The sequence below is a fragment of the Acidovorax sp. genome (assembly GCF_046314175.1).
GTDB lineage: Bacteria > Pseudomonadota > Gammaproteobacteria > Burkholderiales > Burkholderiaceae_C > Acidovorax.
Window position 1 is genome coordinate 110933 of sequence record NZ_JBKBXG010000002.1, and the last position, 47651, is coordinate 158583.

The window sequence follows — 47651 nt, forward strand, 5'->3', positions numbered from 1 at the left end:
TGGGCGCAACACCGCCGTCTGGGCGAGCAGCTGGTCTACCGCATGGCCCTCATCAATGGCGAGCCGGGGCTGCTGCACTACGCCAACGGCCGCCTCGACTCGGCGCAGGCGTTTGTGACGGATGGGGAGCGGATTGTGGGGATTTATGCGGTGCGCAACCCGGACAAGCTGGTGGGTATTCCGGCCACGCTGTGACGGCGCAGCGGCGCCACAGCGTCGTCGTCAATGCACCGCCGCCCGGTGTGCAATGCCAAACCGCTCTGCCATGGTAGCCAACCGCCGGTCCAGTGTCCAGAGCGTGGCGCCAGGCGTCATCAGGGCGGAAGCCAGCAGGCTCAGGTCCACCAGGCCACAACCCAGCCCGAAGAGCCGCTCCCGCTCCACCAACACGATGACTTCGCGCACGGTGGCCTGCTGAGTTGCTTGCAGGCGCTGCAGGTCGGCCAGGGTCTGCGCGCGGGAGGGCGGCGTGCCGCAAGCCAATTCACCCAGCACCAGAGGGTGCATCAGCACAACATCCTGTGCAAGCAACGCCACCAGCGGCGCGTTGCGCTGGCGGAAGTGATCGACCCACACAGAGGTATCCACCAGCACGCGGCCGGTCATGCGGGCACGGCGTCGCTATTGCCGCTATCGCCGCCGTCGCGACGGCGGGGAATCTCGGGCATGTCGGGCGCCGCGCCACCCAACGCTGCAAGCCGCTTGGCCGATTGCACGCGGACAAAGGTCTTGATCGCCTCGCGAAACAGGTCGGCCTTGTCCAGGCCGGGGTCGGCAACCGCCAGGGCTTCTTCGTACAGAGCGTCTTCAATGGTCACGGTCGTTCTCATGGCTTTGCCTCATGTCATCCATTGCGTCATCAATATTGATGCGATTGTGCATCTTCATCCGCATCATTGCAAAAACCAAGGCTCGGAGTCACAAACGCGCCCCCACCACGTCTTAGAGGCATGAACTGTCGCAACACATTGGCGACGCTCATCACCGCCTCTTCTAACCGGACTTTCATCCAAGGAGCCTGTCATGTCATCCAACCAACACACTGCCCGCCTCCCGTACCACCAACTGTCTTCCAAGGCCTTCATGGGCCTGGTGGGCCTGTCTGAAACCATCCAGAAAGGCCCCCTGGGTGTCCGCCTGGCCGAGCTGGTGTTTTTGCGCGTCTCGCAGATCAACGGCTGTGCCTATTGCATGGACATGCACTGGCACGTTCTGGTGAAGGAAGGCGTGGAGCCCCGCCACCTGAACGCAGTGGCGGGCTGGCGCGAGGCGCCGCTCTTCAGCGACCGCGACCGCGCCGCCCTGCGCTGGGCCGAGATCCTGACCGCCACCCCGCACAGCGACCCGAGCGATGAGGAATTCGCCAGGCTGCAGGCCGTCTTCAACGAAGCGGAAGTCTCCGAACTGGGCTTTGCGGTGGGCGTGATCAATGCCTGGAACCTGATCAACGCAGGCATGCGCGCGCCGATTCCAGAAACACCGGCCGTGTAAATTTCAAGCCAAAATGGCCTCTAGCGCTTATTCAGCAAGCGCTGACAGCTATCAATTTTGCACAACCTGCGCCACCATCGACCGCCGCCTGTGTAGCGTGCCTGACAGTCATCCACGCCACGTCGCCCTACAGTGGCGTCTCCCCACCAACACAGACAGCGGAGACACCACCCCATGCTCAACATCCCCTCGCTGCAGGGCAGCGTCAGCCCCGAAGAATGGCAACTGCGCTGCGACCTGGCCGCGTGCTACCGGCTCGTCGCGCTGTACGGCTGGAGCGACCTGGTCTTTACCCACATCAGCGCCAAGCTGCCCGAATCGGTGTCGGGCGCGGGCGAGCACCACTTCCTCATCAACCCGTACGGCCTGATGTTCGACGAGATCACGGCGTCGAGCCTGATCAAGGTGGACATGCAGTGCAACAAGCTGCATGAGTCGCCCTTCCCCGTGAACCCGGCGGGCTTCGTCATCCACAGCGCCGTGCACGAGGCCCGACCCGAGGCAGGCTGCGTGCTGCACACCCACACGCGTGCTGGCGTGGCCGTGAGCGCGCAAAAGGACGGCGTGCTGCCCATCAGCCAGCAAAGCACCTTTGTGCTGGGCTCGCTGGCGTACCACGAGTACGAAGGCGTGGCCTTTCGCGACGAAGAAAAGCCGCGCCTGCAGGCCGACTTGGGGCAAGCCAACTTCCTCATGCTGCGCAACCATGGGTTGCTCACTGTGGGCAAGACCATTGCCGATGCGTTTTTGTCGATGTACACGTTCGAGAACACCTGCCGCATTCAGATTGATGCGCAGTCCGGCGGCGAGCTGACCCAGGTGAACCCGAAAATTGTGAGCGGCGTGGCGCAAGCCATGCGCGTGCAGACCGGCGGGCTCGGTGGCGCGTTTGCCTGGCCTGCGCTGCTGCGCAAAGTGCAGCGCGACCTGCCTGGTTACGACAGCTGACAACTTGCGACAGGCAGGCAAAAGGCGGCACCCAGCAAAGAAGCCACGCAGCGCATAGGATGCGTTTCCTTATCTTTTCTGAAGGACTTCCATGAAGCTGTACTACTCGCCTGGCGCCTGCTCCCTGTCACCCCACATTGCGCTGCACGAAGCAGGCCTGGCCTACACCCCGGTGCTGGCCAGCACCAAAAGCCACAAGCTGCAGGACGGCACGGATTTTTACAGCATCAACCCGCTGGGCTACGTGCCCGTGCTGGAGCTGGACGACGGCACGCGCCTGCGCGAGGGCCCGGCCATCGTGCAATACATTGCCGACCAGGTGCCCCTGAAGATGCTGGCGCCCGTGAACGGCAGCCTGCAGCGCTACCGCCTGCAAGAATGGCTCACCTTCATCGGCACCGAGGTCCACAAGGGCTTCAGCCCCCTGTTCAACCCCGCCACACCAGAAGACTACAAGCCCATGGTGCGGGAGCGACTGCTGCAACGCCTGCAGTGGGTAGACAGCCAGCTGGCAGACAAGCAGTACATCATGGGCGACCAGTTCACCGTGGCCGACGGTTACCTTTTTACGGTGACGAACTGGACCAAGCCCACCCAGCTGGATATCTCGGGTCTGGCGAACCTGGCCGCCTACCGCGAACGTGTGGGCGCGCGCCCTGCAGTGCAAGCCGCGATGAAGGCCGAGGGACTGCTGAAGTAACGCTACAGCGGGCGCTGCCGCCACGCCACCAGCGCCCCCACCCACAGCGCGCAGGCCGAGAACACCAGCCCGCGCGGCAAACCGCCGGGGCCGTCGGCGATGAAGCCCACCACGGTGGGCCCCACGATCTGCCCCAACGCAAACACGATGGTGAACGCACTGATGCCGCTGGCCCATAACGCCTGCGGCAGGTTGTGCCGCACCAGCGCGGTGGTCGACGCCACCACCGACAAAAACACCCCGCCAAACAACAGGCCCGACGCCAACATCACCGGCCATGCCGAAGTCAGCGCGGGCAGCACCGTGGCCACGCCCAGCAGGCCATTGAGCAAGGCCAGCGCCTGCCCGCCCCGGCTGCGGTCCAGCAAGCCCGCCCAGATGCGCGAGGACAGAACCACCGCCAGCCCCAGCAGCGCATAAAACCAGGTCACGGCCTCCGCGCTGGCACCCTGTTCACGCAGCAGCGCCACGACAAAGGTCATGTAGCCGATATAGCCCACGCCAAACAACCCATAGCCCATCAGCGCGGGCCCCAGGGCGCGCCAGCGCACCCGAGCGGGAGGCGGGGTGACGTTAAAAGCCGTTGGGCTGGCCGGAGGTGGCGCCACACCCTGCAAGACGCACGCGGGGCGCCACAGCACCGCCGTAGCCGCTGCGCATGCCAGCGCCAGCGCCCACCAGGCCCACGTCCACGCATGGGGCGCTGGGGCCGCCGCCAACACCGCAGGCACCAGCAAAGCCGACAGGCAGATGCCCCACCCCGTACCACCGTAGTAGAGGCCCAGCAGCAGTCCACTGTGCCCCGGCACATGGGCACCCAGGCGCGCCGCCAGCAAACCGCCCGCAATGAACACCAGCGCACTGGCCCCACCGGCCAGCAAGCGCTGCGCGAGCAGCGCTTGTGCCTGCGTGAAGAAGCCACTCAAACCCATAAACACCGTGGCCATCACCGCCCCCGCCATCAGCACCACACCCGGCGCCATGCGACGAAGCAGCCAGGGCGTGACCAACGCGCCCAGCAGATAACCCATTGCGTTCACCGTGTTCATGGCGCCCGCCAACGTGTACGACCAACCCAGGTCCTCGCGCATCGGAGGCAGCAGCAAGGCATAGGCAAACCGTGTGATCCCCAAGGAGATGGCCGCCCCCATGGACAACGCCACCACCAGCCACAGGCTGCGAAAAGGAGATATAGCGTGGGCGGCGTTGGGCGGCGGGGGCGTGAACATAAGCCAACCATTCTCATGCAAGGGGAACACAATCGCCGGATGGCGGGTAACACAAAACCGGAAGCCTTGTTGACGCCGGTGTGCTGCACGTTTTGCGCTGCAGCATTAAGCTGGGCGGCTGCCTTTGTTGCACGTACTTTTTCAGGACCCCTTACATGACCTCATTGTTCGAACCCACCCACGCGGGTGACCTCCAGTTGGCCAACCGCATTGCGATGGCCCCGCTGACCCGCAACCGCTCTCCCAACGCGATTCCCACCGACCTGGTTGCCACCTACTACGCACAGCGCGCCAGCGCCGGTCTGATCATCTCCGAGGCCACGGCCATCAGCCCCCAGGGTCAGGGTTATGCCGATGTGCCTGGCCTGTACGGCACCGAGCAACTCGACGCCTGGAAAAAAGTGACCCACGCCGTACACGCGGCAGGCGGCAAGATCGTGGTGCAACTGTGGCACGTGGGTCGCGTGTCGCACACGGACCTGCAGCCCGACAACGCACACCCGGTGGCCCCATCGGCCATCCGCGCCCACACCAAGACGGTGTTGATCAAAGACGGCGTGCCCACCTTCACCGACACTTCGGAACCCCGCGCACTGAAAGCCGAAGAGATTCCCGGCATCGTGCAGGACTACCGCCACGCCGCACGCCATGCGATAGCGTCTGGATTTGATGGCGTCGAGATCCATGCCGCCAACGGCTACCTCATCGACCAGTTCCTCAAGACCGGCGCCAACCAGCGCACCGACGACTACGGCGGCAGCATCGAAAACCGCGCCCGCCTGCTGCTGGAAGTGACACGCGCCATCGTTGAAGAAATTGGCGGCGGCCGCACCGGCATTCGCCTGTCACCCGTCACGCCCGCCAATGACATCGTGGACGCCGACCCACAACCGCTGTTTGACTACGTGGCGCGCGAACTGGGACCGCTGGGCCTGGCTTATGTGCACATCATCGAAGGCGCCACTGGCGGCCCACGCGAACTGGCCGACCGACCGTTCGACTACCCAGCGCTCAAGGCCGCGTACCGCGCAGCGGGCGGCAAGGGTGCATGGATGGTGAACAACGCCTACGACAAAGCCCTGGCAGAAACCGCCGTGGCCAATGGCGCCGACATCGTGGCCTTTGGTCGCCCTTTCATTGCCAACCCCGACCTGGTGGCACGCCTGCAAGCCAACGCGCCGCTCAATGAAGTGGTCCGCGCCACGCTGTATGGCGGCGGTGCCGAGGGATACACAGACTACCCAACCCTCTCAGCAAGCTGAGCGGCACCTGCGGCAGTGGGCCCGCCCGGTTTAAAACTGGCGCGGCCCAGGCCAGGGCTGCCGCGCAAGGGCCGCCCCGCCGCGCTGGCGGCGTCCCGCCGCGCTGGCGGCGTCCCACTGCCCGCGCAGCGCAGCGTAGCGAGAGCGGGGGGAAGCGGCGAAGCCGCTCAGGGGGGTGAACCCAATCCAATCGGGCTGGGCGCTCGCATCACGATGCGGGTGAACAAGCGGTCATAGGCCGGGTCGCGTGGTTGCCCGGGTGCCAATGGGTTGGTGTTGCTGGCAAACGCCGCATCCACGGCCACCCAGTCGGCCTGCTGAAAATATTGCTGCGCGGCTGGCAGCACCACGGTCTCTTCCAGCCGCATGTGGTCCAGGTAAAAGCGCACGTAACGCTGCAGCGCGTCGGCAAAGGCCTCGCGGCGGCCATCCCCCATCAGCTCCCAGCCCAGCAGCAGGTGCTGCAGTTCGCGCACGGCCGCTTCGCCGCCCACATGTTCGCGCTCCAGCTGGGCAATGGCCTTTGCGGCCTCGGGGGACCGCTCTGCCACCTTGGGGAACAGCCAGCGCGATTCCTTGGGATGGTGCTGCCGCTCTGGAAACTCGTCGATGTAGAACAGCATGGCCCGCATCACGTCAAAAAATGCTGCGGGCTCATCACCTGGGCCCTGGTCCAGCATCAGCCGCAGCGACTGCAGCACCGCAGCCAGAGACGCATGCTCTTCGCGAATGGTTCGCAGACTGATCGACGACATGCAGCAACCCCCAGGTTAGAAGAACTCCAAGGGTGGCACGCGGCGTACAACAGGCCCCTGACCCAGATCAACAAAAAGGCCCTGCAGACGATGCCTGCAGGGCCTGGGGATGAAAACCGCGGCGCAGCCGGGCTGCGCGCTATGCAACGCTGAATCAGCGTGTGAGACGCGCCTGGCCCGGGCCAGCCGCCAGCATTTGGCTGTCGCGCTGGGGAGCCGCCACCGGGTGCGACGCTTGGTGGCCATGCCCCATCGACTCTGCCAACTGAAACTGCTGCACCACCTGCGACAGGCGGGCTGCCTGCTCGCGCAGCGACTCGGCGGCGGCGGCAGACTCTTCCACCAACGCGGCGTTCTGCTGCGTCATGCGGTCAATCTCGCCCACCGACTGGTTCACCTGGCCAATGCCAGCCGACTGCTCGGACGCTGCGGCCGTGATCTCGCCAATGATGTCGCCCACGCGCTGCACGCTGCTCACGATGTCCTTCATCGCCGTGCCCGCTTCTTCCACATGGCGCACGCCGCCGTCCACGGCGGCCACGCTGTTGCTGATCAGGCCCTTGATGTCGCTGGCCGCAGCGGCAGAGCGCTGGGCCAGGCTGCGCACTTCGCTGGCCACCACGGCAAAACCGCGGCCTTGCTCGCCCGCACGGGCGGCTTCCACAGCGGCGTTCAGCGCCAGGATGTTGGTCTGGAATGCGATGGAATCGATCAAGCCAATGATGTCGCCGATCTTGCGGCTCGATGTCGAGATCTCATGCATGCTGGCCACGGCCTGCTGCACCACGCCGCCGCCATGGGTGGCCATCTGCGATGCCGACGCCGCCAGCTGGTTGGCCATTTGCGACGACGATGCGGTTTGCTGCACCGTGGATGTGAGCTGCGTCAGCGAAGACACGGCCTCTTGCGCGTTGCTGGCCGTCTGCTCAGTGCGCTGCGACAGGTCCTGGTTGCCGGTGGCAATCTCCTGGCTGGCAGTGGCGATGTTGCCGCTGGCATCTCGCACCTGCGCCACCAGCGCGCCCAGGCCCTGCTGCATGTCGCGCAGTGCGCGCTGCAGGTCGGCCACTTCGTCCTTGCCCTCGGCTGCAATGTTCTGCGACAGGTCACCCCCCGCAATCGCCTGCGCCATCTTGCGCGCGTCTTCCAGCGGGCGGCAGATGGAGTTCATGTTCATCAGGGTGGTGGGCACCACCACAGCCACGGTGATCAGCACCGCCAGCACAAACAGCCACTGGGTCTGGCTGGACACCTCGCCCTGCTGCGCAACCGCCTTGCTCACTTCGGCACGCAGCACACCATCCAACTCCGTCATCAGCTTGTCGGCCTCGTCAAACTCGGCCACGGCCTTGCCGCTCATGCGGTTGGCAATGGTGGCGGTGTCGTAACCGCTGGCCTCCAGCTGGCGCGCCACGTGCGCAAACTGCTCGCGGTAGCTGTCCAGGCGCTTGACGATGTTACGCACCACAGCGTTGTCAGAATCTTCTTCGCCCTCCAGAAACTTGCCCGCAATCTGCTTGGCCTTGTCCTGGCTTGCCAGCCACTTGGCGTGTGCGGCCTTCACGGCTTCGGGCTTCTCGTAGCCAATGATCATGTCCTTTTCGAACTGACGGATGGCGCCCATCTCGCCCCGCAACTCGGCCATGTAGCCCACGTTGGCAAACGAGTGGTCCATGAAGTCCTGGCTCATCGCATGGATGCGGAACATACCCAGCATGCCCGCGCCCCCCAGCATGCCCAACAGGCCCAGCACCACGCCAATGGCGCCCAGCATGCGAAAACGTATGGTGAACTGCCGCATGAGCGAGAAGAGATTCATGATCTGTCGTCCTTCAAATTGGTATGTGCGCTGCAGGCAGCTAGCGCCCGGAAGCCGCTGGCACCACCCACTTGCAACAAAACGTTGCAGTTTGCCAGACATTGGTGACAACCTCGTACGTGTTTATCACATGCGCCACCGCTTGAGTAAGAGGGCATTCGCCATGACGCTGACCGAACTGAGCGCCATCGCCGCCCCCGCCACCACCGGGCTCAGGAAACCCAGCGCTGCCAGCGGAATGCCCGCCACGTTGTACGCAAACGCCCAGAACAGGTTTTGGCGGATCTTCATCACCGTACGGTGCGAAATATCGAGCGCTGCCGCCACCAGCATCGGGTCGCCCCGCATCAGCGTGATGCCCGCCGCGTGCATGGCCACGTCGGTGCCGTTGCCCATGGCCATGCCCACGTCTGCAGCCGCGAGCGCCGGGGCATCGTTAACGCCGTCGCCTACCATCGCAACTTGATGACGCTTGCCGTCGCTGCCCTGTTGCAAGGCCACCACCTTCGCGGCCTTGTCGCCCGGCAGCACCTCGGCCATCACCTCGCCCGCATCCGGGTCCAACCCCAGGCGCCGGGCCATGGCCTCGGCCGCGCCCCGGTTGTCGCCCGAGATCATCACGGTGCGAATGCCGCGCGCCTTCAGCGCCGCCAGCGCCTCGCGCGCGCCGGGCTTGGGTTCGTCGCCAAAGGCCATCAGCGCCTGCAGTTGCAGGCCCTGCGCTGTGCGCTGCGCCACCGCCGACACGGTGGCGCCCTCGGCCTGCAGCGCCTGCGCACGCTCAGCCAGCGGGCCCATGTCCACGCCCAGCTCCAACATCCAGCGCAGGCTGCCCACCAGGGTGCTCTGCCCAGCCACTGCACCCTCGGTGCCGCGCCCGGGCACCGCGCGCACGTCCTGCGCCGTTGCCACGCTGATGTGCCGCTCGCCCGCAGCCACCACCACGGCACGCGCCAGCGGGTGTTCGCTGCCGCTTTGCACTGCGGCCACCGCCGCCATTACGGCCGCCTCGTCAAGCCCCGGCACCACCTCAAACGCCGTCAACCGGGGCTGCCCCACGGTCAGCGTGCCGGTCTTGTCAAAGGCCACCACATCCACCTTGTGCGCCAGCTCCAAGGCTTGCACGTCCTTGATCAAAATGCCGTTCTTGGCAGCTACGCCCGTGCCCGCCATGATGGCCGCCGGTGTGGCCAAGCCCAGCGCACAGGGGCAGGCAATCACCATCACGGCCACCGCGTGGATCAGCGCGGCCTCCATGCCCACGCCCACCCACAGCCAGCCCAGCAGCGTGGCCAGCGCTACCACCAGCACCACAGGCACAAACACGGCCGACACCTGGTCCACCAGCCGCTGTATGGGCGCCTTGGCCGCCTGCGCGTCTTCCACCAGCCGGATGATGTGGGCCAGCACCGTCTCGGCGCCCACGGCAGTCACCGCCATCACGATGCGGCCATCGCCGTTGATCGAACCGCCCGTCAGGGCCGCGCCCACATCGCGCGCCACGGGCAAGGGCTCGCCGGTCAGCATGGATTCATCCACCTGCGTGTGGCCCTCATGCACGGTGCCATCCACCGGAAACCGCTCGCCGGGTCGCACCACCAGTTGGTCGCCCACCAGCACCTCGGACACCGGCACATCCACCTCGCCCTGCTTGGTCAGCAAATGCACCACATCCGGCCGCAACGCATGCAGCGCGCGGATGGCCGCCGTGGTCTGGCGCTTGGCACGCGCCTCCAGCCATTTGCCCAGCAGCACCAGCGTGACGACGACGGCCGAGGCCTCGAAGTACAAATGCGGTGCATGACCTTCATGGGCCGTCAGCCACAGCCACATCGACAAGCCCCAGCCCGCACTGGTGCCCAGCGCCACCAGCAAATCCATGTTGCCGCTCAGCGCCTTGGCCGCATGCCATCCCGCCTTGTAAAACCGTGCCCCCAAAATGAACTGCACCGGCGTGGCCAGCGCAAACTGCGCCCAGGCGGGCAGCATCCAGTGCTGACCGAACAGGTCACCGATCATGGGCAACACCAGCGGCGCCGACAGCAGCAGGCCAATGCCCACGGGCATGAAACCGGCCCACGGCGACAGGTCCTCGGGCGCGTCCTCCTGCCCCGCCGCACGCGGCTCGTAGCCCGCATTGCGCACTGCACGGCGCAGCAATGCCTCCATGGCCGCCGCGTCGGACCCGACCTGCGTGGCAAAGGCAATGCGGGCAGACTCGGTGGCCAGGTTGACCGACACCTCCTGCACCCCAGGCACCTTGCGCAGCGCGCGCTCCACACGGCCCACGCAGCTTGCGCAGGTCATGCCGCCAATGCCGATGTCGATGGACAAGGGCTCCGGGGAGGCGGAGGGGGGGGCGGGAGCCACAACGGGCGGGTTTTGCGTAGACATGGCCTGCACGGTACACCTTGACATACTGACAAGGTCAAGCCACCAGCGGCAACCGTGATCTGCATCAAGCGCAACCGCCCATCCCGCGCGAACCCGGCGCGCCACCGCAGACGCTGTCGGCGCCCATCAACGCGGAATCGGCGTGTTGTCTGATAGCAGGGCGCATCCTCACAGTGCCGAATGGCGATATGACGCCACCGCCCACAGCCCCACACACCGACACCCCCACCCCGCCCCAGCCGCGCACCGGCCAGGCGCCCCCCGCGCTGGACCGCGCCGCCTTTCGCGAACGCTTCCTGGCGGACTTCCAGGACCCGCGCTTCGCCCAGGAGGCGCCACAGGCGCTCGATCAGATCGAAACCATTGCCTGGCACAACTACGACGACAACCGCAAGGCGCCCCGCACGCGCAAGGCCGGGCCCGGCTATGCCAACCCCGACTACGACCTCTCGGTGGACTGGCTCGACGCCAAGGCGCGCATCGACGCCGCGCGCGAGCGCTGGGCCGATGTTGCTGCGCCCTCCCGCGCACTGCTGGTGTGCGGCTCGGCCCGCAACGACGGCACCTGCCCCGGCGAAATCTCCAAGAGCTGGCGCATGGTGCAGATGGCCCGCGAGGTGCTGGGTGAAGCAGGCATTGATGTGGACGTGCTCGACCTGAGCCGGGTTACGTCCGACTACGGCCGCCACATCCACCCCTGCAAGGGCTGCGTGTCCACCGCCATGCCGCTGTGCCACTTTCCGTGCAGCTGCTACCCCAACCACGCCATGCGCCAGACCGGCGACTGGATGAACGAGATCTACGAGCGCTGGACCGCCGCGCACGGCGTGATGATCATCACGCCTGTGTACTGGTACCAGGCGCCCAGCCCGCTCAAGCTCATGATCGACCGCCTGGTGTGCGCCGACGGCGGCAACCCCGACCCCACCAGCACCCACGGCAAAAAAGCCACCGAGGCCAAGGCGCTGGAGCTGGCTGGCTGGGGCTACCCCAAGCACCTGGCCGGCCGCGCCTACGCCCTGGCCGTGCACGGCGACGTGGCCGGTATCGAGATGACACGCCGCGGCCTGTCGGACTGGCTCGACTGGATGGGCTTTATCGACGCCGGCCCCGCCGCACGGCTGGACCGCTACATCGGCTACTACGAAAGCTACGCCGACAGCCACGCCACGCTGGACCGCGACACCGCCGTGCAGGCCGAGGTGCGCGGCGCCGCACAGGCCTTGTCCGTAGCCATCACCGAGCTTCGCGCGGGGCGGCTGCAGCAGCCCGACGCCAACGTGAAACGGCCTCGTCCCAAATAAAAGTTAAAGCCAAATCAGGCTCTAGCGCTTGTCCATAAAGCGCTGGCAGCTATCTTTTTTGACATTTTCAATCCACGGGAGCGCCCTGCGCCAATCGCTGTTCAGACCCGCACTTGACCTTGCCATTGTGTGAAGGTTTACGCTCCTGCTCTGCAACTGATCGTCCACCACCCATCCACCACCCGGAGCCCACCGCATGACATCCACACCATCTTCCACCCCCACCCCCGCATCCGACAGCGCAGCACAGGTCTTCAACGTGCAGGGCATGACCTGCGGCCACTGCGAGCGCGCCGTTACCCAGGCCGTGCAAGCGGTAGACCCCGCCGCCACCGTGCACATCGACCGCAGCACCGGCCTCGTGGAGGTGGGCAGCACCCACGCCCCGCGCGACACACTGGCCCACGCCATTGCCGAAGAAGGCTATACCGTCGCCCCATGACGACAACGCGCCCCGCCAGCGGCCGCCCGCTGTCCATTGGCGAGGCCGCACGCAGCGCAGGCATCTCCGCGCGCATGGTGCGGCATTACGAATCACTGGGCCTCATCACCGGCGTGGCCCGCACCGACAGCGGCTACCGCCAGTACACCGAGGCGGACGTGCACACCCTGCACTTCATCCGCCGCAGCCGCGACCTGGGCTTTTCGATGGAAGAAATCGCCGAGCTATTGGGCCTGTGGCACGACCGCAGCCGCGCCAGCAGCCAGGTCAAGCGCATCGCGCAGCAGCACATCAACGACCTGAGCGAACGCATGGCCCAGATGCAGGCCATGCAGCGCAGCCTGCAAACGCTGGTGTCCTGCTGCAAGGGCAATGACCGGCCGGACTGCCCGATATTGGATGACCTGGCGGCGGGACAGGCACAGCACAGCAGCCCCAAGGCGACTCGCAAATCACTATCAAATAAATAGCTGCCAGCGCTTATCCATCAAGCGCTAGAGGCCAATTTGGCTTGAATTGCGACCTGAAAAGGCGCATCAGCCGCCGTTGGGTCGGGCAGGGCTTTGGTCTTACCACTGGCCGCATTGCGTTTGGGAGCAGGCACGGCAGCCCCAAGCGCAGTGTCATCCGCAGAGCGCCGCAACACCCCATCACACAGCGTCGCTATGCACTGCTGCGCCACCTGTTCGGGCGTGTACTCGCCGCCCGGCTGGTACCAGCGGCCGATCCAGCTCAGGGCGCCTGCAATCACAAAGGCCGTCATCTTCGGGTCGCAAGGCTGCACCGATCCTTCGGCCACACCCTCGGCCACCAGGCGGCGAAACTCCTGGTCGATGGCGGACTTCAGACGCCGCAGCTCCTTGCGGCTTTCGGGCGGCAGTTGCTCGTCGCCCACGCGGATCAGGCACATGCCGAAGTCCATGGTGACGATGCGTGCGTACACCTGCATGCAGGTCATGAGCTGGTCGATGGCCTTGCCGCCCGCTGCGCGAGAGGCCTCGATGCCCTCCATCATCATGTCCAGGCCCTGGCGCACGCACTGCAGCAGGATCTCGTCCTTGTTCTTCACGTAGTAGTACAGCGTGGGCTTGGTCACGTTCAGCCGCGCGGCGATGTCGTCGAGCGAGGTGGCATGAAAACCGCGCTCGTTGAACAGCTGCGCCGCCGCCTGCAACACGGCGTTGCGTTTGGCCTCGCGCTGCTGTTCGCGGTGGGATGGTGCAGGCAACCGGCCCGTTGGGCGGGGCAAACTTGGCGCTGGCGAGGCCGCGCTGCTTGAGGGTGCCGCTTTGGCGGAAGGCATGGGAGCAATTCCTCGGAAAAAAGGGACGAATTCAGGTGGGGGGCTGCGTATCCAATCGACCTGGGCGCACGATACCAACGCACTGACAGACGCCATTTTTCACGGCAACAACACGATAGGGCTACCAGGCAGGGCCAGAGCCGGGCCCCAGCGTCAGAAAGGCGCCGACTCCGGGTCGGTATCCACCGGCACATCCTTGGGGCCTGTCACCACACCACCGCCAGCGCTCTTGCGCGCAGGGGCAGATGAGGCTGATGGAGCGGTCGAAGGCACCTTGGGGACGCCGGGCGCGACAACGCCGTCTGCGGCCACCGCCTGCGCTGCGCTGGCCACGCCACTTTCCGCTTCGCCACCCAGCGCCTCGATCAGGTCGGGAATCAGCTTGACCAGCTCGCCCGTGGCAATCGCCACGTCGGTGTCAAAGCCGCCGTCATCCGCCTTGGTGCCTTCAAACACGGTGTCCAGAAACGTCACCTTCTTGAGCTGCAGGCCTTCGGTCAGCATGAAGCTCACGCGGTCGTCCCAGGTGAGGGCCAGCTTGGTGGGCAGCTTGCCCGCGTCGATGTGGGCCTGCACTTCTTCGATATCAAGCGGGTGGCGGGCGTAGCGCACCACGGCTTTTTCTTCGCTCGCGCTTTTGAGCTCGCACTCACGGTCGACCGTGAAGCCCACGGGCGGCTCTTGTTCCTTGAGCCAGTGCGACATCGCTGCCTGGGGGCTGGTCTGGGTGTTGATGAGCGACACCGACAACCCCGGCAGCGCTTCGATCAGCAAGGTCACCACTTCATCCGCACGGCCCTGGCTGGACGTATCAAGCACCAGCAGGCGCGATGTGGTGTCGATCCACACCCACATCGAGCCCTGCTTGGTGAAGGCCATGGGCAGCAAATCGAGCTTGGCCTCGTCTTTGAGCTCCTTGCTTTCCTTCTTGCCGGGCTTGCGGCCGGTTTCCTGTTCGATGCGTTCGGCCTTTTCCTTCACGCGGCGGGCCAGCACGCTGCCGGGCAGCACCTTGGATTCGACCATGAAGCGCAAGATCCACTGGCCGCCTACCGACTCGGCCAGCGGGCCGTGTGGGTCGCCACGGGGAGGCACCCAGCCCAAAGACTTTTCTTGCGTGGCGCCGCATTCCAGAAAGGGCACCTTGGCCAGGGCTTCTTCCACTTGCGTCAGTTCGACCTGCCATTGCGGGGCAATGCGGTACACGATCATGTTCTTGAACACGGAAAACCTTTTGTTGGGGTCGTTGGTGGTGGGGGACGGCGGGCTGCGCTGCACTACGCAGACAAACAGGCAGGGCCGGAACACGCCATTGTCGGTGGTCACCAGCGCCAGCCCTGCGGATGCGGTGACTTGATGGGGCTCAAGGAATGGCTGTTGCTATATTTTGTATAGCTGTCAGCGCTTATTGGATAAGCGTTTGAGGCCATTTTCTTTCAAAAACTTCCGAGATCCTCACCAGATTCTTGTCACAACTTTACACAGCCTCATCCAACACGAACGGCAGCGATACATGCGGGGCGGACACTGACTCTCAATCGCCGGGACAACCGTTCTAGCGAGTTGTTTGTTCAACCCCTGTGAAAGGACTCACACCATGGCTTTCCATTTCCACCGCCGCATTGCCGCCACCGCTGTTCTGGCCGCCCTGGCCCTGCCCGTGCTGGCCCAGCAACCCCCCGCCGCACCCAGCGTCCCCACGGCGGGTGCCACGGCCCATGAAGGCCGCCACCACGCCGGTGAACGCCACCACGGCCAGCACGGCCAAAAGGGCGGCGGCAAGCACCAAGGCAACCACGCGGAGTACCGCGCCAAGCACCTGGCGGCCCTCAAAAGCGATCTCAAACTGACCGCAGCACAAGAACCCGCCTGGACCAGCTTCACCACGTCCATGCAACCCGGCGAGCGCACCGCGCGCCTGGACCGCAAGGACATGCAGCAGCTGACCACCCCCGAGCGCATTGACCGCATGCGGGCCCTGCGTGCCCAGCACGCCGCCGAGGCCGACCGCCGTGGCGAGGTCACCAAGACCTTCTACGCCGCCTTGACGCCCGAGCAGCAAAAGACCTTCGACGCCAAGGCCCACCGTGGCGGTCACCGCATGGGCGGCATGAAGGGCAGCGGGGGTGAAGGTCGTCATGGCCACCATGGTCACCACCACGGTGAACGCGGAGGTGCGGCTGGCAAAACGGCAGCACCGGCACCTGCCCAGTAAGCGAGCCACACGCCAGACCACAAGCACCCTGGCCGGGTGCTGGATCCCAGGCCCGGAGTTCTTTGATGGACTCCGGGCTTTTTTGCGTCTGTTTCTCGCCCGGCCGCAGGTCATCTGTGGATAACTCTGGTGATAGTTCTGGCACAACCGGGTAGTTATCCACACAAAAAGTCCGATGCCCAAAGTTGTTGTCTGCGAGCCCCGCCTTTTGTGCAGACCGCCACACATACTTTTCAGCGACGTAAGCCCGCGCCAACATTGAACAAAAAAGGCTTGTCCACAGAAACAGAGCTGCTCTACTACTACTGCTATTTATATATATAAGGCTATAGAAGAATAACAAGAACCAAAAACCGGGGCCTGAAAAATGGCCTGTGGAAGATTGGCGGGCAAAGTTTGCGCCGCCGAAAAGTCACTGAACTCACAGCTTGGGAGGCAGTTGCGACGCTGCACAGAACACCACAGTGGTCAGGCGCGTGCGGACAAGCGGTGGCTTTGCCGAAAATTTTGCTATTGATAAGTGAGCTATAAGCTCTTATTTGATAAGCGATAGAGCTACTTTTTGACCAAAATTTCCTAGCGAAACACCCCAGTGGGTAAGACTGGGGATAGTTTTGGCACAACCCAGGGGTTATCCACAGAAAAAGTCAAAGCCCTGGTTTTGTCCCCGTTGCGACGACAGCGGCGCAAGGCATCGGTGCACAGGGTTCTGGCGCACGCAAGTGCGCGATGCGCAAGGCAAAAAACCGGTTGTCCACAAAAAACCCGGCCTTCTACTACTACGACTATGTATATATAGAAAACATAAGAAGAAGACAGGGGAGAACTTTTGCGCCCCGGTGCAGCTGGTTGGGTGAGGTCTGAGTTTTTGGCGTGCGCCGGCCGGTTGCGCCCAAAAGTGCGCAAAGGCCGACAGGAAAAGGCGCAGCGTTGCGGCGTAGGTCCAGCCAGTGCGCACCAAAGCGCTGGACGTGCCCTCGCCAGCCGTGCACAGGGCCCCCTGCAGGCGAAAAAAAACCGCAGGCAATAGGCTGCGGTGGGATGGTCGATGGGGCGCCTTCAACGGCCGCTGGCGTGGCTTGAGAGTCGCCTAAGGAGCCACAGGGCGCAGGAAGGCCTCCAGAAGGTCCACAGACAGGGGGCGGCTGAAGAGGTAGCCCTGGTAGAGCTGACACCCTGCAAGGGCCAGCAGATCGCGTTGCTCGGCCGTCTCGACCCCTTCGGCAATCACGTCGAGGCCCAGGTTGCGCGACAGGCCGATGATGGTTTCCACAATCGCGGCGTCGTTGGGGTCGGTCAGCAGGTCGCGCACAAAGCTCTGGTCGATCTTGAGCTGGTCCAGCGGCATGCGTTTGAGGTAGCTCAGGCTCGAATACCCCGTGCCAAAGTCGTCCAGTGAGAACCCCACGCCGTAGGCGCGCAGAGCGGTCATGGTGGCGATGGTGGTTTCCATGTCTTCTACCAACACACTTTCGGTCAGCTCCAGCTTGAGCAGGTGTGACGGGGCACCCGTCACGGCCAGAACCCGGGCCACGTCGTCCACAAAACTGGCATGGCGGAACTGGCGAGAACTTACATTGACGGCCATCGTCAGGTGGGCCAGCGCCGTGTCGTCCTGCCAGAGCGCCAGTTGCTTGCATGCCATGTGCAAAACCCAGCGGCCCAGCGGCAGGATCAGCCCGGTCTCTTCGGCCAGCGGAATGAACTGCGCGGGTGACACCATGCCCCGCTGCGGGTGGGCCCAGCGCACCAGCGCCTCCACCCCCACGCAGCGGCCCGACTGGTGCATTTGTGGCTGAAAGTGCAGCAAGAACTCGTCCTGCGCCAGGGCCGAGCGCAGGTCGGCCTCCAGCGCCGCGCGGGCGGTGACCACCTGCTGCATGTCGGGGTCAAAAAAGCGCAGCGTGTTGCGGCCTGCGGTCTTGGCCTGGTACATGGCCAGGTCCGCCTGCTTGAGCAGTTCGCCCACGCTGGTCTCGTCGCCGGTAAACGGTGCGATGCCAATGCTGGGCGTGCTGCGGTACTGGTAGGAGGCCAGTGCGTAGGGCATGGCCAGCGTGGTCAAAATCTTTTCGCCCACACTGCGTGCGTGGATGGCCAGCTCTTGGGGCTTGGGGCTCAGCTCTTCGAGCATCACCACAAACTCGTCGCCGCCCAGGCGTGCCACGGTGTCCACACTGCGTACGCAGGTGCTCAGGCGCTGGGCCACCTGCTGTAGCAACAGGTCGCCCTGGTCATGGCCCAAGGTGTCGTTCAGCGTCTTGAAGTTATCCAGGTCGATGAACAGCAGTGCACCGCCCTGCTGGCGCCGCTGGGCGTTGGCCAGCGCATGGCCCATGCGGTCCATCAGCAGCATGCGGTTGGGCAGACCGGTGAGCGCGTCATAAAACGCCAGGCGCTGGATCTCGCGTTCGCTGGCTTTGCGCTGGCGGATGTCGGTGTTGATGGCCAGGATGGACTGCGGCTTGCCGTCGTCCCCGCGCACCAGGGTCCAGCGACCTTCCACTTCGATGGGGCTGCCGTCTCGGTGGCGCTGCACGATCTCGCCGGTCCACTCGCCATGGTCCAGCACGGCCTGCGTGGCGCGGCGAAATTGGGTCGGGTCTTCGTACAGCAGCGTTTCAATCGACTGGCCTAGCGCCTGTAGCTGGGACCAGCCATACAGGCGCTCGGCGCTTTTGTTCCAGAAAATGATGTGGTGCTCCAGGTCGCGCACCAGGATGGCGTCTTGCGCCTTGTCCAGCAGCGAGGCCTGGTGGCGGATGCGCGCGTCGGCCATTTGGCGGTCGATTTCAGCGGACGCGCGGGCGGTAAAAATCTGCAAGGTCGAGGTGATGAAGCCTGTCTCGGCCACCGGCTGGCGAAACAGCACAAACACGATGCCCACCACTTCGCCGTCGGCGTTGCACAGCTGCTGACCCACATAGCCTTGTGCGCCCACATGCCGCAGCACGGGTGCATCGGGGTACAGCAGCTGTACCCGGTCGGTCACCACGTATTCGCGCTGTGACATCAGCTGCAAGCTGGGAGTGCCCTCCAGCGTGTACTCGTCGTTGGGCAGCATCTGCCCGTCCAGCACCGCAGCCAGGGTGATCACGTGGGGAGGCTGGCCCTTGACCTCGGGCAGCAGCCGCACCACACAGCCGCCCTGTGCACCCAGCGCATCGGCCATGTTGCGCACCAGTTGCACAAAAAATTCGGTGCCAGTGCTGGCCGATACCGCCGCAGCCACTTTGAGCACCGAGGCCTGCAAGCGCTGCTGCGCCTTGTGCGCACGCAGGCTGGTGATACCAAAGGCCAGGTCATTGGACAGCTCTTGCAGCAGCGCCGCCTCTTCGGGGCTGATCTGCAGGATGTCGGGCGCATAAAGGTACAGCAGGCCAAAGGTGCGGTGCTGGTCGCGGTCGCGCAGGGGCAGGCAGATCACGCCATGAAAGCCGTTGTCCAGCATGCGCTCAGTCCAGTCGGCAAAGTCGCCCTCGGCGCGGATGTCTTGCACGATCACGGGCTTGCCCGAGCGCACCGCCATGCCCGCAGGGCCCCGGCCGTACGTGTCGTCGGCTGACCAGCTCAGCTGCAGGTTGTCCAGGTAATTCTCGTTGTGGCCCGCGTGGGCTACGGGCTGGATGGACTTGCGTTCATCGTCCAGTGCAAACCCTACCCAGCCCATGCGGTAGCCACCAATGTCCACCGCAATCTGGCAGATGGCCTGCAGCAAGGTGGTTTCCGAGGTGGCACGCACCAAAGTTTCATTGCAGGCGCTCAAAAGGCGCTGTGCGCGGCCCATGCGGGCCAGTTCGCGCTCGGTGCGCAGGCGCTCGGTCACGTCGGTAGCCAACACCTGGCGCGCGGGGCGGTCATTGAAGCTGATGCTGCCGGCGGTGATCTCCACATCCATGAACGTGCCGTCTTTTTTGACATGGCGGCTGATGACCGGTGTGTTGCGCTGGTCCATCGGAATGGCGTCGATGCTGGCCTTGATGGCCTCGCGCCGCTCAGTGGGCCAAAGGTCCGTCATGTGCATGGTCAGCAGCTCGGCCTCGGTGTAACCGTAGTGCATCTCCATCGACCGGTTCACTGCCTGCAGGCGCAGCGTTTGTTTGTCGTACACCCACATGGGGTGCGGGTGCTCGTCAAAAAGCATGCGGTATTGCAGCTCGGACGCATGAAGCTGCCCCGCCACATGCCGCAGCTGCACCATGGCACCCAGCGACTCGGTGAGGATCTCCAGGTGAGCTACATCGCGCTGCGAAAAAGCGTTGACCTTGTCAGACGTGACCTTTAGCGAACCCACCACCGCTTCGCCCGCGCGCAGCGGTACAGCCATCACCGAGCGCACACCGTGGCGGTGTGGCATGGACGCCATGTCCCAGCCTTCTGCCTCTGTGTCGTTGCACACCACGGTGCGCCCCTCGCGCAGGGCGGGCCACAAAATGCTCCGGTCCACCGGCAGCATGTTGCCCACCGGCCGGACATGGTCGCCCGCAGATGCCTGCGCCACCAGCTGCCGTCCCTGCAGCAGCTCCACCATGGCACCCCGCGCGCTGGTCTGGCGCAGCACGGTGTCGGCCACCAGCTGCAATACCTCGGGCAGGGGCATGTCGAGCGACGAAATGCGCTGCTGTACCTGCAGAAGATCCGCATGGTTCTGCGCATCGCGCTGGGCTTCCAGTTCTGCCAGCTTCTGCGCGCTGATGTCGGCCATGCCTCCTACCATGCGAACGGCCTTGCCCTCAAAGTCACGGATGAGAAAACCGCGATCGGATACCCAGGCATAGCTGTCGTCCTGGCGCCTGAAGCGGTATTCGGCAGACCAGTGGTTGGCTGTACCCTCAATGGCGCGGTGAATATCTGCCAGCAACGCTTCGCTGTCGTCCGGGTGCAGCCGCAGCACCCAAGACGTGCTGTTGGGTGGCAACTCATCCAGCGGCACGCCAAACAGATTTTGCATGCCCTCGTTCCACCACATGGCGTCGGTGTGCAGATTCCAGTCCCACACGGCATCGGCGGTGGCGCGCGACACCAGGTGAAAGCGCTCCTCGCTCACATGCCGGGCCTCGTTGGCCAGGTGCTGGGCTGATATGTCCTGAAAAGCGCCTTGAATACGGATGACCTGCCCCTGCGCATTGCGCACCGCCTGGCCCGCAGTGCGTACCCAGAAGTGGCGGTCCCCCGGCATCACCACCTCGGCCTCTACATCAAACGGCGTGCCCTGGAGGATGCAGTCTTCAAACGCCTGCTGCATGGTTTGACGGTACAGAGGTTTGTACAGATCGAGGATCTGAGTCACACCGCTCATGCGGCGTGTGAGGCCATAGGTGGCGGCGATTTCTTGCGACAACGTCAGCTGCAGGCTGGGCAGCTCCACGATCCAGCCGCCGATACGCGCAATCTGCCCGGCCACGCGCAAGGCCTCGCTCTGCGCCAGCATCTCGTTATGCATCTGGTCGCGCTCGTCCACCATCTGAGCCAGCAGGCGGTGCTGACGGTGTAGCTCCAGCTGCGCCATGGCCTGGCCAGCGAGGATCTTGAGGCTTTCGATCTGTTCGGGCGCCAAGACCCTGGGCATGGTGTCCAGCACTGCCAATGTGCCCAGCGCAAAGCCGTCGTGGTTCACCAGCGGGACACACGCATAGAACCGGATGTGCGGCTCGCCCAGCACCATCGGGTTGCGTGCAAAGGTGAGGTGCTGGGTGGCGTCCGGCACCACCACGGGCTCTCGGCTGCCGTCGATCGCGTGGGCACAGAACGCAATGGCGCGTTCTGTCTCCTGAAACGGCACACCCACCGCCGCCTTGAACCACTGGCGTTCGCTGTCGATGAAGTTGACCACCGCCATGGGACATGCGCACACGCGCGCCGCTAGCGTAGCCAGCTGGTCAAAGCCGTCTTCGGCCGGTGTGTCAAGGATCGCGTAAGACTGCAGGGCCTGAAGCCGAGCAGCTTCAGCAGGGGCTTGCGCTGGGGGCGACATGGTTGTCAGTTACTTGCCAGGCCCGCCATGCGCATCGGCGCGCGCAAGGTCAGCGAGTCCAGCACAGCAGGGCAGCAAGCAAGGGGGCGGGGCAGTGTCGACAACAAGGGATCAGGCAGTGATGCGGTGCGTGCTGGGCAGCAGCAACATCGCGGTTGTAGGGCAAAAGGGCCTGGGCCACAACTTTAAAACGGCAATGCTACACCGCTGGGCCCTGTGCTGCCGTGGCGCCCCATGCGGGTTTGCCCCAGACCAAAGCGCGGGAGTCGCGTTGGCAACCTTCGCGCAACACGAGGCTTGCTAGTGTGGGGGTCTGCAGATATCCGAACGAGCCTGCCAGACCCGTTGTCCGGCAACGCTTTTTTACCACCCTCACAAATGCAAAGCCCATGACCTCCTTGTCTTCCCCGGCTTCCTCCCCGTCTGCCGCCACCCAGCTCGACGCCTTGCAGGCCCTTGTTCTGGACATGCCCATGGCCCGTACCTTGGGGCTGCGTTTTGTCAGCGTGCAACCGGGTCAGGTCGAAATGGAAATCCCGGTGACCGAAGCCTTCAGCTTTCGCCCAGGCCAGCTGCAGGCCACGGCCGTGTTTGCCATTGCTGACTTTGCTGCGGTGGCGGCCGCAGGCAGCGTGTTACCGCCCGGCTGGGTCAACGCCACGGTAGACGCCAGCCTGAAAATTGTGGCGCCTGCCAAAGGCCAGTGCCTGCGTGCCCGGGGGAGGGTGATCGACGCAGGGCGCCTGCTCACGGTGTGCGCATCCGACGTGTTTGCCGTGGACAGCCAAGGACAGGAAACGCTGTGCGCCACGCTGCTAGGCACCGCACGCAATATCGACGCGTCGGGCGGCGCGCGCTGAGCACAGCGCTATGGGTGGTGCCAGTGCTACCAGTGCTACCAGTGCCTATTTTTTAGTAGATGCACGGCGGGCACGCACCGCCGCCGCCAGACCCTCCAGCACCGGCACCGTCTGCGCCAGGCTGATGCAGGCGTCCGTCACCGACACGCCGTGGGTGAGGAGCTGGCCGGGCACGATGTCCTGGCGCCCTTCCTGCAGGTGGCTTTCGATCATCAGGCCCGTGATGCGCGCATCACCCGCTGCAATCTGCTCGGCCACTTCGCCCGCCACGGTGATCTGGCGCTGGTGCTGCTTGCTGCTGTTGGCATGGCTCACGTCAATCATCACCTGCTCGCGCAGGCCTGCCGCATTCAGCACAGCGCAGGTGGCATCGACATCGGCCTTTTGGTAGTTGGGCTGCTTGCCGCCGCGCAAGATCACATGGCAGTCTTGATTGCCGCGCGTTTCAAAAATCGCGGCCTGTCCCATCTTGGTCATGCCCATGAAGGCGTGCGATGCCTGTGCGGCCTGAATGGCGTCGCTCGCCACCTTCACGCCGCCATCCGTGCCGTTCTTGAAGCCCACGGGGCATGAGAGGCCGCTGGCCAGCTGGCGGTGGCTCTGGCTCTCGGTGGTGCGCGCGCCAATCGCGCCCCAGCTCACCAGGTCGCTGATGAACTGCGGCGAGAGCAGGTCCAAAAATTCGGTGCCTACGGGCAGCCCTGTGGACAACACATCCAGCAGCAGCTGGCGCGCCAGCTCCAGCCCTTCGTTGATGGCAAAGCTGCCGTCCAGGTGCGGGTCGTTGATATAGCCCTTCCAGCCGACGGTGGTGCGGGGCTTTTCAAAATACACGCGCATCACGATGAGCAGATCGTCCTGCAGTGCATCGGCCTGCACCTTGAGCTGGTGCGCGTATTCCATCGCTTGTGCGTGGTCATGGATGGAGCACGGCCCCACCACCACGATGAGTCGGTCGTCTTGCCCATGCAGGATGCGGGAAATCGCTGCGCGGCTGGTTTCGACCAGCGTCTGCGCTGCGTTCGGTGTGGGCAACCATTCCTGTAGCAGTGCGGGCGTAATGAGCGGGCGCACGGCCTTGATGCGCGTGTCATCAATGCGCGTGGTGTCGTGGGTGGAGATGGGGTTGGCGGAGCGGTGTGCGTGGGTCATGGTGGCCCCGATTGTCGCCGCGGCGGCCATCAGCAGCCTTTCAACAAGCGTGTAAGTGGCGCAGCGTCATGCGTGGGGCGGCTGTGCCAGGGTGATCATGACGTGGAGCGGGCCCGGGCGCTGAAAGGCCTGTACGCCAGACACCAGGCGGCCGAGCAGCACCAGGCCCTCCGACTCCACTCCGTCCCGGTAAAAAATGGCGAGATTGCCCCATGGCGCGTAGAAGCTGATATCGCCCGCTACCGGTGTCGACACCTGCGCTCCCTTGGCCGTGGTCAGCGTTCTCTGCAGGTCTGCAATCTTCTCGGTGGCGTCGTAGTCCAGCAGCCGCAGCGACACCGGCAGCAGCGTCGCAAAATCGCGTGCCGTGGCGTTGTCCTCCAGTTCCCCCAGCGCGATCACCGTGCTGTCCGCGCGGAACTCAATTTTCATGAACTGCATCTCCTGTCGAGGTACTGATTGCGTTGGCATGTTTGGAGGTACAAGAGCCAGCCTACTGCAGCGAGAACGTGACGCGCACACCCTGCGTTCCCAGCGCTTGCGTGAGGGCAGCGGGATTGTCTACCTGACCCAGGCGGGTGTAGGAATAGGACGAGTCGAATGTGGCGTAGAAGATCACCACGGTCCGGGTGCCGTACAAAAGCAGGTCGCCGCTGCGGATGGTGCCCGGCCGCGCGGCGTTGGCGGGCAGCGGTTCGCGCAGATCGGCATGTTTTTCATTGCCGTTGAGCTCAGCCATCTCCAGCGACAGCGGCATGGCCGCTGCAAACGCCCGTGCCGCTGCCGTATCCGCCAGCGCGACGCCAAAGCGGCGCTGGCCGATGGTCATCCACGCGCGGATGGGTGGCTGGGTTTGGGCCGCCGGGCTGGTCGCTGGCTGCGCGTGGGCTGTGCTCGAGAACGCGATCGCGGCCATGGCCCAAAGACCCATCCCCGCCAGTGCAGTGCGGCGAGAGCGTGCGTGGATGTTGCGGGCAACGGGCGTGGAATTTTGGAAAGCTGTAAAACAGGTCATGTCATGTCTCCTATCGCAGTGGTGCTGTCAGCGCGCGCCGTCAGGCACACCAGAAATCCGCCAAGCATTAGCAGCCCGGCACTCAATGCAAACACGCTGGAGTACCCGTTCGTATCGAAGAGCACGCCACCAACGGTGGCACCCAGCGCAATCGACACCTGCACCACCGCCACCATCAGGCCGCCGCCAGCTTCAGCGTCATGCGGCAGGCTGCGGGCAATCCAACTCCACCAGCCCACCGGGGCGGCGGTGGCCACCAGACCCCACAACGCCAGCAGCACGGTGGTGGTTGCCAACGACGGACCCGCCACGGTTAACGCCAGTGCAATCGCTGCCATCACCGCAGGAATGATCGCAAGCGTTCCGTAAAAGCGCCTCTTCAAAAACCATCCGATCACCACTGTGCCCGCCAGACCCGACACCCCGATGACCAACAGCACCAGCGACAGCGTGGTGGCGTCAACCTGCGTCACCGTTTCCAGAAAGGGCCGCAGATACGTGAACAGTGCAAATTGCCCCATGAAGAACACCCCCGCCGCAAGCATGCCCAGCAGCACACGCTTGCGCTGGAGCAGCGCCCACACTGAAGCGCTGGAGCCCGCCTCACGCTGTCGGATCTCCATGTCCGGCAGGCTGAACCACAGCCACACATACGCGATGACTGCGATGGGAACCAGGCTGAAGAACGCGCCGCGCCAGCCGACGACGGATGCGAGGTAACTGCCCAGTGGGGCGGCAATCACGGTGGCCAGTGCGTTGCCGCCGTTGAAGATGGCCAGTGCACGCGGCACGTGCGCTGGGGCTACCAGCCGCATCGCGGTTGCGGCTGACATCGACCAGAAGCCGCCAACCACCACGCCAATCAGCGCGCGCCCGGACATATAGGTGGCATAGGTGTCTGCGATGGCCACCACGAAGCCTGATACGCACATCAGCGCGGTCAGCGCCAGCAGCAGGGTCTTGCGGCGCACCCGGGCGGCCACGGTCGCGATGCCAAGGCTGGTGGCCACAGCGAAGGCACCTGAGATGGCGATGCCGTGGCCCGCCATGCCCTCGGTGATCTTCAAGTCAAACGCCAGCGGGGTGAGCAGGCTCACCGGCATGAACTCGGATGCGATCAGTGCGAATACGCACAACGACATCGCAAAGACGCCTCCCCAATGCTCTTGGCGTGCCCCTGGCTCAGCCTGCAGTGGGGCGTCGCAAGCGCCGAGACCGGGGGCCGCTTGGAGGGCTTTCCGCTCTGTCACCCGGCGCTCGCAGCAACCAGGTGCTTGCCGAAGAACGCCGTGAGCTTGTCCCACGGAATCAGCGTCACCCGGTCATACAGGTCCACGTGGCCGGCGCCGGATACCCAGTGCAGCTCCTTGGGTTCTGCCGCCCGCTGGTAGGCGTCTTCGCTGAACTCGCGCGAATGCGCTTCGGTGCCGGCGATAAACAACAGGGGCCGCGGCGAGATCGTCTCGATGTCGTTGAACGGGTAGAAGTTCATGAACTTGACATTGCTCGTGAGCGTGGGCTGCGTCGTCGTGCGGGGTGACGCGCCCGGCGGCGTGAACTCGCCGCGCGGCGTGCGATAGAAATCAAAGAACTCACGCTGGATGGGGTGGGTGTCAGCCGTGAGTTCCAGCACCGTGCCGCCGGTGGTTTGCACTGGCGCGCCGTTGAACTCTGCCTGGCGCTGCTGCGCAGCGGTGGCGATGATCTGCTTGCGCTGCTCCAGCGTTTGCGAGCGGCGCAGCGCGTGGCGGTTGGCAGCGCCCATGTCGTACATGCTCACCGTCGCGATAGCCCTCATGCGCGGGTCGATCTTGGCGGCGCTGATCACAAAGCTGCCGCTGCCGCACACGCCGATGGCTCCGATTCGCTGCGGGTCGACGAAGGCCTGGCTGCTGAGAAAGTCCACCGCAGCGCTGAAGCTTTCGGCATACAGGTCGGGCGACACGGCGTTGCGCGGTTGGCCCTCGCTGCCGCCCCAAAAAGGCAGGTCCAGCGACAAGGTCACGTAGCCCTGCTCTGCCATCTTGGTGGCGTACAGGTTGGCGCTTTGCTCTTTGACGGCGCCCATGGGGTGGCCCACTACCAGGGCGGCATGCTTGCGGCTGCGGTCGAGGTTGTTCGGGACAAACAGGTTACCCGCCACTGCCATCTGGTACTGGCTTTGAAAGCGCACCGGGCGCATCGTGACGCTCCGGCTGATGTAGAAGTTGTCGGCGCCGCTGGGCAGGCTTGCCGCAGCTTTCGTACCGGTGGCAGCTTGGGTCGATGCGCTGGCGTTGGTCAGCATGCCGGTAGTAGCGGCCACGGCCACCCCTGCGCCTGCAGCCTTGAGGAATTCACGGCGATCACCTGCACTGGCAGCGGGCATCCGGAGTGAGCCGGAGGTGTGGTCGATAAGCGTGTTCATGGGTCTATCTCCTGGGGTTGTACAAGGCGGCGAAATACCGCCGTGGACTCGTCGGGCGACGCTCAGTCACCTTGGAGGAATTTTGCGCACCTGGCCGCAGGTTGACTAGATAATGAATGCTTAATGCGCTTATTAGCCAATTAATAAATGGTGAGAAAACGGGGCACAGGGATCACATGCCAAGACGCAACTTCAACGATTTGCTGGCCTTTGTCACGGTGGCCCGCGAGGGCAGTTTCACCAAGGCTGCGGGTACCCTGGGTGTCACGCAGTCAGCACTGAGTCAGGCTATCCGCGGGTTGGAAGAAAGCCTTCAGATCCGGCTGCTGACGCGCACCACGCGCAGCGTGGCGCCCACCACCGCTGGCGAGCGCCTGATGAAGGCCATCGGCCATCGCTTTGACGAGATCGAGTCCGAGCTGGCCGCATTGACCGAACTGCGCGACAAACCAGCGGGCACGGTGCGCATCACCTGCGGTGACAACGTGATGCACACGGTGCTGCTCCCCAAGCTCATGCCGCTTCTGCGCGAGTACCCGGACATCAAGCTGGAGTTCGATATGAACTACGGCTTTCGCGACATCGTGGCCGACCGTTTTGACGCAGGCGTGCGCATGGGCAACACCATCGACAACGACATGATCGCGGTCCCCATCGGCCCGCCGCTGCAGATGGCCGTGGTGGGGTCACCTGAGTATTTCCAGCGCCATCCCATCCCCAGGGCGCCGGGCGACCTGACCGCGCACCAGTGCATTAACCAGCGTATGCCAACGTCGGGCGGACTGTATGTGTGGGACTTCGAAAAACGCGGCCGCAAGGTGAACGTGCGCGTGGATGGTCCGTTGATCTTCAACACCGCGCCGCCGCAGGTTGATGCAGCGCTGGCGGGGCTTGGCCTTTCGCTCCTGCCTGAGGACGAGCTGATGCAGCACATCCATGCGGGCCGGCTGGTGCGCGTGCTGCAGGACTGGTGCCCCAAGTTTGCGGGCTACCATCTGTACTACCCCAGCAAGCGCCAGCTTTCACCCGCGTTTCAGCTGGTGGTGAAGGCGCTGCGCTTCAGTGGCACGCGGCGGCAGTAGCCGCAACGGGTGCGTCGGAAAACGAGCTCCGCCGCGCCAGACTCAAGGCCTGCGGAATGCCGCGTTTTGCCGTGCCCAGTGGCGCGACTGCAAATGGTCCAGCCGCACCGTGCCGCCCGTGGACGGCGCGTGCACAAATCGCCCTTCCCCCACGTAGATGCCCGCATGGTTGGGCTGGCGACCGGTGCCAAAGACCACCAGATCGCCAGTGCGCAGCTCCTTGCCGTCGATCCGGTATCCCCAGTTGTTGAGTTGCGCCACCGTGCGTGGCGGCGGAGTGCCGACCTGGTTGCGGTACACATAGCCAATCAGCCCGCTGCAATCAAAACCCGACTCAGGTGTGTTGCCGCCGTAGCGGTACGGTGTGCCCACCAGTCCCAGTGCGTGAATGGCGATGTCGTGCGCCTGGTCCGCCGTCAGGGGCGGTGTGGTGCGGGTGGGGGCCGGGGCCGATGAAGACGACGACGACGAAGAGGGAGCTGGGGGCCGCGAGGTGCCGCAACCGCTCAGCACCAACAAGGCGGCGGTGCAGGCGGCAAAAGCCAGGCTGTGAAAAACGCGCATGGGCCGAAGGGTAACGGATGGGGCCCGGTGCATGCTTCTACACCGTTCCTGCTCTGGGGGTATTGGTCAAAAATGCTGCTAGCGCTTGTGTAATAAGCGCTAGCAGCTATCTTTTTTACAACACTTGTGGTGCTACACCGCCGCCGTTTCGGCAGCTGTCTGGCGCCGCAGCGCCAACCGGTTGGCCACACTCACAATAGCCTGCACCGACGCCGTCACGATGTTGTGGCTCGCGCCCGCACCAAAGGTGGAGCCCGCCACGCCGTCCATAGCCGCCTCCACAATCGCCAGCGCCTGGGCGTTGGCCCCAGTGCCGGTGGAGCGTTCTTCGTAGTGGTCCACGCGCAGCGGCAGGCCGAGAGCATCCACCGTGGCGGCAATCGGCCCGTTGCCCTGGCCGCGCAAATGCTGGCGTGTGCCGTCGATGGTCACGTCCAGCTCAATGCCCTGTCCGTCTTCATCGAGCTTGTGGCTGTGGCAGGTGATGGCCGCCTGGGCCGGGGCACGCAGGTAGGTGCGCTGGAACAGGTCCCACAGCGCCTCGCCGCTCATCTCGCCTTCGCTCGCGTCCGTCTGGCGCTGCACCACGGCGCTGAATTCGACCTGCATGCGGCGCGGCATCACCACGCCGTGTTCACGCTCCAGCAAAAACGCGATGCCGCCCTTGCCCGATTGGCTGTTCACGCGGATCACGCTGTCGTAGGTGCGGCCCAGGTCCGCCGGGTCGATGGGCAAATACGGCACTTCCCACAGCGCGTTCGGGTCCTGCGCGGCAAAGCCTTTTTTGATCGCGTCCTGGTGCGAGCCGGAGAACGCGGTGAACACCAGGTCGCCTGCATAGGGGTGGCGCGGGTGCACGGGCAGCGAGGTGCATTCCTCGGCAATGCGCGCCACCGAGGTGATGTCCGAAAAATCGAGGTTCGGGTGCACGCCCTGCGTGTACATGTTGAGCGCCAACGTCACGATGTCCACGTTGCCGCAGCGCTCGCCATTGCCAAAGAGGCAGCCTTCCACGCGGTCGGCGCCGGCCATCATCGCCAGCTCTGCTGCGGCCACGCCGGTGCCGCGGTCGTTGTGCGGGTGCACCGACAGCACGATGTGCTCGCGGGGGGCGAGGCGCCGGTCCATCCACTCGATCTGGTCGGCGAACACATTGGGCGTGGCGTTCTCCACCGTGGTGGGCAGGTTGATGATGATGGGGCGGCCGGGGCCGGCGTTCCAGGCCGCGATGGCCGTCTGGCAGGCCTTGAGCGACACGTCGAGTTCGGTGGCGCTGAAGGTTTCGGGCGAGTACTGCAGCGTCCACTGCGTGGCGGGCTGCGCGTCTGTGAGTTGCTTGAGGTAGCCCACGTGGTGCGCGATGAGCTGCATCACCTGCGTTACGTTCATGCCGAACACGATGCGCCGCCATGCGGGCGCGGTGGCGTTGTACAGGTGCACGATGGCGCGGGGCGCATCTTTCACTGCTTCGACAGTTCGAGCGATCAGGTCCTCGCGCGACTGGGTCATGACCATGATGGTCACGTCGTCGGGGATCAGGTCCTCGTCGATGAGGCGGCGCACGAAGTCAAAGTCGGTCTGCGATGCGGCCGGAAAGCCGACCTCGATCTCCTTGAAGCCGATGCGCACCAGCTCCTCAAAGAGCTTCATCTTGCGCTCGCCGTTCATCGGCTCGAACAGCGCCTGGTTGCCGTCGCGCAGGTCGGTGGAGAGCCACACCGGCGCGCGGGTGATGCTGCGGTTGGGCCACTGGCGGTCGGTGAGTGGGACCGGGGCGATGGGCTGGTACTTGGTAGCGGGCTTGGCAATCATGAGAGGCTCCACGAACGGTGTGCAGTGCGCGCAATGTGAGGCGTTGCACTGCAGGTCAAACGAAATGAAGAAGACAAAACGTGTGACATCCCCTGCAGCCCTTTGCATGTGCAAAGGCTGGTTCGCGGGCCGGGGTCAGGGGGAGATCAGGTGTTGCGCTGAGCGGATCAGGCAACGGTGGCGAACGCAGGCAGACCCCGGCCAAGCACTAGTAGGCTTAGCGATAGGGTGGGTAGGAGCATGCTGCGTTGCATAGGAGGCTGAAGATAGCACAGGCTTGCTGCAGTGCGCAATGATTTATGCAAAAAGTGCCTCTAGCGCTTGATGAATAAGCGCCAATAGCTATTAAATTTATAGTAATTTCTGCTGGTAGGATGGCGCTTTTCGCCGTGCCACCACCCCGTTCGCTTCACCAGGAGACCCTGTCATGCCCTACATGCTGCTCATCATGGAACCCCACGGACAGCGTGCTGAGCGGGGGCTGGTGGGTGGACAAGAGGGCTATGCGCGCATGCTGCAGTTTGGTGACGGGCTCAAGGCCCGCGGCTTGCTGCGTGCCACCGAATCGCTGGCCTCCACCGACCAGGCCGTGCGCCTGCAGGTGCGCGAGGGCCAGGCCCGGCTGGTCGATGGCCCGTTTGCCGAGACGAAAGAAATGGTGGGCGGATTCTTTCTGCTGGACTGTGCCACGCGTGACGAGGCGCTGGCCATCGCCCGCGACTGCCCGGCCGCCGAGTGGGCCACCATCGAGGTGCGCGAAGTGGCGCCCTGCTATCACGGCGCGGTCGACTGACTCACCCCGGTGAGGACGTGCAAAGGGCGGAAGGGCAAGAGGGAAGGAGGGCCGCTCAGCCCTCGCCCTGCGCTTACTGGCCCAGCCGCGCGGCGTAGACGCGGCCAATGCGCGCGTACAGCCATCGCCAGCCAAACGCATACGCCACCACCAGCATCGCGGCCGCTGCCAGCGCGGGCGCGTGCGGCGTAGACAGTGCAAATCTCCACGCCCAGTACGCGTCGGCAAAACCCATCAGCGCAAATGTGCCCAGCCCCACCCAGGGGCCTTCGGCGCGCCAAGCGCCCACTGACACAAAAGCATGCGCCACCAGCGCTGCCACGCCCAGCAGCCAGTGCAGCGCCAGGGCTATCACGGGCCGCTGCTCCAGCCAGCCCGCCGGGCCCCACAGCGTGGGCGGGGTCTGCGACTTGGCGCCCAGCGCTGTCTGCACCATCCATGCCGCCATCACGCCCTTGTGCTTCAGTCTGCTGGTGGCGCTGGCATGGCGTTGCTGGGTCGATTTCAGCAGTTGGCGCATCAGCCATCCGTTCGCAGTGCGGCCTGTACTGCGGCCCGAGTCAGCGTCGTCGTCGTCTTCATCGCGTGGCAGGCGGGCTTCGGCATCCTTGGCTTCATCCAACAGCGCCGCGGGCACCAGCTCGATGGCGCTTGGGCTGCGGCGGATGGCGTGCGCGCACACCGCCGCCGTGCGCAGCGCCTCGGGCACGTGGCGCAGGTGCCAGCCGTTGTCCTGCACATGGGCAATGCAGGCTTCTTCGCTCAGCATGTCGGCGGGCACCTGGGCAAACTCCTTCACCCCTTGACGCACGGCGGTGGCATAGCGGGCGGGGGTCATCAGGCGCTTGGGCACAAACTCCACGGCGGATTCGTCAGCCGCCAGCGCGGCGCCCGCCATGGCGTGCGTGATGCGTTCGCGCGGGATGTCGGCCAGCGTGCGCGGGTGGGTCTGCAATTGCTCCAGCAGCGCGTCGTCGTCCGCCGCAGCGACCTGGCGCTCGGCCAGCTCCTGCAGCCATTGCGTGTCTTCGGCATCGTCCCACTGCGCGGTGTAGGGCGACTGCAGCGACAGCACGGTGGATGCCTCCAGCGCTGCCTCGCGTTCGCGGCCCAACGCGCGGTAGGCGCTGGCAAGCACGTAGTGCGGGTGCTGCGCGTAGCGCACCTGATCAAGCGCTAGCGTGGCATCGGCAATGGCGCCGTTCCAGTCGGCTACCCATAAACGCGCCCAAGCGCGCTGCGCGTGCCAGTGGCTGCCTTCGCGCGGCTCGCCATCGCGGCGGGCCTGGGCCAGGTCGTCGTCAATCAGCCGGGTGGTCACCTCGGCGCGCAGTGGCGCGGGCACGGCGGGCAGCATGTTCCATTGCTCTTGCAGCGCGGCCACGCAAACGTCCACGCTGCGCAGGGGCTCGGGGATCTTTTCCAGCGACATGCCGTTGGTGTGCACCGAGGCCAGGCACAGCGCTGGCGTCAGCATGTCGGGCGGAATTTCTTCAATCAGGCAGCCGTAGTCATGGCGCACCGCGCGCTCGGCCAGTGCGGGGGTGATTTTGCTTTTGTCGATGTAGCTGATGTTGTAGATGTCGGCCTGCAGCGCGGCCTGTTCCACCGCCTCGGTGCGCAGCCAGTGGGCCAGGTCCTTGAGTGGGGCTTCGGCGCGCACGGCTTTCAGGGCCAGCGCGGGGGTGAGCAGACAGCCCCACACGTCGTACAGGCTGTTGTGGTCCCACTTTGTCGGGATCTGGCTGCGGCTTTCGTCGCGCCAGTCCCAATCGCGGTCGCCCGCGTACAGCGACCGTGCCAGGGCCAGCCCTTCGGTGGTCATGCACTGGGGCGGAATATTGGCCGCCTCGCGCGCGCCCCGGCGGATCAGCGCCGCAAGCCGCTCGGGCGTATGCCAGGCGGGCGGCACATGGGCCAGAGCCTCCACGTTTGCAGCCAGCGCGGCGTCCACCATGGCTTCGTCCAGCCACGGGGCTGGGACGTGGGCAATGGCGTAGCGGTCTGCGCGCACGGCTTCCATCCACTCTTCGCGGGTCTGGGGCGTGGGCCGTTCGGTACCCGGTGCGGGGTCGGGCGCAACACCGTCTTCGGGGTCGGTTTGCGGTATGGGCTGGGGCGCTGATGCAGCAAATCCGTTGCGGCCACCCGCTGCACTCGCCTGGCGGCGCGCACGCTGTGCCATTTCCAGCGCGTCCACGCTGGGCGCGGCCATCAGCCACAGCTCCCACCACACGTCGCCGTCGCCCGCGTCTGAGTGTTTGTACAGCGTAAGCCACTGCTCGCGCGACTCGTGCAGCGCCCCGCTGTCGCCTGGCAAGGGCTTGGCCAGCGCCACGGGCCAGCCCTGGGTGTAGTCGCCCTGCAGGTGCCCGGGGGCGGCGTGCTCGGGGTTGGGGTCGGGCGTGCCAAAGCGCACGCTCAGGCGCTGCAGCAGCGCAGCGCGCGTGGTGTCCACCACCTGGTTGAGTTCGGTGCACAAAAATTCGTAGGGCCCGTTGTGCGACTCACTGAGGTAGGCGCGCATGATGCGGCGCACGACCACCGTGCGGCGGGCCTGCACCTGCTCAGGGTCGGCACTGTCGTCGTCCTCTTCATCGTCGTCCCCATCCGAGTCGCCCCCCTCATCAGGCGCCAGGGTGTCGCCTGCGGCCAGGTGGTGCAGACGGGTCTCGGCGTCTGCCAGCAGTTGGGCGGCCAGCGGCACGATGCCGTCCAGCGTGGACAGGCCGCCCTGCAGGTGGTCGGTGGCGGGAGCATTAAAAAACGGCCCCGGCGGCCAGCAGTCTTCACGCACGGCGCTGCGCCACAGGGGCTCGTCGCGGGCGTCCAGCAGCGCCACCTGCTGGCCGTCGTAGTGGGCGCGCCAGACCACGGTGCCCTCGCCATCGATGTAGGCCAGCTGTCCGTCGCGGGTCAAAAACGGCACCAGCGGCGTGCCGGTCTGCGGGCCTACCAGCCAGCCGTCGAGGTTGGTCAGTGGCTCCAGCATGTGGTCGGGCGCGGGGACCCAGCGGCCGTCCGGGTGCAGCAAGCCCCAGGCGCCTGCGGGCGCATCCGGGGCAGGCGCAGCTCGGCCCGAGGACGCAGCCGCTGTGCGCACCACGGCAAAACCGGCCTGCGGGAAAAAGTGCGAGCCGAAGCTCAGCCGCGGCCCTGCCACGGCCTCCCCTTGCGCGTTGAGGTAACGGGTGCCCGCATAGCAGTTCGCCGCTATGCCACAGGCCATGTAGGGCGACAGATGCCGACCGCCTTTGACCACCACCTTGCCGCGCACATCCAGGTAGCCGTGGCCGTTGTCCCAGGCGTTGGTCTCGTCAAAATACGCCAGGCCCTGGGTGTTGAAGGCCTCGATGCGCGGGTAGCGCGGCTCCAGCACCCACTGCCCGCGTGCGTCGATGAGCCCAAAACGCTCGCCGTCCAACGACGCTGCCGTGACAGGCGCATCGCCAAAGGGCAGTACCCGCCGAAAGCGCGGCTCGATCACCCACTGCCCTGTGGAATTCACAAACCCCTGCAGGCGCTGGTTGCTGCTTTTGTTCCATAGCGTGGCGCGTGCCAGGCCGTTGCCACTGAATACGCTGATGTCGTGAAAGAAGCCGGGGCAGGTAAAGCGCCCCTCGCGGTCGATGATGCGCCAGCCCACCTGGTCCGGGTGGCGTGCCGCCAAGTCCTCGTCGCCCACCAGCACTGCGCTGAGGCCGTTGCGAAACGGACGCGCGTCGGCAAAGGCAGGTGCAATCACCACCGTGCCCGCCACGTCCACAAACCCCCAACGCCCGGCCTGGCAAAAGCGGCCCAGGCCTTCGTCCGAAAAGCTGCGGGTGTTCTGCAACGTGGGCGGCACGCGCCAGTGCCCCTCGCCGTCCACATAGCCCCAGCGGCCGTCATCTGCCTGTGCGGCGCCCACCCAGCCCCCCTGGCCATCTGGGTCAAAGCGCAGCAGCCCGCGCAGACCTTCAGGCGGCACTATGGCCCGCCCGGGGTGGACGATGACATGCGCCGTTTGCTGGTGGCGAGCGTCGAGTGGAATGTGGGCTAGCCACGGGGCCTGCGGATTGTTCTCGTTGTGCATCGGTTGTACGGTTCCCTCTGCGCGGCATGCTAGCGACGCAGCTGCCGGTTGCCCGTAACGATTTGCACACGGTGCAAATGTCCCACACATCGCGGCGCACGGGCCGCATCTTTTCAGTGAAAACCCTTATCCCGAGCCAATGGGTTCGCTGGGTTGGTGAAACCCCAGCCAGCGTGAAGGGTACGTCGACCCACACAGAACAAGCCCACATCTGCGGCGAAGTCCTGGGTCTTCGTTACCGAGGGCTTGGTGCGCACAGCAGCCGAGGCTGCCGGGCAAACCCACGCAGTCAGTCCTTCTTTTTGAGCCGCACGTGCGTGTAGAAGTCGTTGCCTGCAGCGATGGCAAACAGCCTGAATTCAGGCCCAGGCGAGCTGGCACCTTTTGACCTCCAGGCAAACAGGCCAGTTGGCGAGGGATCGAGGGGCAAGGCTTCACTGGCAACGTCTATCGCGCTCTGGATAAATTGCGTGTAATCGGCTCGCTTGGGGTGTGTTCCATTGTTCGCAATGGCCAGCGAGTCGCTGATGTTGCGCACGATCCCGGCCTCCAGATTCGGGTATCGGTTGAAACCATGAAACTGGACTGAGCCCCGGTCATCGGCCATGATGATGTCGCCAAGGCCTGTGGCGCCCTTGGCCATGAACTCTTCAGGCTTGTCGCTGTTCAGCCGGTTGGCGATGACGCGGCGCATCCATTGCATGCCCTTCTTCACGTCCGCCGCCGTTGCGCTTCCCATGCGTTCGGGCGATGGGCTTTCTGCCAGAAGCAGGCGCACTAGCATTCCCAGCTCAGTATCGATGGGCGGCAACGCAATGGCTGCCTCCACGTTGATCGTGATGGCCGATGGAGAAACCGACAGCGCTGGCCCTTGGGCTGATGCAACGGCCATACGTGCCGAGCCTGCCTGTTTGGCTACGAACTCGAACTGCCAGCTGTCGGCTCGCGCGGTGTGTTTGGTGTCGTTTAAAGCCACGATGTGCTTCTGGTCCACCCTGGCCTGTAAAACGTTGACTTTGGGGATTCCCTCGAGCTTGAGCCTGAGGGTGTTGCCTTCCACCAGCGTGATCGCGCTGGGAGCAAGCATGTTGCTGGTGTATTTGAGAGGTGCGCTCGGCACAGTTCTGTCCTTTTGCTGAATTCCGGTGGGCTCCTCTTCAGAGGGCTTGTTCTCAGAGGGCTTTTTTTGTGGCGGGTTTGATGGTCACGGTATGGCCGGTTTTTTTGCAGGCGCCCACGATGTGGTCCACCCAGGCGCGGTCTACAAGGAAGGTGCTGCCAGCGATCTGCGCTGGAGATTCGACGACGTCGGTGGCCAGGTTGACCGACTTCGCCAGCGCCTCGGACCGCCCCAGGGACACCGCGTCATCTCCGGTGGCAGCGCTGCCAGCGCTGTTCAGAATCTCCCCGCCCTCGTGCCAGATCATCCAGATGCTGGCCGTGTCACCGTCCAACCCCGCTCTCGGTGCCTGTTTGACAAAGCAGAAATGGTTTGTGCGACGTGCGTAGCGGCTGCCACGCACTTCATCTTTGGTACGCAGGTACGCCCGCAGAACGGCGGGAGAGTTGACCTCGGCCATCGACGGGCGAGAGAACGCTGGTGCGGGCGGACGGGTATCGGTCGTGGGCTTATTGGTAAGGGGCGGTTCGGCGGGTGTTGCCGTACCGGCGCCTGCAACGCTGCAGGCTACCAAGCAGGCTGTGGCCAGCCAGGCTCTCGCACCAGCGGATTTGAGGTGATTCATGGGGGTATGGGCGGTACGGGAAGGGGAGCGGAGACCTGAGGGGGCGGATTATCTGGGCCAGCCTGGGCGCAATCACTGCGATTGCAATGTCTTACGCACGCAACCGTGCGAGCCCGTTGCGAGGGCGGCGGCAAAAAACATGGCCTCAGTGACCAGTGTTTACCCTGAATTTGAGTAGGCGATGTCGAAAAGCTGGCGGCCCGTTCGTCGTACAGGCAAAGGCACTCAATTCGGGCGCTTTTGTTTATCCGCTATTCGTTTTTTGGAGAACCCCCATGCGATTCATGATCATCGTCAAAGCTACGGCCGAATCCGAGCAAGGCTGCATGCCCACCGCTCCCCTCATGGCCGAGATGGCCCGCTACCACGAGGAACTCGCCCATGCGGGCGTGCTGCTGGACGGCAGCGGTCTCAAACCCACCTCACAAGGCTGGCGCGTGCGCTACAGCGGTAGTGGCCGCACCGTGACCGACGGGCCGTTTACCGAAACCAAGGAACTCATCGCGGGCTACACCCTGATCCAGGTGCGCAGCCGCGATGAAGCGCTGGAATGGACGCGCCGTTTCCCTAACCCGCGCGGCGAGGGGCTGGACGCCGAGATCGAAGTGCGCCAGCTGTTCGAGATGGAGGACTTTGCGGGCGTCGAAGGGGTGGAGAATTTTCGCGACCTCGAAGCCATGCGCGGGTGATCGCCGCATTCATTTGACGGTTGAGGACACACCACCATGATCAAGACCATTGCTCTCGTGCTGCTGGCGGCGCTGGGGCTCTTCCTGGCCTTTGCCGCCACCCGGCCCGACACCTTTCGCGTAGAACGCAGCCGCGTCATCTCCGCCCCGCCCGAGCGCGTGTACGGGCTCATCCACGACCTGCGCCAGTTCAACACCTGGAACCCGTACGAACGCAAAGACCCCGCCGCCAAGGGCCAGTACAGCGCCACCACCACAGGCCCTGGGGCGCGCTATGCGTGGCAGGGCAACAAGGTGGGCACCGGCAGCATGGAAATTGTGGACGCCACGGCACCGGCGCGGGTGGCGATGAAGCTTGACTTTGTGGCCCCGTTTGAAGCCCACAACCAGGTGGAATTCACGCTGCAGCCTGAAGGCGCAGGCGCCACGCGCGTCACCTGGGCCATGCACGGCCCGGTGCCGTATCTCGCCAAGATCGCGCACCTGGCTTTCAACATGGACCGCATGGTGGGGCAGGACTTTGAAGACGGGCTGGCCAATCTGCAGACCGTGGCGCAAAAGCCAGCAGACTGAGCCGCAACGTCTTTTGCCAAACCCCGGTTTTCCCTTTACCGTTTCACCCCTTCAGGAGCTTTCCATGCACAAGCAAATCTTCGTGAACCTGCCCATCGAGAACATGGCCCGGTCGCAGGCGTTCTTTCGGGCGCTGGGCTATGACTTCAATCCCGATTTCACCAACGACCAGGGCGCCTGCCTGGTGGTGGGTGAGAACCTGTTCGTGATGCTGCTGGTCAAGGACTTCTACCAAACCTTCACCAGCAAAGCGATTGCCGATGCACGCACCATGTCGGAGGTGCTGGTCTGCTTCTCGTGTGACAGCCGCGAAGAGGTCGATGCGCTGGTGGCCAAGGCTGTGGCCGCAGGCGGCATCACGCTGCGCCCGGCGCAGGACCTGGGCTTCATGTACTCGCAGTCGTTTGACGACCTGGACGGCCACGCCTGGGAGTTTGTGCACATGCAAGACGCCAGCAAGGCCCTGGGCTGAGAAGCACCGACTGAACTCTGTGAACGCCGCTGCCCTGCCTGACCGCGATGCCTTGCACCGCACCATCGACTCGGTGTGGCGCATCGAGGCCGCGCGCATCATCGCCAGCGTGGCGCGCATGACGCGTGATGTGGGCCGCGCCGAAGAGCTGGCGCAGGACGCGCTGGTGGCGGCGCTGGAGCACTGGCCCGCCACCGGCCTGCCCGCCAACCCGGCCGCGTGGCTGATGACCACGGCCAAGCGCCGCGCCATCGACCACCTGCGCCAGCGGGCGCTGCACACGCGCGAGAACGAGGCGCTGGGCCGCGACCTGGATGCGCTCGAAGCCCAGTACGCCCCCGACGTGGTGGACACCCTCATGGATGCGCAGCAGGACGACATTGGCGACGATTTGCTGCGCCTCATCTTCACCGCCTGTCACCCCGTGCTGCCCACCGAGGCGCGCGTGGCCCTCACGCTGCGGCTGTTGGGTGGCCTCACCACCGCCGAGATCGCGCGGGCCTTTCTGGTGCCCGAGCCCACCATTGCCCAGCGCATCGTGCGAGCCAAACGCAGCCTGTCGGCCGCCCACGTGCCGTTTGAAGTGCCGGGTACGCCCGAGCGTGCCCCGCGACTGGGCTCGGTTCTGGAGGTGATTTACCTCATCTTCAACGAAGGCTACGCCGCCACTGCAGGCGACGACTGGATGCGCCCCGCGCTGTGCGGCGAGGCTCAGCGCCTGGTGCGCGTGCTGGCCAGCCTGGTGCCGGACGAGCCCGAGGTGCAGGGACTGGTGGCGCTGCTCGAAATCCAGGCCTCGCGCCTGCCCGCACGCACCAACGCGCAGGGCCAGCCCGTGCTGCTGATGGACCAGGACCGCGCGCGGTGGGACCACCTGCTGGTGCGCCGGGGGCTGGCCGCCCTCGACAAGGCCGAGCAGCTGGCGCGCGCAGGCCATGCCTGGGGGCCCTATGCGCTGCAGGGTGCGATTGCGGCCTGCCATGCGCGCGCGCACCGCGCACAAGACACCGACTGGCACCACATCGTGGCGCTGTACGACGCGCTGCTGCAGGTGGCGCCCTCCCCCGTGGTGGCGCTCAACCGCGCTGTGGCTGTGGGCATGGCCCTGGGGCCTCAAGCGGCGCTGGCCCTGGTGGACGAACTAGCGGCAGAACCCAGCCTGCACCAGTACCACTGGCTGCCCAGTGTGCGCGGCGATCTGCTGGCCAAGCTGGGGCGCCAGAGCGAAGCCCGCGCGGAGTTGGAACGGGCCGCAGGCATGACGCGCAACGCGCAAGAAAAGGCACTGCTGCATACAAGAGCGGCAGCACTGGGCGATACCGCTGGCGCAACGGCTGTGCTGTCGCCAAAATGATTCGACACCTCTCCATCAACGTCCATCGACCATGCCAAACCCTGAACTGGATTTTCCGCTCGAAGGCGGCTGCGCCTGCCGCCATGTGCGCTATCGCATGGAGACGGCGCCCCTGTTTGTGCACTGCTGCCACTGCCGCTGGTGCCAGCGCGAAAGCGGTGCGTCGTTTGCACTGAACGCCATGATCGAAGCGGACCGGGTGAGCTCGGTGACGGGTACGGTGGAGCTGGTCGACACCCCTTCAGAAAGCGGCTTTGGCCAGAAGGTGGCGCGCTGCCCGCATTGCCGGGTGGCGCTGTGGAGCCACTATGCGGGCGCGGGGCCGCTGGTGGCGTTTGTGCGTGTGGGCACGCTCGATGCGCCCGACCAACTGCCGCCCGATGTGCACATCTTCACCGCGTCCAAACAGCCCTGGGTGGTGCTGCCCCCCGGCACGCCCGCAGTGCCCGAGTTTTACGACCGCGAAGCTCTGTGGCCGGCCGCCAGCCTGGCGCGGCGGCAGAACCTGTGGCCGCGCATTGCGGCGTACCGGGCAGCGATGGGGCTCGATCCCGCGTAATTCTGTGCGATCCTGTGGAATCGCGCTGTGCCGCGTTGTCCCTAACGACGCTTTCTGATGACCTGACCGGATGGAAGGGCCCCTTTGGGCGCCAGACCCAGCGCGGCACGCGCCAGCGCATCGGCCGCCCCATTGCGGTGGCGGGGAACCCATTGCAGGTCCACCTGTGCAAACCGCTGCAGCACACGGCGCGCCTCGTCAAACAGCGGTGCCAGCCGCGCGATGGGAGCCACGGCTTGTGCGCCCAGTTGCTCCACCAGCACGCTGCTGTCGCTGACCACCTGCACGGTGGATGCCGTCGCCACCACCTGGGTTTCCAGCCACTGCAGCGCTCGCAGCAGCGCGAGCAGTTCGGCCTCGTTGTTGCAGCCGGTGAAGTTGGTCGCTTCGGAGATACGGTGTTGCACCGAGCCGTCAGGCCCCACCAGCACCGCGCCCAGCCCCATGCGCCCGGGGTTGGGCACCGCACTGCCGTCGCAATAGACCAGCCAGTGGGCGGGTTCAGCGGCCACGCGTTATTTGTAGAAAGCCTCGACCTTGCCCTTGAGCTTGATCATCAGCGGCTGGCCCTTGCGGTCCACCGTCTTGCCCGCTGGCACCTTCACCCAGCCTTCGCTGACGCAGTATTCCTCGACATCGCTGCGGTCCTTGCCGTTGAAGCGGATGCCAATGTCGTGCTTGAACACCTCGGCCACATGGTGTGGGCTGCGCGGGTCCACCGACAGGTGGTCAGGCAGGGGTGGAGGGGTGATGGTGGATGTGGTCGCGTCGGTCATGCAGAAGGCTCTTTGTCAGAAAGACAGGGGGGTGAAACAGCAAAAAACAGAAAAAGGAAAGCGCGGATTCTCCGGGATTTGCTCCCGCAGCACTCCGCCAAGTCCCTACCGCCCCATGGGCGCCACGCCGATCAGCCAGGCATGGGCCCAGAACGCAAAGGCCACCCAGGCCACAGCGCCCACAACTACAGCTGCAACCGTTCCTGCAGCAGTGCCCGGTGCGTAGACGGTGTTCTGCGCCCGGTCGCGCTGGCGCGCAGCCCGAAAGCTCAGCACCGCCCACAGCAAAAAGCTGCCAAACAGCACCACGTCAGCCAGGTTGCCGTTGGACAGCAAATGCGCCAGCGCCCACACCTTTACGCCCAGCACCATGGGGTGGTGCAGCCGGGCCTTGATGGCATTGCGCGGCACATAGGTGGCGGCCAGCAGCACAAACGCAATCAACGTGAGCAGCGCCGCAGCATGCCGCATGCCGATGGGTGGCACCCACAACACCACCGGCTGCTGCCGCGCCAGGCCATAGCCCCAAATGATGAGCGCCAGGCCCACGGCCGACACCAGCGAATACAACCCCTTCCACGACATCTCGCCCATGCGCGCCAAGGTCTGCGTGCGCCAGCCATCGGCCACGATGCGCACCGAGTGCACGCCCAGAAACAGCACCAATCCAAGAACGAGAAACAACATGGCAAAGCCTTTCATCGGGGGTCGTGATGTGCGTATTGTTTTGGCAGCTGCTCGATAGGGTTCCCACACAGTGCCAGCCGCGAGTATGCCGGGATTCTGCAGAAAATATGAGTCAAAAGTGCCTCTAGCGCTTATCTATCAAGCGCTAGTAGCTATATTTTTGGTAGTAACCGGCGACTCGGCTCAGAGACCAACAGCGCAGTGCTCTGTCACCACCGCATGCTGCGCCAGCAGCGCCCCCACCTTGGGCTTGGCGCAGCGCTGCAGCGTTTGCAGCAGCGCATAGCTCGGCTCGGCCACACGCCAGCGAGTGCGCAGGTCGTGCTGCATGCGCGCCAGCAGCGCGGCTGCCATCTCAGCATCGGCCAACGCGCGGTGGGCCTGGCCCGTGCGCGGCAGGCCGTGGTAGTCCACCAGCGTACCCAACTTGTGGCTGGGCGCCTGCGGGTACAGCCGCCGCGACAACAGCACCGTGCACGCAAACGGGTGGGGTGCGGGCAGGTCGGCGTGCGCCAGCTCGGCCTGCCAGAACTTGCTGTCGAACGATGCGTTGTGCGCCACCATGGGCGCGTTGCCCACAAAACGCGCGGCGTCCTGCATTACTTGCCCCGCATCGGGCGCAGCGTTGACCATCGCGTTGGTGATGCCAGTGAGCTGGGTGATGAAGGACGGAATCCACACCCCGGTTTTCATCAGGCTCTGGAACCGGTCCACCACCTGGCCTTTTTCGAGCAGCACGATCGCCACCTCGGTCGCACGCGCGCCCTGGCCGGGCGAGATGCCGGTGGTTTCAAAGTCGATGACGGCGATGGGAGGCATGGGGTGGCTGGAAGGTGGCTGGAAGGCGACAGGGAGTCAGGGGCCAGTATCGCCGGTCAGCGTGTGCTGCCCGCGGCGCTGCAGTCACAGGGCACAGGTCAGGAGCACGTATCGGCTGTTCGGTCAAAGCCTCCACTCCTGTCCACGAATCGCAGCAACGGCCGGGCCAGCGCTCTTTTTTTTGATGACGATGTGGTTAAGTTCTGTTACAACCCCCGCGACTTCACCGAAGCCACGACGTGTGGGCGTGCGACCCGCGTCGATCTGCGCACATCCTCCAGAGGCCAGCGCGGCCCTCCGCCTCGGTGCTGGTAGACAAATCCACCGTACACGTACAGTACCGCCTCTCGCCATGCACGCTCAACCTGCTCTTCTGTCTGTTTACCCCCTGATTCGACGCGCACTGCCCATAGCCGCATGGGCGGCAGCCCTGCTGGGCAGTGCTGCGCATGCAGCCATCACCGTCACGCCCACCAGCGTCTCGGCAGGCATGGCCACACTCACGCTCAACTCCTCCAGTGCTGGCACGGGATCTTGGGTGCTGCTGCAGTCCGGCAGCTGCGGCAGTGCAGCCCAAACCCAGGCTGGATTGGACGGCGCAGGCGCTGCTGCATACAGCAAGGGCAGCCTGGCACTGGCTGCCAACACCAACAGCGACTACACCGTGCGCCGCCTGGTGCAGTCGCAGGCCTACACCGTGTGCGCCACCAACGGCACAGACACGGCCAGTGCCAGCTTCACGACCCAAGCCATGACGGCCTACAACAACCCTGCTTGGGAAGCGGTAGGCACGGCGGGGTTTTCTGCGGCCGGTGCGAATTTCCAGTCCCTGGCGTTCGCCCCCGACGGCACGCCCTATGTGGCGTACCAGGATTACGGCAACAGTCTTAAGACCACGGTGACGCGCTTCAACGGAACGGCCTGGCAAGTGGTGGGCACGACGGGGTTTTCTGCGGGCGATGCGTTGTTCCAGTCCCTGGCGTTCGCCCCTGACGGCACGCCCTATGTGGCGTACCGGGATCGCGGCAACGGCCGCAAGACCACGGTGATGCGCTTTGACGGAACGGCCTGGCAGGTGGTGGGCACGGCGGGGTTTTCTGCGGGCGATGCGCAGTACCAGTCCCTGGCGTTCGCCCCCGACGGCGCGCCCTATGTGGCGGACTCGGGTTCCGGCAATGGCCGCAAGACCACGGTGATGCGCTTTGACGGAACTGCCTGGGAAGCGGTGGGCACGGCGGGGTTTTCTGCGGGCGAAGGGTCTTACCAGTCACTGGCGTTCGCCCCCGACGGTACGCCCTATGTTGCGTACCAGGATGCCAGCAACATCTCCATGACCACGGTGATGCGCTGGAACGGAACTGCCTGGCAAGTGGTGGGCACGGCGGGTTTTACTGCGGGCTTTGCGGATTACCAGTCCCTGGCGTTCGCCCCCGACGGCACGCCCTATGTGGCGTACATGGATGGCGGTAACGGCTTTGGGACGACGGTGATGCGCTTTGACGGAGCGACCTGGGAGACGGTGGGCACGGCGGGGTTTTCAGCGGGCGATGCGGTTTACCAGTCCCTGGCGTTCGCCCCCGACGGCACGCCCTATGTGGCGTACACGGATAATGGTAACGGCAGCAAGATCACGGTGATGCGCTTCAACGGAACTGCTTGGCAAGCGGTGGGCACGGCGGGGTTTTCTGCGGGCGTGGCGACTTTCCATTCCCTGGCGTTCGCCCCCGACGGCACGCCCTATGTGGCGTATCGGGATAACGGCAACAGCAGTAAGACCACGGTGATGCGTCTGATAGGTACGGCATCTGCCCCCACAGGCCTTGCCGCCGTTGCAGGCAATGGCGCAGTGACCCTGTCCTGGACAGCCCCAGCGAGCAACGGCGGCAGCCCCATCCAGAGCTATGCCGTCACCGGTACCCCCGCAGGCGGCGGAGCCACCGTAAGCTGCCCCGCCACAGCCCCCGCCACCACCTGCACGGTCCCTGGGCTGACCAATGGCTTGGCCTACACCTTCACCGTCACCGCCACCAACGCAGCGGGCACCAGCAGCGCCTCCACATCGGCAACGGCCACTCCCCAGTGGAGCCAGTCTGGCATGACCCTGCCGGGCGGCGGCAGCGCCGATGTGCAAGTGGGCGCCCCAGCGGGCTGCACCATCGCGAACGCGCAGTTCGGCACCACCGTGCCAGCAGGCGCCCCCGCGGGTGCCAGCATCCCCCTGGGCGTATTGAGCTTCACCGCCAGCGGCGCAGGCTGCAACAACGCCACCCTGTCGGTGCGCGTGGACTACCCGGCGGGCAGCCTGAGCGGACTGCAACCGTACAAATACGGTCCCGCCACGGGCGGCGCAGCATTCACCTGGTTCCCGCACGGCACGATCACGGGAGACACGGTGACCTACAGCGTCACAGACAACGGAGTGGGAGACAACAGCCTCACGCCGGGCGTCATTGAAGACCCCTTCGCACCCGTCTTGCTGGCGCTAGGGCCAGGGGGAGCCACAGCGATTCCCACGATGAGCGAATGGGGGCTGATCGTGCTGTCGCTTCTGGCAGCGGCAGTGGGTGCGGCAGGGGTGGGCGGCATGCGCCGCCGGGCTTTGGGCTGAAGAAAGCGCCAGCGGCACCCGGTCAAACCCCCAGCCCCCTGTCTGGGAGTTGCAACAGCGGCCGGGCCAACGGTCATTTCGCTTGTGTGGGGGCGTTAAATTCTGTTACAAACTCGCGCCTACGCTGAGGCAACCATCTGTGCCCATCCTGCAGATGGGTAAGCCGCGTTGTCCTCTGCCTCGGAACCGGTAAAAAGTCCTTCCTACAGGGCCGCCCCTCGCCATGCACTCTCAACCTGCTCTTTTGTCTGCGCAGTTGCCTGCGTTTCTAACTGCCGCTGGCAGTGTTTCATTCTTTGAAACCCTGGCGCGCATGCTGCAAGTGTGGCGCTCCAAGCCCTGGAGGCTGTTGTGGGTCACCTTGTTGGCGCTGGTGCTGTTGCTGCTGTGGGCGCCCCAGCCCGCAGCGGCGCAAAGCGTGCTCGATGGGTTTGACCCCAATGCCAACGATGTGGTCTTGAGCGTAGTGGTGCAGACCGATGGAAAAGTGTTGCTGGGAGGGGGGTTCACCCTTTTGGGGAGCCAGACGCGCAACCGCATAGCCCGGCTCAACGCCGATGGCTCGGTGGATACCAGCTTTGACCCGAATGCTGACGGCGCAGTCAACACGCTGGCCTTGCAGCCAGACGGCAAGATCCTGGTGGGTGGCAACTTCACCAGCATTGGTGGGCAATCACGCAACAACATTGCCCGGCTCCATGCCAACGGCACGCTCGACACCACGTTCGACCCCGGTATGGGGGCAGATGCCCCCGTCCAGAGCCTTGCGGTGCAGTCCGACGGCAGGGTGGTGATCGGTGGTGATTTCAGAGAATTGCGCGGGCAAACCCGCAATTTCATTGCGCGACTGAATGCCAATGGCACGCTGGACACCGCATTCAACCCCGGAGCCAACGACCCGGTTTACAGCCTGGTGGTGCAGCCGGATGGCAAGGTGCTGGCAGGGGGATTTTTCAGCAACATGGGCGGAGCGCCGCGCAACTATGTGGCCCGGCTCAATGCCGATGGCACGCTCGATGCCACCTTTTCTGCCAGTCCTGATGATGTAGTCCGCAGCCTGGCCGTGCTGGCGGACGGCAAGGTGTTGATGGGGGGCTCCTTCAATTCGGTGGATGGCCAAACACGCCGAAATATCGCGCGGCTGAACGCAGACGGCACGCTGGACACCGCCTTCCAGAATTTGGAGGGCGACAACGATGTCCTTAGCCTGGCTGTTCAGCCCGATGGCAAAGTGCTGGTGGGCGGGCGTTTTAGCACCCTGGGCGGTCAACCACGCAACAACGTAGCGCGCATCAACGCGGATGGCACGGTCGATACAGGCTTTGACATCGGGGCGGATGGCGCTACGGTCTTTAGCGTGGCTGTGCAGCCCGATGGCAGGGCGCTGGTCGCAGGTGAGTTCGCCACCGTCGGCGGGCAGGCGCGCAACCGCATCGCCCGGCTCAACGCCGATGGCACGCTGGATGCGGGCTTCAATCCGAATGCCAACCATTCTGTCTTTAGCGTGGCAGTGCAGCCCGATGGCAAAGTGCTGGTGGGGGGGCACTTCACCACCCTGGCCGGGCAACCGCGCAACCGCATCGCTCGGCTCAACGCCGATGGCACGCTGGATGCGGCCTTCAATCCGGATGCCAACAATGCTGCCTTCAGCCTGGCAGTGCAGCCCGATGGCAAGGTGTTGGTGGGGGGCTCTTTCACCAGCGTGGGCGGGCAAATGCGCAACCGCATCGCCCGGCTCAACGCCGATGGCACGCTGGATGCGGATTTCAATCC

General features: G+C 64.9%; 42 protein-coding genes (1 of these 42 cut by a window edge). 19 read left to right on the plus strand and 23 right to left on the minus strand.

Annotated elements, in window-relative coordinates:
- Window positions 1-195 carry the 3' portion of an RNA polymerase sigma-70 factor gene (locus ACK4OE_RS01270; RefSeq protein WP_409882490.1) on the plus strand. It extends 708 nt beyond the left edge of the window, so the window shows 195 of its 903 coding nt (coding positions 709-903); the start codon falls outside the window, past its left edge; the stop codon is at window positions 193-195.
- Window positions 196-222: 27 nt separating this feature from the next.
- Here the strand turns inward: ACK4OE_RS01270 and ACK4OE_RS01275 are convergent, their stop codons facing one another.
- Window positions 223-606 carry a type II toxin-antitoxin system VapC family toxin gene (locus ACK4OE_RS01275; RefSeq protein ID WP_409882491.1) on the minus strand — a complete coding sequence of 128 codons (384 nt, stop codon included), beginning with the start codon at window positions 604-606 and terminating at the stop codon, window positions 223-225.
- The gene (locus ACK4OE_RS01280; protein ID WP_409882493.1) at window positions 603-830 is read right to left on the minus strand and encodes a type II toxin-antitoxin system VapB family antitoxin; all 228 of its coding nucleotides are present in this window, start codon (window positions 828-830) and stop codon (window positions 603-605) included. The genes ACK4OE_RS01275 and ACK4OE_RS01280 overlap by 4 nt, the downstream gene beginning before the upstream one ends.
- A gap of 193 nt (window positions 831-1023) precedes the next feature.
- Here ACK4OE_RS01280 and ACK4OE_RS01285 point away from each other — a divergent pair, with 193 nt between their 5' ends.
- The 3 genes from ACK4OE_RS01285 (at window position 1024) to gstA (ending at window position 3139) form a co-directional block, all read left to right on the plus strand.
- Window positions 1024-1491: a carboxymuconolactone decarboxylase family protein gene (locus ACK4OE_RS01285; RefSeq protein WP_409882495.1), complete on the plus strand. Its 468-nt coding sequence runs from the start codon at window positions 1024-1026 to the stop codon at window positions 1489-1491.
- 174 nt (window positions 1492-1665) lie between these two features.
- Window positions 1666-2439: a class II aldolase/adducin family protein gene (locus ACK4OE_RS01290; RefSeq protein WP_409882496.1), complete on the plus strand. Its 774-nt coding sequence runs from the start codon at window positions 1666-1668 to the stop codon at window positions 2437-2439.
- Between the two features lie 91 nt (window positions 2440-2530).
- A complete protein-coding gene (gstA, locus tag ACK4OE_RS01295; protein ID WP_409882497.1) occupies window positions 2531-3139 on the plus strand; it encodes a glutathione transferase GstA in 609 nt (202 codons plus the stop codon).
- 2 nt (window positions 3140-3141) lie between these two features.
- Here the strand turns inward: gstA and ACK4OE_RS01300 are convergent, their stop codons facing one another.
- Window positions 3142-4368: a YbfB/YjiJ family MFS transporter gene (locus tag ACK4OE_RS01300; RefSeq protein WP_409882499.1), complete on the minus strand. Its 1227-nt coding sequence runs from the start codon at window positions 4366-4368 to the stop codon at window positions 3142-3144.
- Window positions 4369-4523: 155 nt separating this feature from the next.
- On the opposite strand from ACK4OE_RS01300, the gene ACK4OE_RS01305 reads away from it, so the two are divergent.
- The gene (locus tag ACK4OE_RS01305; protein WP_409882500.1) at window positions 4524-5630 is read left to right on the plus strand and encodes an alkene reductase; all 1107 of its coding nucleotides are present in this window, start codon (window positions 4524-4526) and stop codon (window positions 5628-5630) included.
- 167 nt (window positions 5631-5797) lie between these two features.
- On the opposite strand, the gene ACK4OE_RS01310 is transcribed toward ACK4OE_RS01305, so the two are convergent.
- From ACK4OE_RS01310 to ACK4OE_RS01320, 3 genes are all read right to left on the minus strand, one after another.
- Complete coding sequence (locus ACK4OE_RS01310; RefSeq protein WP_409882501.1) at window positions 5798-6385, minus strand: hemerythrin domain-containing protein; 588 nt, start codon at window positions 6383-6385, stop codon at window positions 5798-5800.
- 154 nt (window positions 6386-6539) lie between these two features.
- Window positions 6540-8204 (minus strand): methyl-accepting chemotaxis protein, encoded by a 1665-nt coding sequence (locus ACK4OE_RS01315; RefSeq protein ID WP_409882502.1) that lies wholly within the window; start codon window positions 8202-8204, stop codon window positions 6540-6542.
- A 126-nt stretch (window positions 8205-8330) separates the two neighbouring features.
- The gene (locus ACK4OE_RS01320) at window positions 8331-10511 is read right to left on the minus strand and encodes a heavy metal translocating P-type ATPase (RefSeq protein WP_409882538.1); all 2181 of its coding nucleotides are present in this window, start codon (window positions 10509-10511) and stop codon (window positions 8331-8333) included.
- A gap of 275 nt (window positions 10512-10786) precedes the next feature.
- Between ACK4OE_RS01320 and ACK4OE_RS01325 the strand changes: the two genes are divergently transcribed.
- The 3 genes from ACK4OE_RS01325 to cueR all read left to right on the plus strand — a co-directional run bounded on the left by ACK4OE_RS01325 (window position 10787) and on the right by cueR (window position 12814).
- Window positions 10787-11902 (plus strand): flavodoxin family protein, encoded by a 1116-nt coding sequence (locus ACK4OE_RS01325; protein WP_409882503.1) that lies wholly within the window; start codon window positions 10787-10789, stop codon window positions 11900-11902.
- Window positions 11903-12098: 196 nt separating this feature from the next.
- The gene (locus ACK4OE_RS01330; protein WP_409882504.1) at window positions 12099-12344 is read left to right on the plus strand and encodes a heavy-metal-associated domain-containing protein; all 246 of its coding nucleotides are present in this window, start codon (window positions 12099-12101) and stop codon (window positions 12342-12344) included.
- Entirely contained in the window at window positions 12341-12814 is a 474-nt protein-coding gene (gene cueR / locus ACK4OE_RS01335; protein WP_409882505.1) for a Cu(I)-responsive transcriptional regulator, read from the plus strand. The genes ACK4OE_RS01330 and cueR overlap by 4 nt, the downstream gene beginning before the upstream one ends.
- Before the next feature lie 17 nt (window positions 12815-12831).
- On the opposite strand, the gene ACK4OE_RS01340 is transcribed toward cueR, so the two are convergent.
- Complete coding sequence (locus ACK4OE_RS01340) at window positions 12832-13647, minus strand: TetR/AcrR family transcriptional regulator (protein WP_409882506.1); 816 nt, start codon at window positions 13645-13647, stop codon at window positions 12832-12834.
- A gap of 153 nt (window positions 13648-13800) precedes the next feature.
- A complete protein-coding gene (locus ACK4OE_RS01345) occupies window positions 13801-14871 on the minus strand; it encodes a recombination-associated protein RdgC (RefSeq protein ID WP_409882540.1) in 1071 nt (356 codons plus the stop codon).
- A gap of 373 nt (window positions 14872-15244) precedes the next feature.
- On the opposite strand from ACK4OE_RS01345, the gene ACK4OE_RS01350 reads away from it, so the two are divergent.
- Window positions 15245-15862: a Spy/CpxP family protein refolding chaperone gene (locus tag ACK4OE_RS01350; RefSeq protein WP_409882507.1), complete on the plus strand. Its 618-nt coding sequence runs from the start codon at window positions 15245-15247 to the stop codon at window positions 15860-15862.
- 1090 nt (window positions 15863-16952) lie between these two features.
- Here the strand turns inward: ACK4OE_RS01350 and ACK4OE_RS01355 are convergent.
- Window positions 16953-21836 carry an EAL domain-containing protein gene (locus ACK4OE_RS01355; RefSeq protein ID WP_409882508.1) on the minus strand — a complete coding sequence of 1628 codons (4884 nt, stop codon included), beginning with the start codon at window positions 21834-21836 and terminating at the stop codon, window positions 16953-16955.
- Between the two features lie 389 nt (window positions 21837-22225).
- On the opposite strand from ACK4OE_RS01355, the gene ACK4OE_RS01360 reads away from it, so the two are divergent.
- Complete coding sequence (locus ACK4OE_RS01360) at window positions 22226-22696, plus strand: PaaI family thioesterase (RefSeq protein WP_409882509.1); 471 nt, start codon at window positions 22226-22228, stop codon at window positions 22694-22696.
- 45 nt (window positions 22697-22741) lie between these two features.
- Here ACK4OE_RS01360 and ACK4OE_RS01365 read toward each other — a convergent pair whose 3' ends face one another.
- The 5 genes from ACK4OE_RS01365 to ACK4OE_RS01385 all read right to left on the minus strand — a co-directional run bounded on the left by ACK4OE_RS01365 (window position 22742) and on the right by ACK4OE_RS01385 (window position 27270).
- Window positions 22742-23848 (minus strand): 3-deoxy-7-phosphoheptulonate synthase, encoded by a 1107-nt coding sequence (locus ACK4OE_RS01365; protein ID WP_409882510.1) that lies wholly within the window; start codon window positions 23846-23848, stop codon window positions 22742-22744.
- A 66-nt stretch (window positions 23849-23914) separates the two neighbouring features.
- Window positions 23915-24280 (minus strand): cyclophilin-like fold protein, encoded by a 366-nt coding sequence (locus tag ACK4OE_RS01370; RefSeq protein ID WP_409882511.1) that lies wholly within the window; start codon window positions 24278-24280, stop codon window positions 23915-23917.
- 61 nt (window positions 24281-24341) lie between these two features.
- Window positions 24342-24863 (minus strand): cyclophilin-like fold protein, encoded by a 522-nt coding sequence (locus tag ACK4OE_RS01375; RefSeq protein WP_409882513.1) that lies wholly within the window; start codon window positions 24861-24863, stop codon window positions 24342-24344.
- On the minus strand, window positions 24860-26005 hold the full coding sequence (locus ACK4OE_RS01380) for an MFS transporter (RefSeq protein ID WP_409882514.1): 1146 nt from the start codon (window positions 26003-26005) through the stop codon (window positions 24860-24862). The genes ACK4OE_RS01375 and ACK4OE_RS01380 overlap by 4 nt, the downstream gene beginning before the upstream one ends.
- A gap of 104 nt (window positions 26006-26109) precedes the next feature.
- Window positions 26110-27270: an alpha/beta hydrolase gene (locus ACK4OE_RS01385; protein ID WP_409882515.1), complete on the minus strand. Its 1161-nt coding sequence runs from the start codon at window positions 27268-27270 to the stop codon at window positions 26110-26112.
- Between the two features lie 176 nt (window positions 27271-27446).
- Between ACK4OE_RS01385 and ACK4OE_RS01390 the strand changes: the two genes are divergently transcribed.
- Window positions 27447-28352, plus strand: coding sequence for a LysR family transcriptional regulator (locus ACK4OE_RS01390; protein WP_409882516.1), 906 nt, complete (start codon window positions 27447-27449; stop codon window positions 28350-28352).
- A 42-nt stretch (window positions 28353-28394) separates the two neighbouring features.
- Here the strand turns inward: ACK4OE_RS01390 and ACK4OE_RS01395 are convergent, their stop codons facing one another.
- Together ACK4OE_RS01395 and leuA are read right to left on the minus strand one after the other, a co-directional pair.
- Window positions 28395-28916, minus strand: coding sequence for a C40 family peptidase (locus ACK4OE_RS01395; RefSeq protein ID WP_409882517.1), 522 nt, complete (start codon window positions 28914-28916; stop codon window positions 28395-28397).
- A 132-nt stretch (window positions 28917-29048) separates the two neighbouring features.
- Entirely contained in the window at window positions 29049-30728 is a 1680-nt protein-coding gene (gene leuA, locus ACK4OE_RS01400) for a 2-isopropylmalate synthase (RefSeq protein ID WP_409882518.1), read from the minus strand.
- 427 nt (window positions 30729-31155) lie between these two features.
- On the opposite strand from leuA, the gene ACK4OE_RS01405 reads away from it, so the two are divergent.
- Window positions 31156-31521 (plus strand): YciI family protein, encoded by a 366-nt coding sequence (locus ACK4OE_RS01405; RefSeq protein ID WP_409882519.1) that lies wholly within the window; start codon window positions 31156-31158, stop codon window positions 31519-31521.
- A gap of 73 nt (window positions 31522-31594) precedes the next feature.
- On the opposite strand, the gene ACK4OE_RS01410 is transcribed toward ACK4OE_RS01405, so the two are convergent.
- The 3 genes from ACK4OE_RS01410 to ACK4OE_RS01420 all read right to left on the minus strand — a co-directional run bounded on the left by ACK4OE_RS01410 (window position 31595) and on the right by ACK4OE_RS01420 (window position 37341).
- Window positions 31595-35596 (minus strand): WG repeat-containing protein, encoded by a 4002-nt coding sequence (locus tag ACK4OE_RS01410; protein WP_409882520.1) that lies wholly within the window; start codon window positions 35594-35596, stop codon window positions 31595-31597.
- A gap of 289 nt (window positions 35597-35885) precedes the next feature.
- Window positions 35886-36716, minus strand: a complete 831-nt coding sequence (locus ACK4OE_RS01415) for a hypothetical protein (protein ID WP_409882522.1) — start codon at window positions 36714-36716, stop codon at window positions 35886-35888.
- A gap of 52 nt (window positions 36717-36768) precedes the next feature.
- Complete coding sequence (locus tag ACK4OE_RS01420) at window positions 36769-37341, minus strand: hypothetical protein (RefSeq protein WP_409882523.1); 573 nt, start codon at window positions 37339-37341, stop codon at window positions 36769-36771.
- A 275-nt stretch (window positions 37342-37616) separates the two neighbouring features.
- Between ACK4OE_RS01420 and ACK4OE_RS01425 the strand changes: the two genes are divergently transcribed.
- The 5 genes from ACK4OE_RS01425 (at window position 37617) to ACK4OE_RS01445 (ending at window position 40988) form a co-directional block, all read left to right on the plus strand.
- A complete protein-coding gene (locus ACK4OE_RS01425; protein ID WP_409882524.1) occupies window positions 37617-38030 on the plus strand; it encodes a YciI family protein in 414 nt (137 codons plus the stop codon).
- Between the two features lie 36 nt (window positions 38031-38066).
- Complete coding sequence (locus ACK4OE_RS01430) at window positions 38067-38603, plus strand: SRPBCC family protein (RefSeq protein WP_409882525.1); 537 nt, start codon at window positions 38067-38069, stop codon at window positions 38601-38603.
- 64 nt (window positions 38604-38667) lie between these two features.
- Window positions 38668-39075 (plus strand): VOC family protein, encoded by a 408-nt coding sequence (locus tag ACK4OE_RS01435; RefSeq protein ID WP_409882526.1) that lies wholly within the window; start codon window positions 38668-38670, stop codon window positions 39073-39075.
- A gap of 19 nt (window positions 39076-39094) precedes the next feature.
- Window positions 39095-40429, plus strand: a complete 1335-nt coding sequence (locus ACK4OE_RS01440) for an RNA polymerase sigma factor (protein ID WP_409882527.1) — start codon at window positions 39095-39097, stop codon at window positions 40427-40429.
- 31 nt (window positions 40430-40460) lie between these two features.
- Window positions 40461-40988, plus strand: a complete 528-nt coding sequence (locus ACK4OE_RS01445) for a GFA family protein (RefSeq protein WP_409882528.1) — start codon at window positions 40461-40463, stop codon at window positions 40986-40988.
- A gap of 41 nt (window positions 40989-41029) precedes the next feature.
- On the opposite strand, the gene ACK4OE_RS01450 is transcribed toward ACK4OE_RS01445, so the two are convergent.
- The 4 genes from ACK4OE_RS01450 to ACK4OE_RS01465 all read right to left on the minus strand — a co-directional run bounded on the left by ACK4OE_RS01450 (window position 41030) and on the right by ACK4OE_RS01465 (window position 43270).
- Window positions 41030-41500, minus strand: a complete 471-nt coding sequence (locus tag ACK4OE_RS01450) for a reverse transcriptase-like protein (protein WP_409882529.1) — start codon at window positions 41498-41500, stop codon at window positions 41030-41032.
- Window positions 41501-41503: 3 nt separating this feature from the next.
- Window positions 41504-41764 (minus strand): DUF3297 family protein, encoded by a 261-nt coding sequence (locus ACK4OE_RS01455; protein ID WP_409882530.1) that lies wholly within the window; start codon window positions 41762-41764, stop codon window positions 41504-41506.
- A 105-nt stretch (window positions 41765-41869) separates the two neighbouring features.
- Window positions 41870-42451: an NnrU family protein gene (locus ACK4OE_RS01460; protein ID WP_409882531.1), complete on the minus strand. Its 582-nt coding sequence runs from the start codon at window positions 42449-42451 to the stop codon at window positions 41870-41872.
- A 183-nt stretch (window positions 42452-42634) separates the two neighbouring features.
- Complete coding sequence (locus ACK4OE_RS01465; RefSeq protein ID WP_409882532.1) at window positions 42635-43270, minus strand: PolC-type DNA polymerase III; 636 nt, start codon at window positions 43268-43270, stop codon at window positions 42635-42637.
- Between the two features lie 352 nt (window positions 43271-43622).
- On the opposite strand from ACK4OE_RS01465, the gene ACK4OE_RS01470 reads away from it, so the two are divergent.
- The gene (locus tag ACK4OE_RS01470; protein WP_409882533.1) at window positions 43623-45878 is read left to right on the plus strand and encodes an IPTL-CTERM sorting domain-containing protein; all 2256 of its coding nucleotides are present in this window, start codon (window positions 43623-43625) and stop codon (window positions 45876-45878) included.
- A 223-nt stretch (window positions 45879-46101) separates the two neighbouring features.
- Window positions 46102-47651: hypothetical protein (locus ACK4OE_RS01475; protein WP_409882534.1), on the plus strand; the 1550-nt coding region annotated here is incomplete at its 3' end.

Coding starts and splice junctions, on each gene's coding strand:
- ACK4OE_RS01275 (WP_409882491.1), bottom strand. CDS start 606: ATGACCGGCCGCGTGCTGGTGGATACCTCTGTGTGGGTCGATCACTTC.
- ACK4OE_RS01280 (WP_409882493.1), bottom strand. CDS start 830: ATGAGAACGACCGTGACCATTGAAGACGCTCTGTACGAAGAAGCCCTG.
- ACK4OE_RS01285 (WP_409882495.1), top strand. CDS start 1,024: ATGTCATCCAACCAACACACTGCCCGCCTCCCGTACCACCAACTGTCT.
- ACK4OE_RS01290 (WP_409882496.1), top strand. CDS start 1,666: ATGCTCAACATCCCCTCGCTGCAGGGCAGCGTCAGCCCCGAAGAATGG.
- gstA (WP_409882497.1), top strand. CDS start 2,531: ATGAAGCTGTACTACTCGCCTGGCGCCTGCTCCCTGTCACCCCACATT.
- ACK4OE_RS01300 (WP_409882499.1), bottom strand. CDS start 4,368: ATGTTCACGCCCCCGCCGCCCAACGCCGCCCACGCTATATCTCCTTTT.
- ACK4OE_RS01305 (WP_409882500.1), top strand. CDS start 4,524: ATGACCTCATTGTTCGAACCCACCCACGCGGGTGACCTCCAGTTGGCC.
- ACK4OE_RS01310 (WP_409882501.1), bottom strand. CDS start 6,385: ATGTCGTCGATCAGTCTGCGAACCATTCGCGAAGAGCATGCGTCTCTG.
- ACK4OE_RS01315 (WP_409882502.1), bottom strand. CDS start 8,204: ATGAATCTCTTCTCGCTCATGCGGCAGTTCACCATACGTTTTCGCATG.
- ACK4OE_RS01320 (WP_409882538.1), bottom strand. CDS start 10,511: ATGACCTGCGCAAGCTGCGTGGGCCGTGTGGAGCGCGCGCTGCGCAAG.
- ACK4OE_RS01325 (WP_409882503.1), top strand. CDS start 10,787: ATGACGCCACCGCCCACAGCCCCACACACCGACACCCCCACCCCGCCC.
- ACK4OE_RS01330 (WP_409882504.1), top strand. CDS start 12,099: ATGACATCCACACCATCTTCCACCCCCACCCCCGCATCCGACAGCGCA.
- cueR (WP_409882505.1), top strand. CDS start 12,341: ATGACGACAACGCGCCCCGCCAGCGGCCGCCCGCTGTCCATTGGCGAG.
- ACK4OE_RS01340 (WP_409882506.1), bottom strand. CDS start 13,647: ATGCCTTCCGCCAAAGCGGCACCCTCAAGCAGCGCGGCCTCGCCAGCG.
- ACK4OE_RS01350 (WP_409882507.1), top strand. CDS start 15,245: ATGGCTTTCCATTTCCACCGCCGCATTGCCGCCACCGCTGTTCTGGCC.
- ACK4OE_RS01355 (WP_409882508.1), bottom strand. CDS start 21,836: ATGTCGCCCCCAGCGCAAGCCCCTGCTGAAGCTGCTCGGCTTCAGGCC.
- ACK4OE_RS01360 (WP_409882509.1), top strand. CDS start 22,226: ATGACCTCCTTGTCTTCCCCGGCTTCCTCCCCGTCTGCCGCCACCCAG.
- ACK4OE_RS01365 (WP_409882510.1), bottom strand. CDS start 23,848: ATGACCCACGCACACCGCTCCGCCAACCCCATCTCCACCCACGACACC.
- ACK4OE_RS01370 (WP_409882511.1), bottom strand. CDS start 24,280: ATGAAAATTGAGTTCCGCGCGGACAGCACGGTGATCGCGCTGGGGGAA.
- ACK4OE_RS01375 (WP_409882513.1), bottom strand. CDS start 24,863: ATGACCTGTTTTACAGCTTTCCAAAATTCCACGCCCGTTGCCCGCAAC.
- ACK4OE_RS01380 (WP_409882514.1), bottom strand. CDS start 26,005: ATGTCGTTGTGCGTATTCGCACTGATCGCATCCGAGTTCATGCCGGTG.
- ACK4OE_RS01385 (WP_409882515.1), bottom strand. CDS start 27,270: ATGAACACGCTTATCGACCACACCTCCGGCTCACTCCGGATGCCCGCT.
- ACK4OE_RS01390 (WP_409882516.1), top strand. CDS start 27,447: ATGCCAAGACGCAACTTCAACGATTTGCTGGCCTTTGTCACGGTGGCC.
- ACK4OE_RS01395 (WP_409882517.1), bottom strand. CDS start 28,916: ATGCGCGTTTTTCACAGCCTGGCTTTTGCCGCCTGCACCGCCGCCTTG.
- leuA (WP_409882518.1), bottom strand. CDS start 30,728: ATGATTGCCAAGCCCGCTACCAAGTACCAGCCCATCGCCCCGGTCCCA.
- ACK4OE_RS01405 (WP_409882519.1), top strand. CDS start 31,156: ATGCCCTACATGCTGCTCATCATGGAACCCCACGGACAGCGTGCTGAG.
- ACK4OE_RS01410 (WP_409882520.1), bottom strand. CDS start 35,596: ATGCACAACGAGAACAATCCGCAGGCCCCGTGGCTAGCCCACATTCCA.
- ACK4OE_RS01420 (WP_409882523.1), bottom strand. CDS start 37,341: ATGAATCACCTCAAATCCGCTGGTGCGAGAGCCTGGCTGGCCACAGCC.
- ACK4OE_RS01425 (WP_409882524.1), top strand. CDS start 37,617: ATGCGATTCATGATCATCGTCAAAGCTACGGCCGAATCCGAGCAAGGC.
- ACK4OE_RS01430 (WP_409882525.1), top strand. CDS start 38,067: ATGATCAAGACCATTGCTCTCGTGCTGCTGGCGGCGCTGGGGCTCTTC.
- ACK4OE_RS01435 (WP_409882526.1), top strand. CDS start 38,668: ATGCACAAGCAAATCTTCGTGAACCTGCCCATCGAGAACATGGCCCGG.
- ACK4OE_RS01445 (WP_409882528.1), top strand. CDS start 40,461: ATGCCAAACCCTGAACTGGATTTTCCGCTCGAAGGCGGCTGCGCCTGC.
- ACK4OE_RS01455 (WP_409882530.1), bottom strand. CDS start 41,764: ATGACCGACGCGACCACATCCACCATCACCCCTCCACCCCTGCCTGAC.
- ACK4OE_RS01460 (WP_409882531.1), bottom strand. CDS start 42,451: ATGTTGTTTCTCGTTCTTGGATTGGTGCTGTTTCTGGGCGTGCACTCG.
- ACK4OE_RS01465 (WP_409882532.1), bottom strand. CDS start 43,270: ATGCCTCCCATCGCCGTCATCGACTTTGAAACCACCGGCATCTCGCCC.
- ACK4OE_RS01470 (WP_409882533.1), top strand. CDS start 43,623: ATGCACGCTCAACCTGCTCTTCTGTCTGTTTACCCCCTGATTCGACGC.